This is a genomic window from Salinicola salarius, from assembly GCF_002179555.1.
Lineage (GTDB): Bacteria > Pseudomonadota > Gammaproteobacteria > Pseudomonadales > Halomonadaceae > Salinicola > Salinicola salarius_A.
The window spans coordinates 1-57,671 of sequence record NZ_NHOU01000022.1; the positions used below are offsets into that span (position 1 = coordinate 1).

General features: G+C 62.6%; 47 protein-coding genes, 1 tRNA gene and 3 pseudogenes (1 of these 51 running past the window's edge). 25 read left to right on the top strand and 26 right to left on the bottom strand.

Features of this window, described 5'->3' with window-relative positions; genetic code table 11:
• Positions 1-196 precede the first annotated feature (196 nt).
• The 4 genes from CCD76_RS14520 to CCD76_RS14535 all read left to right on the top strand — a co-directional run bounded on the left by CCD76_RS14520 (position 197) and on the right by CCD76_RS14535 (position 4,041).
• Positions 197-1,015: a CoA transferase subunit A gene (locus CCD76_RS14520; protein WP_087720161.1), complete on the top strand. Its 819-nt coding sequence runs from the start codon at positions 197-199 to the stop codon at positions 1,013-1,015.
• On the top strand, positions 1,012-1,821 hold the full coding sequence (locus CCD76_RS14525; protein WP_087720162.1) for a CoA-transferase subunit beta: 810 nt from the start codon (positions 1,012-1,014) through the stop codon (positions 1,819-1,821). The genes CCD76_RS14520 and CCD76_RS14525 overlap by 4 nt, the downstream gene beginning before the upstream one ends.
• Positions 1,818-3,023, top strand: a complete 1,206-nt coding sequence (gene pcaF / locus CCD76_RS14530; protein ID WP_087720163.1) for a 3-oxoadipyl-CoA thiolase — start codon at positions 1,818-1,820, stop codon at positions 3,021-3,023. The genes CCD76_RS14525 and pcaF overlap by 4 nt, the downstream gene beginning before the upstream one ends.
• Before the next feature lie 193 nt (positions 3,024-3,216).
• Entirely contained in the window at positions 3,217-4,041 is an 825-nt protein-coding gene (locus tag CCD76_RS14535; protein WP_087720164.1) for an alpha/beta fold hydrolase, read from the top strand.
• A gap of 402 nt (positions 4,042-4,443) precedes the next feature.
• Here the strand turns inward: CCD76_RS14535 and CCD76_RS20415 are convergent.
• The 6 genes and pseudogenes from CCD76_RS20415 to CCD76_RS14560 form a co-directional block, all read right to left on the bottom strand.
• Positions 4,444-4,710 (bottom strand): annotated as a pseudogene (locus tag CCD76_RS20415) (LysR substrate-binding domain-containing protein); the annotation flags it as partial.
• Positions 4,595-4,978: a LysR substrate-binding domain-containing protein gene (locus CCD76_RS20420; RefSeq protein ID WP_306298811.1), complete on the bottom strand. Its 384-nt coding sequence runs from the start codon at positions 4,976-4,978 to the stop codon at positions 4,595-4,597. The gene CCD76_RS20420 and the pseudogene CCD76_RS20415, both read right to left, overlap by 116 nt.
• Complete coding sequence (shiA, locus tag CCD76_RS14545; protein ID WP_143543300.1) at positions 4,860-6,254, bottom strand: shikimate transporter; 1,395 nt, start codon at positions 6,252-6,254, stop codon at positions 4,860-4,862. Before shiA ends, CCD76_RS20420 begins: the two co-directional genes overlap by 119 nt.
• A 167-nt stretch (positions 6,255-6,421) precedes the next feature.
• Positions 6,422-7,462 (bottom strand): ABC transporter substrate-binding protein, encoded by a 1,041-nt coding sequence (locus tag CCD76_RS14550; protein WP_087720166.1) that lies wholly within the window; start codon positions 7,460-7,462, stop codon positions 6,422-6,424.
• The gene (locus CCD76_RS14555) at positions 7,459-8,868 is read right to left on the bottom strand and encodes a sensor histidine kinase (RefSeq protein WP_087720167.1); all 1,410 of its coding nucleotides are present in this window, start codon (positions 8,866-8,868) and stop codon (positions 7,459-7,461) included. The genes CCD76_RS14550 and CCD76_RS14555 overlap by 4 nt, the downstream gene beginning before the upstream one ends.
• Positions 8,865-9,566 carry a response regulator gene (locus CCD76_RS14560; protein ID WP_087720168.1) on the bottom strand — a complete coding sequence of 234 codons (702 nt, stop codon included), beginning with the start codon at positions 9,564-9,566 and terminating at the stop codon, positions 8,865-8,867. The genes CCD76_RS14555 and CCD76_RS14560 overlap by 4 nt, the downstream gene beginning before the upstream one ends.
• Before the next feature lie 205 nt (positions 9,567-9,771).
• On the opposite strand from CCD76_RS14560, the gene CCD76_RS14565 reads away from it, so the two are divergent.
• From CCD76_RS14565 to CCD76_RS14585, 5 genes are all read left to right on the top strand, one after another.
• A complete protein-coding gene (locus tag CCD76_RS14565) occupies positions 9,772-10,761 on the top strand; it encodes a Bug family tripartite tricarboxylate transporter substrate binding protein (RefSeq protein ID WP_087720169.1) in 990 nt (329 codons plus the stop codon).
• Complete coding sequence (locus CCD76_RS14570; protein ID WP_087720170.1) at positions 10,758-11,216, top strand: tripartite tricarboxylate transporter TctB family protein; 459 nt, start codon at positions 10,758-10,760, stop codon at positions 11,214-11,216. Before CCD76_RS14565 ends, CCD76_RS14570 begins: the two co-directional genes overlap by 4 nt.
• The gene (locus CCD76_RS14575) at positions 11,217-12,728 is read left to right on the top strand and encodes a tripartite tricarboxylate transporter permease (protein ID WP_087720171.1); all 1,512 of its coding nucleotides are present in this window, start codon (positions 11,217-11,219) and stop codon (positions 12,726-12,728) included. It begins immediately after the preceding gene.
• Positions 12,729-12,935: 207 nt separating this feature from the next.
• Positions 12,936-13,667 (top strand): transporter substrate-binding domain-containing protein, encoded by a 732-nt coding sequence (locus CCD76_RS14580; RefSeq protein ID WP_087720172.1) that lies wholly within the window; start codon positions 12,936-12,938, stop codon positions 13,665-13,667.
• A gap of 146 nt (positions 13,668-13,813) precedes the next feature.
• Positions 13,814-13,903: transfer RNA gene (locus CCD76_RS14585), tRNA-Ser, on the top strand.
• Positions 13,904-13,968: 65 nt separating this feature from the next.
• Here CCD76_RS14585 and CCD76_RS14590 read toward each other — a convergent pair.
• From CCD76_RS14590 to CCD76_RS14600, 3 genes are all read right to left on the bottom strand, one after another.
• On the bottom strand, positions 13,969-14,889 hold the full coding sequence (locus CCD76_RS14590; protein ID WP_256961320.1) for a DMT family transporter: 921 nt from the start codon (positions 14,887-14,889) through the stop codon (positions 13,969-13,971).
• Positions 14,890-14,919: 30 nt separating this feature from the next.
• Positions 14,920-16,098 carry a phosphoglycerate kinase gene (locus CCD76_RS14595; protein WP_087720173.1) on the bottom strand — a complete coding sequence of 393 codons (1,179 nt, stop codon included), beginning with the start codon at positions 16,096-16,098 and terminating at the stop codon, positions 14,920-14,922.
• Between the two features lie 144 nt (positions 16,099-16,242).
• Positions 16,243-17,298 (bottom strand): type I glyceraldehyde-3-phosphate dehydrogenase, encoded by a 1,056-nt coding sequence (locus CCD76_RS14600; RefSeq protein WP_087720174.1) that lies wholly within the window; start codon positions 17,296-17,298, stop codon positions 16,243-16,245.
• Between the two features lie 176 nt (positions 17,299-17,474).
• On the opposite strand from CCD76_RS14600, the gene lhpI reads away from it, so the two are divergent.
• On the top strand, positions 17,475-19,352 hold the full coding sequence (gene lhpI, locus CCD76_RS14605) for a cis-3-hydroxy-L-proline dehydratase (protein ID WP_218777046.1): 1,878 nt from the start codon (positions 17,475-17,477) through the stop codon (positions 19,350-19,352).
• A gap of 49 nt (positions 19,353-19,401) precedes the next feature.
• On the opposite strand, the pseudogene CCD76_RS20665 reads toward lhpI, so the two are convergent.
• The 3 genes and pseudogenes from CCD76_RS20665 to CCD76_RS14625 form a co-directional block, all read right to left on the bottom strand.
• Positions 19,402-20,160 (bottom strand): annotated as a pseudogene (locus CCD76_RS20665) (alpha/beta fold hydrolase).
• 188 nt (positions 20,161-20,348) lie between these two features.
• The gene (locus CCD76_RS14620) at positions 20,349-21,077 is read right to left on the bottom strand and encodes an LrgB family protein (RefSeq protein ID WP_087720177.1); all 729 of its coding nucleotides are present in this window, start codon (positions 21,075-21,077) and stop codon (positions 20,349-20,351) included.
• Positions 21,070-21,453, bottom strand: coding sequence for a CidA/LrgA family protein (locus tag CCD76_RS14625; protein WP_087720178.1), 384 nt, complete (start codon positions 21,451-21,453; stop codon positions 21,070-21,072). Before CCD76_RS14625 ends, CCD76_RS14620 begins: the two co-directional genes overlap by 8 nt.
• Before the next feature lie 553 nt (positions 21,454-22,006).
• On the opposite strand from CCD76_RS14625, the gene CCD76_RS14630 reads away from it, so the two are divergent.
• The 4 genes from CCD76_RS14630 to CCD76_RS14645 all read left to right on the top strand — a co-directional run bounded on the left by CCD76_RS14630 (position 22,007) and on the right by CCD76_RS14645 (position 26,443).
• The gene (locus tag CCD76_RS14630) at positions 22,007-23,059 is read left to right on the top strand and encodes a class I fructose-bisphosphate aldolase (RefSeq protein WP_087720179.1); all 1,053 of its coding nucleotides are present in this window, start codon (positions 22,007-22,009) and stop codon (positions 23,057-23,059) included.
• A 260-nt stretch (positions 23,060-23,319) separates the two neighbouring features.
• Positions 23,320-24,372, top strand: coding sequence for an ABC transporter substrate-binding protein (locus tag CCD76_RS14635; protein WP_087720180.1), 1,053 nt, complete (start codon positions 23,320-23,322; stop codon positions 24,370-24,372).
• Between the two features lie 92 nt (positions 24,373-24,464).
• The gene (locus CCD76_RS14640; protein ID WP_087720181.1) at positions 24,465-24,908 is read left to right on the top strand and encodes a tripartite tricarboxylate transporter TctB family protein; all 444 of its coding nucleotides are present in this window, start codon (positions 24,465-24,467) and stop codon (positions 24,906-24,908) included.
• Between the two features lie 32 nt (positions 24,909-24,940).
• The gene (locus tag CCD76_RS14645) at positions 24,941-26,443 is read left to right on the top strand and encodes a tripartite tricarboxylate transporter permease (RefSeq protein WP_087720182.1); all 1,503 of its coding nucleotides are present in this window, start codon (positions 24,941-24,943) and stop codon (positions 26,441-26,443) included.
• A gap of 96 nt (positions 26,444-26,539) precedes the next feature.
• Here CCD76_RS14645 and CCD76_RS14650 read toward each other — a convergent pair whose 3' ends face one another.
• Positions 26,540-27,037, bottom strand: a complete 498-nt coding sequence (locus CCD76_RS14650) for a 6,7-dimethyl-8-ribityllumazine synthase (RefSeq protein WP_087720183.1) — start codon at positions 27,035-27,037, stop codon at positions 26,540-26,542.
• Positions 27,038-27,663: 626 nt separating this feature from the next.
• Between CCD76_RS14650 and CCD76_RS14655 the strand changes: the two genes are divergently transcribed.
• The gene (locus CCD76_RS14655) at positions 27,664-28,650 is read left to right on the top strand and encodes a sugar-binding transcriptional regulator (protein WP_087720184.1); all 987 of its coding nucleotides are present in this window, start codon (positions 27,664-27,666) and stop codon (positions 28,648-28,650) included.
• Positions 28,651-28,790: 140 nt separating this feature from the next.
• A pseudogene (locus CCD76_RS14660) lies at positions 28,791-29,587 on the top strand (ISAs1 family transposase).
• Positions 29,588-29,840: 253 nt separating this feature from the next.
• Here the strand turns inward: CCD76_RS14660 and CCD76_RS14665 are convergent.
• The 10 genes from CCD76_RS14665 to CCD76_RS14710 form a co-directional block, all read right to left on the bottom strand.
• Positions 29,841-31,343: a CoA-acylating methylmalonate-semialdehyde dehydrogenase gene (locus tag CCD76_RS14665; RefSeq protein ID WP_087720185.1), complete on the bottom strand. Its 1,503-nt coding sequence runs from the start codon at positions 31,341-31,343 to the stop codon at positions 29,841-29,843.
• Between the two features lie 54 nt (positions 31,344-31,397).
• Positions 31,398-32,297, bottom strand: a complete 900-nt coding sequence (gene iolE, locus CCD76_RS14670; RefSeq protein ID WP_040244949.1) for a myo-inosose-2 dehydratase — start codon at positions 32,295-32,297, stop codon at positions 31,398-31,400.
• A gap of 79 nt (positions 32,298-32,376) precedes the next feature.
• The gene (gene iolD, locus CCD76_RS14675; protein ID WP_040244645.1) at positions 32,377-34,224 is read right to left on the bottom strand and encodes a 3D-(3,5/4)-trihydroxycyclohexane-1,2-dione acylhydrolase (decyclizing); all 1,848 of its coding nucleotides are present in this window, start codon (positions 34,222-34,224) and stop codon (positions 32,377-32,379) included.
• Positions 34,221-36,173 carry a bifunctional 5-dehydro-2-deoxygluconokinase/5-dehydro-2-deoxyphosphogluconate aldolase gene (locus tag CCD76_RS14680; RefSeq protein WP_040244643.1) on the bottom strand — a complete coding sequence of 651 codons (1,953 nt, stop codon included), beginning with the start codon at positions 36,171-36,173 and terminating at the stop codon, positions 34,221-34,223. The genes iolD and CCD76_RS14680 overlap by 4 nt, the downstream gene beginning before the upstream one ends.
• Before the next feature lie 45 nt (positions 36,174-36,218).
• The gene (locus CCD76_RS14685; protein ID WP_040244641.1) at positions 36,219-37,394 is read right to left on the bottom strand and encodes a phytanoyl-CoA dioxygenase family protein; all 1,176 of its coding nucleotides are present in this window, start codon (positions 37,392-37,394) and stop codon (positions 36,219-36,221) included.
• A 104-nt stretch (positions 37,395-37,498) separates the two neighbouring features.
• The gene (locus tag CCD76_RS14690) at positions 37,499-38,329 is read right to left on the bottom strand and encodes an SDR family oxidoreductase (protein ID WP_040244947.1); all 831 of its coding nucleotides are present in this window, start codon (positions 38,327-38,329) and stop codon (positions 37,499-37,501) included.
• Positions 38,330-38,348: 19 nt separating this feature from the next.
• Positions 38,349-39,479, bottom strand: coding sequence for a Gfo/Idh/MocA family protein (locus CCD76_RS14695; RefSeq protein ID WP_040244640.1), 1,131 nt, complete (start codon positions 39,477-39,479; stop codon positions 38,349-38,351).
• 38 nt (positions 39,480-39,517) lie between these two features.
• On the bottom strand, positions 39,518-40,336 hold the full coding sequence (locus tag CCD76_RS14700; protein WP_040244639.1) for an ATP-binding cassette domain-containing protein: 819 nt from the start codon (positions 40,334-40,336) through the stop codon (positions 39,518-39,520).
• A 1-nt stretch (position 40,337) separates the two neighbouring features.
• Complete coding sequence (locus CCD76_RS14705) at positions 40,338-41,468, bottom strand: ABC transporter permease (RefSeq protein WP_040244638.1); 1,131 nt, start codon at positions 41,466-41,468, stop codon at positions 40,338-40,340.
• A gap of 54 nt (positions 41,469-41,522) precedes the next feature.
• Positions 41,523-42,470 carry a sugar ABC transporter substrate-binding protein gene (locus tag CCD76_RS14710; RefSeq protein ID WP_087720186.1) on the bottom strand — a complete coding sequence of 316 codons (948 nt, stop codon included), beginning with the start codon at positions 42,468-42,470 and terminating at the stop codon, positions 41,523-41,525.
• A 204-nt stretch (positions 42,471-42,674) separates the two neighbouring features.
• Between CCD76_RS14710 and CCD76_RS14715 the strand changes: the two genes are divergently transcribed.
• From CCD76_RS14715 to iolB, 3 genes are read left to right on the top strand one after another with little or no spacing between them, the layout of a single operon-like run.
• Entirely contained in the window at positions 42,675-43,538 is an 864-nt protein-coding gene (locus tag CCD76_RS14715) for a MurR/RpiR family transcriptional regulator (protein WP_040244945.1), read from the top strand.
• Positions 43,539-43,582: 44 nt separating this feature from the next.
• The gene (iolG, locus tag CCD76_RS14720; RefSeq protein ID WP_040244634.1) at positions 43,583-44,578 is read left to right on the top strand and encodes an inositol 2-dehydrogenase; all 996 of its coding nucleotides are present in this window, start codon (positions 43,583-43,585) and stop codon (positions 44,576-44,578) included.
• Positions 44,579-44,606: 28 nt separating this feature from the next.
• Positions 44,607-45,410, top strand: a complete 804-nt coding sequence (iolB, locus tag CCD76_RS14725) for a 5-deoxy-glucuronate isomerase (protein WP_087720187.1) — start codon at positions 44,607-44,609, stop codon at positions 45,408-45,410.
• 472 nt (positions 45,411-45,882) lie between these two features.
• Here the strand turns inward: iolB and tkt are convergent, their stop codons facing one another.
• The 3 genes from tkt to CCD76_RS14740 all read right to left on the bottom strand — a co-directional run bounded on the left by tkt (position 45,883) and on the right by CCD76_RS14740 (position 50,509).
• On the bottom strand, positions 45,883-47,877 hold the full coding sequence (gene tkt, locus CCD76_RS14730) for a transketolase (RefSeq protein ID WP_087720188.1): 1,995 nt from the start codon (positions 47,875-47,877) through the stop codon (positions 45,883-45,885).
• Between the two features lie 75 nt (positions 47,878-47,952).
• Positions 47,953-48,720 carry a triose-phosphate isomerase family protein gene (locus tag CCD76_RS14735; RefSeq protein ID WP_087720189.1) on the bottom strand — a complete coding sequence of 256 codons (768 nt, stop codon included), beginning with the start codon at positions 48,718-48,720 and terminating at the stop codon, positions 47,953-47,955.
• Between the two features lie 64 nt (positions 48,721-48,784).
• A complete protein-coding gene (locus CCD76_RS14740; RefSeq protein ID WP_087720190.1) occupies positions 48,785-50,509 on the bottom strand; it encodes a dihydroxyacetone kinase family protein in 1,725 nt (574 codons plus the stop codon).
• Between the two features lie 325 nt (positions 50,510-50,834).
• Between CCD76_RS14740 and rpiB the strand changes: the two genes are divergently transcribed.
• The 6 genes from rpiB to CCD76_RS14770 form a co-directional block, all read left to right on the top strand.
• Positions 50,835-51,296 (top strand): ribose 5-phosphate isomerase B, encoded by a 462-nt coding sequence (rpiB, locus tag CCD76_RS14745; RefSeq protein WP_071231436.1) that lies wholly within the window; start codon positions 50,835-50,837, stop codon positions 51,294-51,296.
• Positions 51,297-51,727: 431 nt separating this feature from the next.
• On the top strand, positions 51,728-52,693 hold the full coding sequence (locus tag CCD76_RS14750) for a substrate-binding domain-containing protein (RefSeq protein WP_087720191.1): 966 nt from the start codon (positions 51,728-51,730) through the stop codon (positions 52,691-52,693).
• Positions 52,694-52,809: 116 nt separating this feature from the next.
• A complete protein-coding gene (locus tag CCD76_RS14755; protein ID WP_087720192.1) occupies positions 52,810-54,309 on the top strand; it encodes a sugar ABC transporter ATP-binding protein in 1,500 nt (499 codons plus the stop codon).
• Positions 54,299-55,258, top strand: coding sequence for an ABC transporter permease (locus CCD76_RS14760; protein WP_087720193.1), 960 nt, complete (start codon positions 54,299-54,301; stop codon positions 55,256-55,258). Before CCD76_RS14755 ends, CCD76_RS14760 begins: the two co-directional genes overlap by 11 nt.
• 83 nt (positions 55,259-55,341) lie before the next feature.
• Positions 55,342-56,313 carry a substrate-binding domain-containing protein gene (locus CCD76_RS14765; protein ID WP_218777047.1) on the top strand — a complete coding sequence of 324 codons (972 nt, stop codon included), beginning with the start codon at positions 55,342-55,344 and terminating at the stop codon, positions 56,311-56,313.
• Between the two features lie 353 nt (positions 56,314-56,666).
• A protein-coding gene (locus tag CCD76_RS14770; protein WP_087720194.1) for an MDR/zinc-dependent alcohol dehydrogenase-like family protein crosses the window boundary here: on the top strand, positions 56,667-57,671 show its 5' portion. Its footprint extends 108 nt past the window's final position; 1,005 of the gene's 1,113 nt are visible here — the first part of the coding sequence; it begins with the start codon at positions 56,667-56,669; its stop codon lies beyond the right edge, outside the window.

The window sequence follows — 57,671 nt, forward strand, 5'->3', positions numbered from 1 at the left end:
TATAGGCGATCCGATCATCCGGGACCCTACAAATTATTTAAGTAAATGAATTTCAAGCAATTATCGAGTTTTTCTGCGTTCTTGAAGAGAAAGTATCAATCTAAACCTCCGTTTGACCGGTCAATACCAAAGCGATAGCGTTGTTCGTATCACAAACCTATGTTCGTTATGCGAACGCTATTTGAGAGTCGGACATATGGCTGAATTTCTTTCTCTGCACGACGCCGTCGCGCGTTATGTCGAAGATGGCGCGACCCTTGCCATGGAAGGGTTTACCCATCTGATTCCCTTTGCCGCCGGCCATGAGGTGATTCGTCAGCGGAAGCGCGATCTCACTCTGATCCGCATGACGCCGGATCTGCTCTATGACCAGATGATCGGTGCCGGTTGCGCCAAGCGCCTGATCTTTTCCTGGGGTGGGAATCCTGGTGTCGGTTCGTTGCATCGGCTGCGCGATGCGGTCGAGAAGGGCTATCCCCATCCAGTCGAAATCTTCGAGCATAGCCACGCTGCCATGGCCTGCGCCTTCGAGGCCGGCGCTGCCGGGCTACCCCTGGCGGTGCTGCGTGGTTATATCGGCAGCGATCTGCCCAAGGTCAATTCACAGATCAAGTTCATCGAATGTCCGTTCAGCAGTGAGCGTCTGGCGGCGGTGCCGTCGATACGACCCGACGTAGGCATCGTCCACGCTCAGCGCGCAGATCGACAGGGCAACGTGCTGGTCGAAGGAATTGTCGGTGTGCAGAAGGAAGTCGTGCTGGCGGCCGGCCGTAGCATCGTCACGGTCGAGGAGGTCGTCGATGATCTCGCCGCGGGTCCCAACGCCTGCGTGATTCCGGCCTGGGCAATCGATGCCATCTCGGTGACCCAGCACGGGGCCTACCCGTCCTATGCCCATGGTTACTACCCCCGCGACAACGCCTTCTACAAGGCTTGGGATGCCATCGCCCGTGACCGCGATGCTTTCGATGCGTGGCTTCAAGATCATGTCTTCACTCAGGGAGACGACGCATGAGTGACCGTTATACCGCTGCCGAAATGATGACCGTGACCGCGTCCCGAGCGCTGAGCAACGGCTCTACCTGTTTCGTGGGCATCGGCCTGCCCAGCGAGGCGGCCAATCTCGCCCGCCTGACACACGCACCGGAAGTCGTGCTGATCTACGAATCCGGCACCTTGCAGACCAAGCCGGATGTATTGCCGCTTTCAATCGGTGATGGCGAGCTGTGCGAGACCGCACTGACTACGGTCTCGGTGCCGGAGATGTTCCGCTACTGGCTGCAGGGCGGCCATGTCGATGTCGGCTTTCTCGGCACGGCGCAGATCGACCGTTACTGCAATCTCAACACTACCCTGATCGGCGATTACCGCGAGCCCAAGGTGCGCTTGCCGGGCGGTGGCGGAGCGCCGGAGATCGCGACCAACGCCCGCGAGGTATTCATCACCGTAAAACACTCGACGCGCACCTTCGTCGAGGCGGTGGATTTTGTCACCACGGTCGGGTTCGGGCGTGACGGGACGGCGCGTGACGGCGTGCCCAACATTGGCCGCGGTCCGACTCGTGTCATTACCGATCTATGTGTGATGAAGCCGGATGCCGAGACCAAGGAACTGGTGGTGGTCTCGCTGCATCCCGGCGTCACCCGCGAGCAGGTGCAGGAGGCGACCGGCTGGGAAATCCGGTTCGCCGAGTCTCTCGAGTCGACCCCGGAGCCGGATGATAACGAATTGACGATTCTGCGCGAGCTCAAGGCGCGGACCGATCGCCATCACACGGGTGGTCAGGCCGCCGATCAATCTGACAGAGGGAGCAAGGCATGAACGACGTCTTTCTATGTCGGCCGTTGCGTTCGCCGGTGGGCCGCTTTGGTGGCGCGCTCGCCAGTGTGCGTCCCGATGACCTCGCCGCGCGCCTGTTCGAGGCCGTCCTGGCCCAGCATCCGCAGGTGGATCCAGAGGCGATCGATGACGTGATTCTGGGCTGTGCCAACCAGGCCGGAGAAGACAACCGCAGTGTGGCCCGTATGGCGGCGTTGCTGGCGGGCCTGCCGACTTCCGTGCCCGGCTCGACCATCAATCGGTTGTGCGGCTCGAGCATGGATGCCATCGGCACGGCGGCGCGGGCGATCCGGGCTGGCGAAGCCGACCTGATCCTGACCGGCGGCGTCGAGTCGATGTCGCGGGCGCCCTATGTCATCGGCAAGGCGCAGTCACCCTATTCGCGCAGTCAGAAGATGGAGGACACCACGATCGGCTGGCGTTTCGTCAATCCTCTGATGGAGAAGCGCTACGGCACCCACTCGATGCCGGAAACCGCCGAGAACGTCGCCGAGCAGTTCGGCATTTCGCGCGAGGATCAGGACCGCTACGCCTACCGTTCGCAGCAACTGACCAAGGTTGCCCAGGAGAGCGGAAGGCTCAGCGATGGCATCGTGCCGATCGAGATACCTCGGCGTAAGCAGGAACCGCTGATCTTCGATACCGATGAGCATCCGCGCCCGGACACCACGCTGGAGAAACTGGCCAGGTTGCCGGCGCCGTTCCGCGAAAACGGCACCGTGACAGCCGGCAACGCTTCCGGCGTCAACGACGGCGCAGCGGCGATGTTCGTCGCCAGCCAGGCAGCCGTCGAGCGGTTCGGTCTGGAACCTGTCGCGCGCATTCACGGTATGGCCACGGCCGGTGTCGAGCCCCGGATCATGGGAATCGGTCCTGTGCCGGCAACGCGCAAGTTGCTCGGCAAGCTCGGCATGACGCTCGAGCAGATGGACGTGATCGAACTCAACGAGGCATTCGCCGCTCAGGTGCTCGCCTGCGCCCGCGAACTCGGTATTGCCGATGATGACCCGAGGCTCAACCCCAACGGTGGCGCCATCGCGCTGGGGCACCCGTTGGGCATGTCCGGGGCGCGTATCGTCGCTTCTGCGGCCAATGAGCTGGTCCGTAATAATCAACGCTTCGCGCTTTGCACCATGTGTATTGGCGTTGGACAAGGGATCGCCACTGTCATCGAACGGGTGTGATCGACGTCGAAAGACTGCACGAATAAGGTATTTACGATGGAAGCGGTCACCCAATTTTCCGTACGCATTGTCCAACGCTATCTGCCCAGCGCATTCGTGCTGGCTGTAATGCTAACCGCTATTGTGTTTGCCTTCGGCAAATGTAGAGCCCTTTTGCCTGACCGCACACACTGACTTCTCGAGGAACGTGACAATGCCTTTTGCCAACATTGAAAAGCGTACCGTTGCCTACCGATTGCTGGGTGCCGAGGCCAACCCGCTGGTCGTTCTCGCTCACCCGCTCGGAATGACACAGGCAGTGTGGGACGAGATATTATCGCAACTGCTGCCGCATTATCGTGTGCTCACCTGGGATCTGCCGGGACACGGGGCTAGTCAGGCCTGGCCGCCGGAGGGCGGCGCGATAACGCCGGCCGATCTGGCCGCTGAAGCGCTGGCGCTGGCCGATATCGCCGGTGCCGAACGCTTCCACTTCGTCGGCACCTCGATCGGTGGGGTGATAGGCCAGCAGCTGATCGCCGCGCATGGCGAACGTCTGCTGACCGCCACGTTGACCAACACCGGGGCGGTGATCGGGAACGCCGAATTGTGGAATACCCGAGCCGGCCGCGTGCGTACCGAAGGGCTCGCAGCCATGACGGGGGAGATCGTGCCTCGCTGGTTTGCGCCAGCCCGGATCGAAGCCGAACCGGCGCTGCAGGACGGATGGTGCGTTCAGATGGGACGCGGCGATGCCGAGTCCTACGCCCGGCTGTGCGAGATGCTGGGGCGAGACACGTTCACAGGACGCCTGCATGGCAAGCGTGTATCGATCCTCTTGCTCGGTGGTCTCGAGGATGCGGCCACGCCGCCGGCCACGCTCGAAGCATTGGCGCAGGAGTGCGATCAGGCGCCGCTCGAGATCTTCGAAGGCGTGGCGCATGTGCCCTCTATCGAAGCCCCGGCACGCTTCGTCGCGGCACTCTTGAGGCACTGGGCAGGGCGTGATGATGTCGAAGATCAGGACGTCAGCGAATAGGGTATCGATCGCACGTCCGGTTTCGAAATTCTGAAAGCGGATATTGGATATGGTGGCGCACTTGGAATGTGCCACTGTCATCCCTTTATTGTTCGGCCGCCCTTACTAGCAGACGGCACGCGGCTGGCCTGAGACATTTTATGGATAGGCGAGGCTGCCCTGTGAAACCTTGTCGTAGCGCATGGATTACAAAGGCTGAGTCGATGTGTCGCCTGATGAAATGGCCCGTTCTGCGCTATCAGCGGTGGCTCGAGCGGCGAGCGCGTGATGCCGCTCAGGAGCCGATATCGTGGCTGTGATCAGCCCGGGCGGGGATAAGAATGTCCTGCAGTGTCGGTATCGCCAGCTAATCTGGACGGATGTCAATACGAGGATGTTTTAAACATTACGGCGTGTCTCACGTCATGGATAACGCCCCTTCACTCGATTTTCTACCAGCTCCCGCAATATATCGTTGGTCATTTGCATCGCCGGTGTCACAGGTTCACGACGACGGCTGCAGATGATCGGTGAGGTGATGTTGCGCTCCGCCAGCCGTACATAGGTAACTTCGTCACGCTGCATGCGCATGACCTGCTCCGGCACCAGACTGAAACCAAGATCCGAGGCGACCAGACCGATCGCGGTCTGTAGTTCGTTGGTTTCCTGAATGACCTTGACTTTCAAACCTCTGAGTCTGAACAGGCTGAACACGGCATCGGCATAGCTTGGACGAGGCGATGCCGGATAGATGATCATTAGGATACTCGGCTAACTGAGCCAGTGTCGGGATGGTACCCACCAAGGGATGATGTGCCGGCAATGCAGCGACGGTTGGCTCATCGAACAGTACCTTCTGCGCGATATCGGGATCGTCCAGACGTATACGGCCGAAACCGATATCGATTCTCCCCGCCTTGAGCGCCTGGACCTGATTGACGGTCGTCAATTCCAACAACAGCTACGGCAGAAACCAGACAGCCGGCGGCCAGATAGACGGCAACCGGGACCCAGCTGCCGTCGTAGAGGTCGACCAGGGCGGCGGCGATGAACGGGGTAAAGCCGCCGCCGATCACGCTGGCGACCTGATAGCCGACCCCGGCGCCGCTGTAACGGTAGGCGGCGCCGAACAGCTCGGCGAAGATTGGCTGCTGCACGCTGACCACCATGTCGTGGGCGAGATTGGCCAGTGCTACGGCGAAGATCACGATCCACAGGATCGAGCCGGCCTGCAGCGCTATGAAGAACGGGAAGGCGGCCAGCACGCCGACGATGGCGCCGGTGATATAGACGCGCCGACGCACCAGCGTGTCGGCCAGCCAGGCGAACAGCGGGATGGTGACGCAGCTGATCGCGCCGACCAGCAGGCCGATGTGCAGAAACAGGTCCCGCGATAGATCGAGATAGCCGGTGGAGTAGCTCAGCGCGAAGGTGGTCACGATATACATCGTGAACAGCTCGGCCAGGCGCATGGCGATGATCGTCACGAAGGCGCCGGGGTGGCGTTTGAGCGCTTCGAGGATCGGCGGTCTGGCAGGCTTCTGGTCGTTTCGCTCGACCGCTTCGACGAATTCCGGCGACTCTTCGAGGCTCGAGCGGATCTTCAGCGCAACCAGTACCAGCACCACGCTGAACAGAAACGGCAGGCGCCAGCCCCAGGCCGTGAAATCGGCGTCGCTCAATCCGTAGCTGAGCAGCGAGACGCTACCGGTGGCCAGGATCAGGCCCACGCCGTAGCCCACCTGCACGCCGCTGGAGTAGAACGCGCGACGGCCAGGCGGTGCGCTCTCCACCGCCATCAGCGCCGCACCGCCCCATTCGCCGCCCACCGCGAAACCCTGGATCGCACGCAGCGTAACCAGCAGAATCGGTGCCCAGACGCCGATCTGGGCGTAGGTCGGCAGCAGCCCGATCAGTGCCGTCGCGCCACCCATGAGGATCACGGTCAGGATCAGCATGCGCTTGCGCCCCAGGCGATCGCCGAAGTGGCCGAAGACCAGGCCGCCCAACGGGCGAAACAGAAAGCCGACACCAAAGGTGGCCAGCGCGGCCAGCGTGCCGGCGGCGGGGCTGACGTTGGGGAAGAACTGCGAATTGAAGACCAGCGCGGCAACGATGCCGTAGAGCAGAAAGTCATACCAGTCGACGACGGCGCCCACGAAGCTGCCGATGGCGGCGCGTTTGGCCTGGTTTGTCGACTGGGCGGGGGCGGTGGTCGTTGCGGTTGCGCTCATCCGGAACTCTCGGTCATCGGTGTCTTGGCATCGAGGCGCCTGCTGCGGGCGCTGCATCGATGTGGCGGCGACGTATCTTACGGGATTGTGACGACGGATACAGGAACAATCCCGGGGTCGTCGCCACACCGGCAGGGTTCGTGCCGATATCGCTCACTCCGACATACTCATTCTGAAAGGATCTGGATCTCGCGGTCCCAGCGGCGCAGGAACGCATCGCGACGCAGCGGGTCGACGAACGCCAGCAGTGTGGCATTGATCGGAATCGGGTAGAGATGATCGCCGACCTGATCGCGTAGCCGCTGGGCCGTGTAAGGGCCGATGACGTCGTCGCGCACGCTGAACAGCGGCGTCTGGCCGGCCAGGATGTGCTGGCCGCGCCGGCTCAGCAGGAAGCGGACGAAGCGTCTGGCGGCAGCCGGGTGTGGTGCATCGCGATGGACGAATGCCATCCGCATCAGCACCAGCGAGTAGTCGTTGGGGACCTGGACGATGATGTCGGGATGGGTCTGCGCCCAGAGCATCGCATAGGAACCCAGCAGATTGTAGCCGAGCCAGTAGCGGCCCTCGCTGAGCCCGGCCAGCATGCGCTGGGTGGTGGTTTCGAGATTGATGTTGGCCGCGCCCATGGCGGCGATCAGATCCCAGGCGCGGGGCGTATAGCGGGCATCCTGCTGGGACAGGGTGTAGCCGACGCCGCTTTCTCGAGGCGAGTAGCTCACCACGCGACCATCGAGCCAGTAACGATAATGGGTCAGCAGATCGAGCAGGTCGCGATGGGTTTCCGGTGGCGGCATGTGCGAAGCGAGCTCGAGGCGATAGGCCATCACCACCGGCTCGAAGGTGAAGCCGAACACTTCGTTGCGCCATTTCGCCCATGCCGGCCACTGGTCGACCTCCGGCGCGTCGAGGGGCTGGGCCATGCCTTCGTTGCTGAGCGCCAGTTGCCACGGCATGGCCGAGCTGATGACCACGTCAGGCGGCGAGTCGCGATCCCGGGCGCGCTGGTCTACCTCTAGTGTCGAGCGATCGCGATAGTCGAGATCGATCTGCGGGTTCTCGGCGGCAAAGGCGTCGAGCACCGGATCGACGATCTGGCGGTCCAGCGCGGCTTCGATGATCAGCCTTTCGCCGGCTCGGGCGGTGCCAGTGCCGACAAGAATCAGCCACAGAGAAAAGCCGAGCATCACCTGCAGGCGTCGTTTCATGTCCTGTTCTCCTCGGGTGGCCGACAGCGGGTTAGCGTCAAGCTGACCTGGAGTCCTCGCGGCTGCCGGTTGGTGACCGATAGCTGGCCGCCGTGGCGCACGGCGATGGATTCGGCGATGGCGAGCCCCAGCCCGGAGCCGCGCGTATCCTGGCGCCGGCCGCGTTCGAACGGCTGGGTCAGGCGGCCGAGCGATTCGGCATCGACGCCGGGGCCGTCGTCCTCGATGGAGAGCGTGACCCGCTCGTCGTCGCCCTCGAGGGTCAGCGTGATTTCGCTGCCGGGCGGCGTGTAGCGACAGGCGTTGTCGATCAGGTTGTTGAGTAGTTCGTGCAGTGCCCAGCGTTCCCCTTCGACCCATACCGGCGTGGGCATGTCGATGACCAGGCCGAGATCGTGATCGCGGCTGTCCTGACGATCGGCCCAGTCGGTGGCGACCTCGCGCATCAGCCGATCCAGCGCCAGCGGCTGACGTTCGTGTCCCGGCCCCAGGTGCTGCAGCCGGGTCAGGCTCAACATCTGGCCGGCGAGACGGCTGGTGCGTCCGGCGCTGTCGTGAACGGTCTCGAGCGCCTGACGCCAGATGGCCGGCTCGCGGCTGGTCAGCGCCAGTTCGCTGGTGCTCTGCAGCCCGGCCAGCGGGGTCTTGAGCTGATGCGAGGCGTCGGCGATGAAACGCAGCAGCGCGTCGCGGTGATGACGCTGGTCGGCGAACAGCCGGTTGAGGGTCTCGACCAGTTCGAGCATCTCCTTCGGCACGCCGAGCCTGAGCGGGCTGATGTCGTCGGCGCTTCGGTCGCGTAGCGTCTGGCGAAGGCGACGCAGTGGCGCCAGCATGGTGCGCATGGCGATCGCCACCAGCGCGGCAGTGATCAGCACCATGGCGGCGAAGCGGGTGGCGCTCTTTCGGAACAGCTCCTGCGCCAGCAGGTCGCGGCCATGGCGTGTGTGTCCGACCCACAGCTGCACCGGCTCCTGGGTGTCCCAGCCGGCGGAATCCACTTCGCGGCCGCTGAGGCGAATCGGCTGGCCGTCGTAGACGGCGTCGAGATAGACCGGCTGTAGCCTGGCCTCTGCCTGCATCGCGTCGGTGATCGGCAGGTCGGCATTCTGGGTGATGATGCGACCGTTGTCCGCCTGCAGCCAGTAGAACACCCGCTCCTGCCAGCGGGTGGCGAGGATCTGCAGTGCCGAGGCGGGCATTTCCACGGTGGGGTTGCCCTCCGGCCATTGCAGCGATTCGGCGATGGTCAGGCTGGCAGCTTCCAGTTGACCGTCCATCGCTCGATCGGCGGCCTTGCGTGCGCTGGTGTAGGCCTCGATCAGTAAAAGCGTCCCCAGCCCGGCGACGATGGCGATGAGCCATAGCGCCAGGCGTCGCTTGAGCGATGTCTGCGGCGGTATCACTCGGGATCTTCCTGCGGTGCGCCAGGCTCATGTTTGTCCGCTGTCTCTTCCAGCCGATAGCCCAGACCGCGCAGCGTACGAATCGACAGGCCGGAGCCCGCCAGGCGCTTGCGCAGCCGGCTGTAGACATCGAGCGCGTTGGCGCCCACCGCCTCGAAGCCGAACAGCCGGTTCTCCAGCGCCTCGCGCTGCACGATTCGCCCGGCGTTGAGCATCAGCGCCTCCAGCAGGCTGAATTCCCGTCGTGGCAGATCCAGCGAGGTCTCGTTCAGCCAGGCACTGGCAGAGCGGGTGTCCAGTTTCAAACCGCCGAAGCGCACGCTGTTGTCGAGCCGCTGCTGACTACGCCGCAGCAGGGCGCGAACCCGCGCTTCCAGCTCGCTGATCGAGAACGGCTTGGCGAGATAGTCGTCGGCACCGAGATCCAGCCCGCGCACGCGATCCTCCAGCGCATCCCGCGCGGTCAGGATCATTACCGGCGTGGGGTCGGCGTGGGCGCGTAACCATTCGAGCACGCCGAGACCGCTGCCATCGGGCAAACCGAGATCGAGCAGGACCAGATCGAAGCGGCCCTGGCGTAGCGCCTGGATGGCGTCGTCGACGCGTGATAGCGCATCGACGGTGTAACCGTGGCGAGTCATCGCCTGGCTCAGCGAGCGTGACAGCAGCGGATCGTCTTCGATCACGAGCAGGTGCATGGCGGTTTCTCGAGATCATCTGCTAGCCATGTCTTGTACGACTAATGTCCTATGCGACTAATGTCCTATACGACAAAGGCTTAGATGACAGGTTGATGAAAGGTTAGCGCTCTAGCATCGCGCCGTCGGTAGGCAAAACCGGCCCGAGTCCGGTGCCCGCCACGAGATTTTGCGAGCATAACAACCCAGGTAGGAGACGCACAGCATGCCCAACTCTCGATTCCTCTCTCGCTGGCTGGTTGCCGCCGTGACCGGCGGCGCGCTGCTGGCCGGCGCCGTTCAGGCCCAGGCCAAGCCGCCCGAGTGTATCGCACCAGCCAAGCCGGGTGGCGGTTACGACCTGACCTGTCGTCTGGCAGCCAATGGCCTGCAGGACGCCAAGCTGATCGACGAGCCGATGATGGTCAGCTACATGCCGGGCGGTATCGGCGCCGTGGCTTATAACCATGTCACTGGCGTGCGCGACGACGATCCCAACCTGATCGTGGCCGCAAGCACCGGCGCTGCGCTCAACCTGGCGCTGGGCAAGTTCGGGCTCAAGCACAAGGTCGATGACGTTCGCTGGCTGGGTGCGCTGGGTGTCGACTACGGCGCGATCGTGGTCCGCAAGGATGCGCCGTGGAACAACCTCGACGAGCTGATGAAAGCGCTGAAGCAGGACCCGTCCGGCGTGGTGATCGGTGCCGGCGGCACGGTCGGCAGCCAGGACTGGATGAAAGCGGCGTTGATGGCCAAGGCCGCCGATGTCGATCCGCGCAAGCTGCGTTACGTCTCCTTCGAGGGCGGTGGCGAAGCGCTGGCGGCCCTGCTGGGCGAGCATATCCAGGTCTTTACCGGCGATCTGGCCGAGCTGAAGCCGCAGCTCGACAGCGGCGAGATCCGCATTCTGGCCGCACTCTCCGAAGAGCGCATGGGCGGGCCCTACGCGGACATTCCCACCGCCAAGGAGCAGGGCTATGACGTCGAATGGCCGATCTGGCGCGGCTACTACATGGGGCCGAACGTCAGCGACGAAGCCTATCAGCAGTGGGCCGACCGCCTGCGCGAGCTGAACGACACCGAGAGCTTCAAGGCGCTGCGCGAAGGCCGCGGCCTGTTCCCGATGTCCAAGTTCGGTGACGACTTCCATCAGTATGTGAAGCAGCAGGTCGCCGACTTCCAGCAACTGGCCAAAGAAGTGGGTCTGACGCAATGAAACTCGCCGCCGACCGAATCCTGAGTCTGCTGTTACTCGGTCTGGCGGCGTTCGTCGCCGTCCAGGCCTGGCAGCTGCAGGTGCCGTTCAGCTATGACCCGGTCGGACCGAAAGCATTTCCGCTGCTGCTGTCGGGTCTTCTGGCGGTTCTGGCGATCGTGCTGTTCATCCGTCCCGGCGCCAGCGGTCAATGGCCGACCGGCGCGCTGCTGCTGCGTCTGGTCTTCACCATGGTCGTGCTCGGCGTCTATGCGGCGCTGTTCATCAATCTGGGTTACCTGGTGACGACCGCACTGGTCAGCATCGTCATCGCCTGGCTGTTCGGCGCCGTACCGGTGAAAGCGGTCGTCGGCGGTCTGCTGCTGGCGGTGGGCAGCTATCTGCTATTCACCTACGGACTGGGGATCTCGCTGCCGACCGGTAGCTGGATCGAGCCGCTGCTGGGGAGCAACTGAATGTTCGATTTTCTGATCCAGGGCTTCGGTGTCGCCCTGACGCCGCTCAATCTGGGGCTGGCTTTCCTGGGCGCGCTGCTCGGTACGCTGTTCGGCGCCTTGCCGGGCATCGGGCCGATCAACGGTATTGCCATCCTGATGCCGCTGGCGTACACGCTGGGGCTGCCGGCGGAGTCCGCGCTGATTCTTCTGGCCGGCATCTACACGGGGTCCGAATACGGCGGCCGCATGTCGAGCATCCTGCTCAACGTGCCCGGTGACGCCGGCGCTGTCATGACCACGCTGGACGGCCACCCGCTGGCCAAAAAGGGCCTCGCCGGGCCGGCCCTGGGTCTGTCGGCGGTCAGTTCATTCATCGGCGCCACCGTGGCGATCATCGGCTTGACCCTGTTCGCCCCGCTGCTGGCGATCATCGCCGTCAAGTTCGGCCCCGCCGAATTCTTCGCGCTGATGATCTTCGCCTTCGCCTCCATGTCCGCAATGATGGGCAAGGATCCGATCAAGACGCTGATCGGCGCCGTGCTGGGCGTGTTGATCTCTACCGTCGGCGTCGACTCCGGTACCGGCGTGCTGCGTTTCACCTTCGACATGCCCGAGCTCTACGACGGCATCGACTTCGTGGTGATGATCATCGGCCTGTTCGCGGTCAGCGAGATCCTGCTGATGCTCGAGCACGCCTTCCGTCACGACCAGGAAGGCGAGATGGCGCCGATCGGCCGTGTCATGGTCAAGATGAGCGAAGTGCTGTACTGCAAGTGGGCGATCCTGCGCTCCAGCGTGATCGGCTTCGTCATCGGCGTGCTGCCGGGCACCGGCGCTTCGGTCGCCAGCGCCGTGGCCTACACCACCGAAAAGCGCATCAGCGATCACGACAACAGCTTTGGCACCGGCAACATGCGCGGCCTGGCCGCGCCGGAAGCGGCCAACAACGCCTCTGCCGCCGGCTCGTTCGTTCCCATGCTGACGCTGGGTATCCCCGGTTCCGGCACCACGGCGATCCTGCTCGGCGCGCTGATGCTCTACAACATCAACCCCGGCCCGATGATGTTCCGCGAGCAGCCGGTAGTGGTGGGCGGTCTGATCGCGTCGCTTTATATCGGCAACGTCATGCTGCTGCTGTTGAACCTGCCGCTGGCCGGCGTATTCGCCCGCGTGCTGCAGGTCCCGCGCTGGCTGCTGGTGCCGAGCGTAGCGATTCTCGCCTTCGTCGGGGTCTATCAGTTGCATTCCGATCTGATGGCGATCTACCTGATGCTGATCATCGGTGTTTTCGGCTACCTGCTTCGCAAGTTCGGCTTCTCGCTGGCGCCGGTGGTGCTCGGCTTCGTGCTCGGCGGACTGATGGAAGAGAACCTGCGGCGCGCGCTGTCGATCAGCGGTGGAGACACGGGCATTCTGTTCCAGTCGAACCTGTCGATCGGGCTGTGGATCGCCGCGGCGTTGGTGGTACTGGTGCCGATGTTCGCGGGCAAGCTGAAGGCGAAGTTCCTGCCGGCGGCCAAGGCTTCCTGACGCGATATCGTTACCGGCTCGAAGATATCGCTCATGAATTCGACGGCCCCGCTCAGGCGGGGCCGTCGTCATTGGAATGGTCTTTACGAAAGATCGCGGTTCACAGGTATCGCTATTTTAAGGGCGCCGTCTTCGGCGAGTGTCTGTCGATCTCCGGCTATAGTGCGTGAAGATGCCTGGCGTGGTGCTGATCAAGGAGCGTGATTCATGAACGATGACAAATCAGCGGTAATCGAGGCGCTGGCGCCGGCAGGGCGACTGCGCGTCGCCATCAACTACGGCAATATCGTGCTTGCGCAGCGCGGCGAGGATGGCGAGCCGGCTGGTGTCTCGGCGGTACTGGCACGGGCGCTGGCAGCCGAGCTTGGCGTGGAAGCCGAATTCGCCACCTTCGACGGTGCCGGAGACGTGTTCTCGGCGATCGACGACGATGCCTGGCGAATCGGCTTTCTCGCCCGCGATCCGGTGCGCGCCGAGAAGATCCAGTTCACTGCGCCCTACGTGGTCATCGAAGGCACCTATCTGGTGCCGAAAACCTCGCCGTTTCGCGATGTCGACGAGCTGGATCGCAGCGATGTTCGCATCGCGGTGGGCAAGGGCGCGGCCTACGATCTCTACTTGACCCGCGCGCTGCAGCAGGCAAGCCTGGTGCGCGCTGCCACGTCGGCGGCGGCCATCGAGCTGTTCGTCGAGCGGCAACTGGAGGCGGCCGCCGGCGTTCGTCAGCCGCTCGCGGCCTATGCCAGGTCGAACCCCGGCTATCGTGTCCTTCCCGGTCGCTTCACGGCAATCGAGCAGTGCATGGCGATACCCAAGGTGCAGGCGTCGTCCGTGGTCACGCGTTATGTCGAGGAATTCCTTGCCCGCATGAAGCAGGAGGGCCTGGTGAGGCGTGCACTGTCGGAAAGCGGTCAGGACGAGACGCAGGCGGCAGACTGAGCCGGCAGTCGTCGAAAAACGGAAATATTCAGGTCGCGACGTTAACGTTTCGATTCTTTTCTGTTATTTTTCCGCCGCGGGATGATCGTGAGCCGATAGCCGACGCCATGAGCGTGGGTGACCGGGCTTGGCGCGAGTCTCGCCAAGGAGAGGTGGCAGAGTGGTCGAATGCACCGCACTCGAAATGCGGCATACCTTCGCGGGTATCGAGGGTTCAAATCCCTCCCTCTCCGCCATGAATGATGAAAGCCGGCTCATGTAGCCGGCTTTTTCGTTTTTGGACTCCTCGCAGTGCAGGCGTTCAGGCGCCTGCTCTCGCCGGCATCACTTCCAGCACCGCGGCGGTAATCACCAGCGCTGCGCCCAGCCCTTGTAACCAGGTCAGCGACTCGTTGGCGAACAGTGCCGCCGAGAAGACGCCGACGAGCACTTCGCTCATCATCAGGATGCCCAGTCGGGCCGGAGGAAGATGACCGGCTGCCCAGACGACGAGGGCCAGCGATGCCGACCACCACAGAATTGCAGCGGCGAGGATCCAGCCCGCTGCGCGCCATCCGGTTTCCATTGGCGGCAAGCCGGGCCAGAGAGAGAGAAAGGGGGCCAGCAGCACGGCAGTGACCAGGGCGCCGATCGCGAACAGGAAGCTGCCTTCTCCGGGGCCGAGGGTGTTGTGGGAGCGCATGCCGCTGGAAGCGACCGCCCACATCAATCCCGAGGCCAGCCCCAGCCAGTCACCGATGCCGTGGGGTAGCGGGGAGCCGTTAGCGCCAAGCACCAGTCCCAGACCGACCAGCCCCACGAGGATGACGGCTACGCGTCGCCCGGTGAGCGGCCAGCGCCACCATAGCCGTTCGATCAGGGTGCTCCAGACCGGGGTCAGGTAGAACAGCAGAATGACCACGGCGACCTGGCCATGAACCAGGCCGATGGAGTAGAGCATGAACGCCGCCCCGCCCAACGTGACCGAGGCAAGCCCCAGTGCGGACGAACGGGCAAGCCGACGACGCTGGACCAGCGCCCAGGGGGAGAGCACCACGCATGCCGTGGCGGCGATGATCAGCGATCCCCAGACGCCGCCGAGCTGGAGCGCCTCGATGCGGCGAACGGGATACCAGTAGACCCCCCAGAGCGCGCCGGCCAGCAGAATGCCCAGCGCTGCCAGCCGTGCCGGAGAGACACGGCTGGCGAGGTCGAGAGGGAATGGCGTCGCCTTCCTTGGCACGCTAACTCCTTGTCTGAAGCGAATCGGGAATCAGCTCGAGGCCTTTTCCTGCGCGGCTTTCTCCAGCGCGGCCACGGCGGGCAGGGTCTTGCCTTCGACGTACTCCAGGAAGGCCCCGCCGCCGGTGGAGATGTAGGAGACCTGATCGGCGATGCCGTACTTGTCGATCGCGGCAAGGGTGTCGCCGCCGCCGGCGATGGAGAATCCCGGGCTTGCGGCAATCGCCTTCGACAAGACTTCGGTGCCCTTGCCGAACTGGTCGATCTCGAACACGCCGACCGGCCCGTTCCAGAGGATGGTGCCGGCGTTTTCCAGCAGGCTGGCGAGATGCTTGGCGGTCTCCGGGCCGATATCCAGGATCATCTCGTCATCGCTGACCTGATCGACCGGCTTGACCGTCGCCTCCGCGGATTCCGAGAACTCGGTAGCCACGACGACGTCGGTAGGCAGCGGAATCTCGACCTTGGCCATCAGCTCCTTGGCCTTGTCGACCAAGTCGGCTTCATAGAGCGATTTGCCCACGCCGTAACCGGCCGCGGCGATGAAGGTGTTGGCAATGCCGCCACCAACGATCAACTGATCGCATTTCTCCGACAGCGAATAGAGCACGTCGAGCTTGGTCGAGACCTTGGAGCCGCCGACGATGGCGGCCATCGGACGCTTGGGCGCGCTGAGCGCCTTTTCTAGCGCGTCGAGCTCGTTGGCCAGCAGCGGGCCGGCGCAGGACTGCGGCGCGAACCGGATCACGCCATGGGTGGAGGCCTGGGCGCGGTGGGCGGTGCCGAAGGCGTCCATCACGTAGACATCGCAAAGCGCGGCATACGCCTTGGCCAGCGCTTCGTCGTCCTTCTTCTCGCCCGGGTTGTAGCGCACGTTCTCGAGCAGCACGACTTCACCGGCGGCGATCTCGACGTTGCCGTCGAGGTAGTCCTTTTCCAGACGTACCGGTTTGCCGAGCAGGTCGGCGAGATGCTCGGCCACCGGCGCCAGCGAAAATTCGTCGGACGGCTCGCCTTCGGTGGGCCGCCCCAGGTGGCTCATCAGCATGACGCTGGCGCCGGCGTCGAGTGCGGCCTGAATGGTCGGCAGGCTGGCGCGGATGCGTGCATCGCTGGTGACCTTGCCGTCCTTGACGGGCACGTTGAGATCTTCGCGGATCAGTACGCGTTTGCCGGAGAGATCCAGGTCGGTCATCTTGAGTACGGTCATGAGATCCTTTCCTTAGAGGGTATTTAATAAAGGGCTACACTCGCCGATACGGCGTTGAAACTCTCTTCAACATGCTCATTTACTGCTCGTAAACTCCGCTGTTTCATCCGGTTTCGCCTTGGCTCGTCTTCGTTCGCCTGTTTCTTAAATATCCTCTCCTGAGGAGGTGACGGGTTCGGCAATGGAAGATGGCAGTTCGAGCCAGTGGCGGGCGACGTCGAGCATCCGGTTGGCGAAGCCCCACTCGTTGTCGAACCAGCACAATAGCTTGAGCAGGCGGCCTCCGGCCACGCGGGTCTGGGTGGCATCCACGATACCCGAGCGCGGATCGTGGTTGAAGTCGACCGAGGCCATCGGCTCGTAGGTCATGCCGAGCAGCCCCAGGTAGCGTTCGCGACTGGCGGCGGCCAGACAGGCATTGACGGCAGCGGCGTCGGTCTCGCGCTCGAGCGAGATCGCCATGTCCATGGCCGAGACGTTGATGGTCGGCACGCGTACGTGAAGACATTCGAAACGATCCGCCAGATGCGGCATCAACCGACCGATGCCGCGCGCCAGGCCGGAGTCCACCGGGATGATCGAGTGCATGGCCGATCGTGTCAGGCGCAGGTCGCTGTTGTGGTAGGCGTCGATCACCGGCTGGTCGTTCATCGCCGAATGGATGGTGGTGGTGACGCCGTGGGAGACGCCGAAGCTGGCTTCCAGCACGTCGAGGATCGGTATCAGGCAGTTGGTGGTACACGAGGCCGCCGAGACGATGCGCATGTCGCGGGCGATCGCTGCGTGGTTGACGCCATAGACGACCGTGGTGTCGACGTCGGTCTCCGCCGGCTGGGAAAACAGCAGCCGCGCCGCACCGGCCTGGAGATGGCGCTCGGCCGTGGCGCGATCCTTGAAGCTGCCGGAGCACTCCAGCAGCAGGTCGATCCCGAGTTCGCCCCACGGCAGCGCTTCCGGTTCGGCAGCGTTGAGCACCCGAATGGTGCGGCCGTTGATGACCAGGCAGCCATCCCGTGCTTCTACCTGACCGGGAAAGCGTCCATGAGTCGTGTCGTAGCGAGTCAGGTAGGCGATCGTCTCGAGGTCGGAAAGCTCATTGATGGCAACGATTTCCAGCGGCAGGTCGGGGCGTTCGATCAGCGCGCGCAGCACGCTCTGGCCGATGCGGCCGTAGCCGTTGATGGCGACGCGGTAGGTCATGGGCGAATCGTGAATCCTGATAACCCTGGGAAGAGCGAATGGGAGCATCTTAGCGCATTCGGTCCTGGTGGGCAGAATTCGAGCCTGAGGCACGCTGGACGGGAAAATCTCGATCGAATCGGGTAAACCGCTGGACGACGCCAGGGCTGCCCCATAGTTTGAGGTGATGTTCCGCGTTGCTGGGTGATATCTCCGATGTCTATCGTTGCGAAGGCGCTGCCGAGATTGTCGGGTTCGGCGTCGCATTCTCGGGCCCGTTCGTCATGAGGCGCCATCTCGAGTCGTTGTCGTTCTATCTTTCCGCCACTGAATGCCTGGTCGAGGGCGAGGGCAGCGGGGTGGTGCTGGCCAGTTCGACGCCGCTCAGCCTGTGGGGCGGCGTGGACCCGGACCGAGGCGAAATCATCGATCGCCACCACCCGTTGTGCGGCGAAGGCATCGCCGGGCGGGCGCTGGTCATTCCCCACGGGCGGGGGTCGTGTACCGGCAGCGTGGTGCTGCTGGAGGCCATCCACGCCGGGCAGGCGCCGGCGGTGATCGTGCTCAACCGGGTCGATGACATCATCGCCCTGGGCGCCATCGTCGCCGAGGAAGTCTTGTCGCTGTCGGTGCCGATCGTGGTGCTGGACGACGCGCGTTTCGCCATGGCGCAGGCGGCGCATCTCGTCACGCTCCATCGGGGCAGGCGGCTGGTACTGAGCGGCCCGCGACTGGCGGGCCTGGCCAGCGTGACGGCCGGCGGGGAGCTCGGGCACGAGCCGGCCCCGGCGATTGCCGCCAACGACGGGTTCGCGCTCACGCCGGCGGATCGGCGCTGTCTCGACGGCGAGGACGGCCCGGCGGCCCAGGCCGCCATGCGCATCGTGTTGCGCATGGCGCGTCTGCAGGGCGCGCTCGGACTGCTCGACGTGACTCGGGTACATGTCGATGGCTGCATCTACACCGGCCCCGCGGGACTGGCCTTCGCGGAACGACTGGCCGCGTGGGGCGGCCGGGTACGCGTACCCACCACGCTCAACGCGATCTCGGTGGATCGCCGCCGCTGGGAGGCGGACGGCGTTCCCGATGCCCTCGGCGTTCCCGCCAGCCGCCTGGCCGATGCCTACGTGGCGCTGGGGGCGCAACCGACCTACACCTGCGCGCCCTATCTGCTCGACGGCCCGCCGCAGCTGGACGAACCGATCGCCTGGGCGGAGTCCAACGCGGTGGTCTATGCCAACAGCGTGCTGGGCGCCCGGACCAACAAGACACCGGATCTGCTGGATATCTGCATTGCGCTGACCGGCCGCGCGCCCTCTTCAGGCTACTATCTGGAGACGAATCGGTGGGCTCGACTCCGCGTGGATCTGCCGCCCTTGCCGGCAGCGGATGAGTCGCTGTATCCGCTGCTGGGCTACGTGATCGGCGCCTATGCCGGCGATCGGGTGCCGGTCATCTGTGGGCTGGACATCTCGAGTGGCGAGGCGCCGTCGGCGCTCAAGGCGTTCGGGGCGGCCTTCGCCACCACGGCGTCGGCGGGCCTGTTTCATGTCGCGGGTGTCACCCCGGAGGCCGTGGATAGCCAGACAGCGCTGGGAGGCGTGCCACCCGAGGCGAGCTGGGCGCCGACGATGGCCGATCTGCGCCGTGGCTGGCTGGAGCTCAATGGCGAGCGGGGCGAACGCGTCGATCTGATCGCGCTGGGGAATCCGCACTTTTCGCTGGACGAGTTCGCGACGCTGGCTTCGCTGTGCCGTGGTCGGCGCAAGCACGATGACGTCGAGCTGATCGTCACGACCAGCCGGCACGTGGCAGGGCAGGCCCGGCGCGCCGGCCATCTGGCGACGCTGGAAGCCTTCGGTAGCCGAATCATGACCGATACCTGCTGGTGCATGCTGCAGGAGCCCGTCGTGGCCCTGACGGCTCGCACGATTCTGACCAATTCCGCCAAGTATGCGCACTATGCGCCGGGGCTGGTGGGGCGTCAGGTTCGATTCGCGGGGCTGCGTGTCTGTATCGATGCGGTTATCGACGGCCAGATATCCATCGAAATGCCAGCTTGGCTGCGCCGCTGATCGCACGATGACGACGAACGCCGGTCATGATCGGCTCATCGGCGGTTCGTCAGCGGCTTTTCGATACCTGTGCGGCCATCGCATTGAGCTGCTCGGCCAGTGTCTCCGGCATCTCCATGGGAAGCAGGTGACCGTAACCGGAAAAGACCTCGAGCTTGCCTTGCGGCAGGTGCGGCATGGCTTCGTCGCGCTGTGTCTCGGGCGGCAGTGAAGGATCCTTGTCGCCGACCAGTACCCACGCCGGGTAGGGCAGCTCGGCGACTGTCTCGCGCCAATCCTCGGCGTAGGTCGTCCTCGGCCAGGCGCGCCATGCCGTCGGGTTGGCGTTGATCGCATCTTCCAGCGCCTGCTGATAGCGCACCGGCGCCAGCGGGACCTCGCTGGCACCGTCGATGAACTGGCGCGCCTGGGCCTCGCTGAAATCGAAGTCGAGCTGGAGTCGATGTTCCTCCTCGCTGATCGACTGCGGCCCCGGCGGGGAGGGGGCGATCAGAACCAACGCACGCAGTCAGGTGGGCTGGTTGGCGGCGACGGTCATCGCGATCCGTCCGGAAAACGAGTGACCGACGAGAATGACGTCGTCGAGTTCGGCGGCTTCGACGCATCGCTCGACGTGACGGGTCATCGAGGCGACGTCGAAACCCGCTATTTCGGTGGCGCGACCGAAACCGGGCATGTCCAGAGTGACGACCCGGCATCGGTCGTCGAGAAGCGGCAGTGCCGCCTCCCACTCGTGATGGGAACTGCCGAAAAAGTGCATGAGCACCAGCGTGGGGCTTCCCTGACCGCTGTCACTGGCTATCGTCATCGGGGCTCTCCTGTCGAGGTCATCGAAATGTTCGACGAACTGCTACCAGCGTAGCGCGATCTGCGCCGCTGTCAGGGGCGAGCGCGGTACGGCACGCCGTTCGATGGAGAAGCCATTCGGCAGAAACGCCTGCAGAAAACGGCTTCCATAGACAGAAACGTCTTCAATAGACAGACAGAAAACGTCTTCTAGTAGAAAAAATGCCAGACGAGCGGCAGCACGATGGCGGTAAAGGCGCCGGTCAGGCTCATGCCCAGCGAGGCGAAGGCACCGGCGACCGTGCCGAGCTCGAACGCGCGTACGGTGCCCAGGGCGTGCCCGTTGATGCCCAGCGCCAGGCCGATCAGCCGTGGGTCACGAATACGCAGGATCCGGCTCAGCCACTCCACCCCGAAGATGGCGGTAATGCCCGTCGTCAGCAGCGCTCCCATCAGCAGCGCCCGCGAGCCGCCGAGTTCTTCGGCCAGCCCGAGCGCGATGGGCGAGGTCACCGACTTGGGCGCCAGCGAGGCGAGCACGTCCTTGGGTGCGCCCATGATGGCGGCGATGATCACTGCGTAGCAGGCGGCCAGCGTCGCCGACAGCGGGAGAGTCATCAGTATCGGCTTCCACAATGCGCGTATCTGCGGCAGTTGCTGGTAGAGCGGGACGGCCAGCGCGACGGTGGCCGGGCCCAGCAGCAGCATCAGCCAGCTGGCGCCCCGGTTGTAGTCGTCGATGCCGATGGGCAACGAGGCGACGACCGCGGCAATCACGATCGCCGCGATCAGCATCGGTGGACACCAGATGGGCCGGCGCATCAGCTTGAACAGGCGAATGCCGAAGAAATAGGCGCCGAGGGTGAGCGCGATCGCCGCGATCGGCGACTCGAACCATTGTTGCGGCAACTGCGAAAGACGCGCGAGCCAATCATTCATGGTCGACGCTTCCGAGAGGGTTGGCGGCCTCGTCGTTTTCGGGGAGATAACGGCGCATCAGCAGCAGGCTCGACAATACGCTGAGCAGCGTGCCGACGATCAGGGCGGTCAGAATCGCGGCCCATTGGTCTGCAAATTGATCGGCGACAAAGAATATCTCGACGACACCGGGCATGATCAGCAGTGCCAGCATGGCGATCAGCGGTTGGCTGACATGCACGACATCCGGATTCATGCGACCGCGATAGCCGAACCATAGTGTCAACAGCAACATGCCGATCACGCCGCTGGGCATCGGAATGTGAAATAGCCGCACGAAGGTCTGCCCCAGCAACAGAAAGGCGAGCAGCCACAGAAAGCCGCGCAGAACGGACATCGCTGAAACCCCGGATCGCTGAAAGATTAGCATCATACCAAAGGCGCAACGTTCCCTCTGCAGGTTGATGCGAAAGACGCGATCCGCGGCGATGGCTCAAGACTTTCCCATGACGATTTTCAGCCATCGCCGGGATACGAAATGTGACAATCTGGGAGGCCCCGTCAGGCGTCCGACAGAAGAGACAGGCGATGCAGAAACGGTGCATGGACGTGAACTGCGACGCATTGTCGCTTATTCTTGGCGACGTTCTACGGCTAATCGATGATCGCCGCGGCTGGAGAGAGGGCTGCAGTATGGGCAGCGCGGCGTGAAACGGTTGCGCGTGGGGGCGGTGAATGCGCACCTGATCGGGTTCCGTGGGACCGGTCGTGCGACGTCATCGGCTGGCGCCAGTCTTTCCGGACGGTACGCGGCGCAGCAACGCGGTTCGCGCTGAAACGGCCACAGGCCCTAGAGCAGCCATTATCGGGTAGCCATCTTTGGTAGAGAGGGAAACGGCCCAGGTCGAGATTCCCCGGATGACCCATCTTGAGGACAGAGGAAAAGCAACATGACCGATATTGCCAAGTTACTGGGCAAGGAAGCCGACAGCCTTCTCAGCTATACCTGTACGGGTTTCAAGAAAGAAGACCTGTATCTCCCGGGGCCCGATTTCGTCGACCGCGTATTCTCCGATACCGACCGCAGCCCGCACGTGATGCGTAACCTGCAGACGCTGTTCAATACTGGTCGTCTGGGTGGCACGGGCTATCTCAGCATCCTGCCGGTCGATCAGGGTATCGAGCATTCGGCTGGTGCCTCCTTCGCGCCCAACCCGATGTATTTCGATCCCAAGAACATCGTCGAACTGGCGCTGCAGGGCGGCTGCAACTGCGTCTGTTCTACCCTGGGCGTGCTCTCGTCCGTCGCGCGGCGCTACGCGCACAAGATCCCGATGATGCTCAAGCTCAACCACAACGAGAGCCTGACGCTGCCGGCGATGTACGAGCAGACCATGTTCGCGCAGATCGAACAGGCCCACGACATGGGCTGCATCGCGGTCGGCGCCACGATCTACTTCGGCTCCGAGGATAGTCGTCGCCAGATCCAGGAAGTCAGCGAGGCGTTCGAGCGCGCGCACGAGCTGGGCATGGTCACCGTGCTGTGGTCGTATCTGCGCAACCCCGAGTTCAAGAAAGACGGCACCGATTACCACGTCTCTTCCGACCTCACCAGCCAGGCGGTGCATCTGGCGGCGACCATCAAGGCGGATATCGTCAAGCAGAAGCTGCCGGAGAACAATGGCGGCTACAAGGCGATCGGTTTCGGCCATACCCACGACAAGGTCTACAGCGAACTGACCAGCGATCATCCGGTCGATCTGGCCCGCTATCAGGTCGCTAATTCGTTCATGGGACGCGCCGGGCTGATCAACTCCGGCGGTGGCTCCAAGGGCCATTCCGACATGGGCGAAGCCGTGCGTACCGCAGTCATCAACAAACGTGCCGGCGGCATGGGCCTGATCTCCGGTCGCAAGGCGTTCCAGAAGCCGCTGAAGGAAGGTATCGAGCTGCTCAACGCCGTCCAGGATGTCTACCTCTCCAAGGACGTGACAATCGCCTGACAGACTCGTCGAACGTTAGACGTTCGCCAACCGTTGCAGAAGCCCGGCCATGGCCGGGCTTTTTTCGTCCCGTTATCAGCAAGTTGCCCAAGCCGAGCGGTTGCGACTTTGGTCGGGCGACTTAAGTTGAATTGTCTGACAAAGTCGCTTTCTCTACCGTGCAAGGCGTGTTCGATGATAACGCTATCATTTGGTTCCACCGGGGGCGGCGCATCGGGTTGCGCTTCGCATGTGGGACAACGGTATGAGGGAGACGCATCATGAAAGCGATTTTGGGTAAGACCTGTCTGGCCGTGCTGGCCAGTGCCGCCATTGGCGTATCGGCTTCCGCCCAGGCCGCCGACGACTGTCCGCTGCCGGGCAACCTGCGCGTCGTGATCGGTTCGACGTCGACCGGCGGCGATACCTATCAGGTGTCCAGCATGGTGGTCGACCAGTTGGCCGAGCAGCTCGACATCAACGCCAAGGTCGACGCCGTCGGTGTCATGCCCGGCTTCCAGGCGCTGGAGCGTAGCCGGCACGGCAACACGATCATGATCTTCCATGATGGCTCCTATCTGGGTCATCTCTACGGCGTGAACGGCTATCCCGACATCTTCAGCAAGTTCGTCGTCGGGCCGACCATCGCCATCAACCCGGGCAACGCTTACCTGGTACCGAAAAGCTCGCCGTACCAGTCGATGAGCGACATCATCGACGCGGCCGGCAACGGCAAGCAGGTGAAGGTCGCCATCCAGCCGGGCGGTGTTTCCGAGATCGGCTTTACCGCGCTGAAGAACGCCGTGCGGATGCAGTATCCGGGCAAGGAGAGCAACATCGTTGCCGTCAACACCGGCTCCCAGGCGGACAAGAACCAGCTGCTGTTCGACGGGGCGGTGGATGTGATCAACGGTTCGGTCCAGGCCAACGAGCAGTACACCCAGCTGCCCGCCGACGACCAGAAGGCGATGCGCTTCGTCTGGATCACGGCTCGCGAGAAGACCATTGCCCAGACCAACGAAGAAGGCATGGGTGATACCACGCGCGAGCAGTTGCTGCAGTACGTGACGCCGAACGCCAGCGTGCCGATGGGCGAGGACCAGGACTTCACCTTCGATAAGGAATTCTTCCTGCTGTACAACAAGGACATGGATTCTGCCGCGATCGACTGCATCGACAATGCCCTGGCCGACGTGTACGAGGGGGATGAGCTCCAGGAGCAGCTGAAGCGCTCGTTCTTCGTGCCCGACTACAAGCCTACCCAGGAAGCGGCCAGCTATCTGGAAGAGAAGAACGACGACTACAAGACCATCATCAGCGACCTGAAGGGCTGATCCTGCCGCGTGCCGGCCGGCGAACGTCGGCCGGCACGATTCTTTTCCACCACTGATGCCGCCGGTGACGCCCGGCGCAGGAGCCGCTTTCCATGGAAAGCCAATGGCTGTCGCTGCTCGATGTCAGCATCGACTTCGACCAATCGCATCTCTTCTTTCCCCGCATCGTCACCTGGATCCTGGTCATCCTGCTGGCGATGATCGTGATCACCCGCTATCGACTGCTGGTGCCCGGCCTGAAGCGTGCCGGCCGTGTGCTGGCAGGGCGCGAGGGCGAGTTCGACCACAAGCGCTTCTTCGGCACGCTGGCGTTGACGACGGCCTACTTCTACTTGATGAGCGTGCTGAGCGACGTGTTTCCCAACACCGGCTACAGCTTCCTGATCATGTCGGTGCTGTTCGTGTTCCTGCTGTCGCTTCTGTACGTCGATCATCTGACGCGGCGGCTGTTCATCATTCTGGTGCTGAACGCGCTGATTGCCCCGACGCTGGCCTGGTATGTGCTGGCACAGCTGTTCCGCATCACCTTGCCCTGATCTTTTTGGCCTGACCATCGGAGACTCGTCTCATGGATATCCTGTCTCACCTCACGCCGATGTTCTTCGGGCTGATCGCCGCGGGAACCCTGATCGGTATCATCTTCGGCGCGATTCCCGGCATGACCGCCACCATGGCGGTGGCTGTCTGTCTGCCGCTGACCTATGCCTTCGGGCTCGAGAATGGCATCGCGCTGCTGCTGGGGCTTTACGTCGGCGGTATTTCGGGCGGGATGGTTCCCGCCGTGCTGATCAACATTCCCGGCACGCCCTCGTCGATCACCACCACCTTCGACGGCTATCCGATGGCCAAGCGGGGCGAGGGCGAGCGCGCGCTCAAGATCGGCATCGTCGCCTCGGTCTTCGGTGGCCTGTTCAGCGCCGCGGTACTGTTCTTCTTCGCGCCGGTGCTGGCGGATTTCGCGATCAAGTTCTCCTACGTCGAGAAGTTCCTGATCATCCTGTTGGCATTGACCGTGATCGCCTCGCTTTGCTCCAACATGTTGATGGGTATCTTCAGCGGTGTACTGGGCGTCTGGCTCAGCCTGATCGGTACCTACTCGATCACGGAGGGGGGCAACGGTGAAACCCGTCTGATGTTCGATTTCATGGAGTATTACCTGATCGATGGCTTTTCGCTGCTGCCGGTGCTGATCGGTATCTTCGGGCTGACGACCGTGCTGCTGGACGCCGAGAAGGGTTTCAAGGACGAGACGGGTCAGGGGCCGATTTCGCTCAAGGGTGGCGCCAAGTTCAAGTTCAAGGTGTTCAAGGGGCAACTGCTCAACCTGGTGCGCTCGTCGAGCATCGGCACCTTCGTCGGGATTCTGCCGGGCGTCGGCGGCAGTGCGGCCTCGGTGCTGGCCTACAGCCAAGAGAAGAACTTCTCGCGGGACTCCTCCCAGATGGGCAAGGGCGCGCCGCAGGGGATCGTCTCTTCGGAGTCGTCCAACAACGCGCTGACCGGTGGCGCGCTGGTGCCGCTGCTTTCGCTGGGCATTCCCGGGGATTCCACCACCGCGATTCTGATCGGTGCCTTCACGCTGCAGGGCATTCAGGTCGGCCCGCTGTTCATCGGCAACAACATCGATACCTGGTATCTGATGATCATCGCCTTGCTGGCGGCCAACGTGTTGATGTTCGGCATCATGTACTTCGCGATTCGCCACATCGCCAAGGTGATCGAGGTGCCGAAGTACATTCTGTACCCGCTGATCATCATGATGTGCGTGGTCGGTGCCTACGCGATCAATTACGGCATCATGTTCGACGTCTGGACCCTGCTGATCTTCGGGATCTTCGGCTGGGTCGCCCATAAGATCGGCCTGGAAACGGTGCCGCTGATCATCGGCTTCATCCTGGGCAAGTCGGCGGAGGTCTACTTCGTGAAAAGCATCGAGTCCTACGGCAACCTGTCGATCTTCTTCACCAAGAGCCCGATCGCCATGTCCCTGTGGGTGCTGATCGCGGTCTCGCTGGCCTTCGCGATCTATCTGCGGGTACGCAACCGTCGGCAGGCGACCGTCGCAAGCTGAGCTCGAGCCCGCCTTCAGATAAGCCCGAGCCCGCTCTGTCAAAAAGCCCACGCCATCGAGGATGGTGTGGGCTCTTTACGTCGGGATAGCGAACGATCAATCAGCGCTTAGCTTGCGCACCTGATTGAGGTTTTCCATCGTCGTCAGACACGCCTCGGCCGCTTCGCGCCCCTTGGTCAGGAAGTGCTGCCGGAAGAAGGTTGCATGCGCCTCGTGCTCGTGGAAGTGATGCGGCGTGAGCACGGCGGAGAGCACCGGCACTTCCTGCTCGAGCTGCAGCGACATCAGCGCGTCGATCACCGCGGTGGAGACGAAGTCGTGGCGATAGATGCCGCCGTCGACGACGAACCCGGAGGCGACGATGGCGGCGTAACGGCCACTCTTGGCCAGTAGCTTGGCATGCAGCGGGATCTCGAACACGCCGGGAACGGTGAAGGTATCGACCTGTTCCACGGAGAAACCGCGCTCGGCGACGGCATCCAGGAAAGCGCTGTGACAGTTGCCGACGATATCGCCGTGCCAGTCGGCGCGGATGAAGGCGATGCGTTGCGACAGCGTCTGGGAGGAGAGCTGCGGCGGATAGGGCTGATTCATGGTCTTTTCCTATTCAGATGACCGAGGTCACGTTAACCAGAATCAGGGCTGCGGATCCGCTTGGGGTCGGAGCTGGCGGGTAACAGCGTCGATCAATGGTGAAACATCGATAGCGACGGGTGAACCGGCCGGATCGTCATTAGGTTTTCAAATCCTAGCAAGGGGAACCGTTCTCTTTCATCCGGACTATGACCGTCGGCTTCGGAATTGCACCGAATCTGCTGACCCCGCCGCCGTAGACGCTGGCTAAATGTCTGCGCGATCGAATCGCTACGTTACGCGGTGCTCGAAAACTCGGCTAACAACTCGTTATGCCTCGTCTTCTGCGCGCCGGGCGCCTTGCGCTTCGATCTGCTCGTCGATTTATCCAGCGCCTCCGGAAAATTAGGCAGGCGCTCGCGGGCTGAGAGGCTGGCGTGTCTTTTCACGCTGCATCATTACCGCCGGTGGGGACTTTCACCCCGCCCTGAGAACCGATTGCGGCGAACCGCAATCCGCCGATAGTCTACGCCGTTCCTGGCCCGCGAGAAAGCCGGAGTCGAGGGCGCTTGTGGTATCGTGAGGCGGCCAAGCCGAGCCGGATTCGACCTTTCAGAATTCGATTTTCTCAAAACATGGAAGCGTGCATGAACGAGCGCAACGAAAACGCCGATATTGCCCTGATGACGGAAATTGCCACCCTCTATTACACCGAGGGGGAAACGCAGGAGGTCATCGCCAATCGGCTGGGGATCTCTCGCGTCAAGGCAGGGCGGTTGCTCAAGCGCGCGCAGGCCGAGGGGATCGTCGACGTTCGGGTGCGCCAGCACCCGGCGGTCAGCGCGGAAATCGAGCAGGCGCTCAAGCGGCGTTTCGGCATCAAGCGCGCCTTGATTGCCCTCGATCACGCCGATGCCGACGTCCAGCGGGCCAACGTGGCTAGCCTGGTGGCCGACCATCTCTCGCGGCAGTTGAGCGACGGGGCGATCGTCGCCGTCGGCATGGGTCGCAACGTCGGCGCGGTGGCGGACAACGTGTTCGAGCAGGGCCAACGCCAGTGTTCCTTCGTCTGCGCCATCGGGGGATCTGTGCGGGCCGGGGAGTACATGAACCCGGACCATATCTGTCGGCGCCTGGCGATCAAGTTCGGCGGTGACAGCGAGACGCTCTATGCCCCGGCCCTGGTGCAGAATCTCGAGCTGCGCGATGCGATGTACGAAAATCCGACCATTCGCCAGACGCTGGACCGCGCCCGGCGCGCCGATCTCGCCCTGATCGGCATCGGCGATCTCAGCGAGAACAGCAACATGGTTCGGATGGGCTGGTTCACGCCGCAGGAGACCGCCGAGGCGCGGCTTTCCGGTACCGTCGGCGACATGATGGGTTACGACTTCATCGATATCTACGGCCGCCCGTCGCTGACGCCGATGCAGGGCCGCGTGATCGGCCTGACGATCACCGATCTGGCGCGGATCCCCGATGTCATCGCCATCGCCGCCGAGAACACCAAGGCGGCCGGCATTCTCGGGGCGCTGCGTACCGGCGTGATCGATACGCTGGCGACCAGCGTCACCAATGCGCACACGATTCTGCGCCTGGATGAAGCGACACGGGTCGATGACGAGCCTAATTAACGTCGCCAGTCCCTAACAAGTCGCAGCAAGCCAGGGCGATCGCACGTCGGTAATCGATCGCATTTGAAGGATTGCGTGTGAGCCGGTATAGCTGGGCATTTGGTCAGAGTTCCCTCATGCCCCAGTCCTCACACCCCATCATGGGTGTTTTCGTTGCCGTCACCGATCCCCGCCAGTCCAGCAAGGTTCATCATTCCTTGTCGGACGTGCTGACCATGGCGGCCTGCGGCATCCTGGTTGGCGCTGACACGTTCGAGGAGATCGAACTCTGGGCCAGGGGGAAGCTGTCCTGGCTGCGGCAGTACCTTACCTTGCCCAATGGGATTCCCTCGCACGATACCTTTGCGCGCCTCTTAGGGCTGATGAGCCCAGCAGAGTTCGAAGCTGCCTTCCGACACTGGGTCGAAAGCGTACTGCCTGGCGTCTCGCCGCAGGTGGTGGCGCTGGACGACAAGACCAGCCGGCGATCGGCCAAGGCCTGTGAAGGACAACCAGCCACAACTCAGGGAGGCCATGGAAGACTTCTTCGACACCTTCCTGTCGGAGCCACCCGAGAGAACGTCTCATCAGGTCAGTGAAATCGTCAACAAAGATCACGGGCGGCGGCGCTGCCATGTCTTTGAGGCGCGGGAATGCCCGACTCGCTGGCCAGACCTATATCCGTAGCCTGGCTCCCGATGCAGAGCGGTTGGCCAGGGCGGTGCGTCAGCTCTAGGGCATCGAGAACCGGATGCACTGGTGCCTGGATGTGGCCTTTGCCGATGACTAGATGCGAGCACGGATGGCCCACGCGGCGCATAACTTGGCCAACTTCAAGCGCCTGATGCTTAACCTGATTCGGCTGGATGCGGTGAAGCGCAAGGGCAGCTTCAAGACCCAGCGGATCATTGCGGCGACATCGGATGACTACCGCGCCCACCTACTCGGGATTGAATGAGAATGGATCGCTACGTGCGATCGCCTTGCGCAGCAAGCCGAGTGGATAAAGAGTCATTACTGTGGCTCGACTCCGGTCATCTCTGATTGCCAAGAAATACCTGCCCGAAGCCTAATAGGTGTCCGGCATCAGTAGACAGCTACAGCAGCTCATTATTGGCGCGAAGAGCATGGGAGAGCCGACACCGCGTTACGGCGGTGTCGGTGACAGCTAGTATAGGAAGAGGCTGTCGAGCCGTTGATAAGCTGGGATGTCAATGCGTCGGCATCGTGAAGTGGCTGGTCTCTTCGCGAATACCGCTGGGCCAGCGCTGGGTGATGGTCTTCATGCGCGTATAGAAGCGCACCCCGTCGCTGCCATGCATGTGCAGCGGACCGAACAGCGAACGCTTCCAGCCGCCGAAGCTATGGAAGGCCATGGGTACCGGGATCGGCACGTTGACGCCGACCATGCCCACCTGGATCTGCTCGCAGTACTGGCGTGCGGCATCGCCATCACGGGTGAATATCGCCGTACCGTTGCCGAACTCGTGAGCGTTGATCATCGACACGGCTTCGTCGAAGCTGCCTGCGCGGGCGATGGCCAGTACCGGCCCGAAGATTTCCTCGGCATGGATGCGCATGTCCGGCTTGACGTGATCGAACAGCGTGCCGCCGATGAAATAGCCGTTGCCGGCCTCCTTGACGACCGTCTCGCGGCCGTCGACGACCAGCTCGGCGCCTTCCTCGACACCGGTGGCGATATAGTCCTTGACCTTTTCCCGATGCTGGCAGGTAACCAGCGGGCCCATGTCGTTGTCCGGTCCATCGACCAGCCCGGGGCCGACGCGCAGGGTGTCGAGTTTGGCGATCAGTTTTTCGCGTAGGCGGCTGGCGGTTTCCTCGCCGACCGGCACGGCCACTGAAATCGCCATGCAGCGTTCACCCGCTGAACCGTAGGCCGCGCCCATCAGGGCGTCCACGGCCTGGTCGAGGTCGGCATCGGGCATGATCACCATGTGATTCTTGGCGCCGCCCAGGGCCTGGACACGCTTGCCATGGCTCGAGGCAGTGGCATAGATGTATTCAGCGATCGGTGTGGAACCGACGAAACTTACCGCCTGGACGCGCTGGTCGGTGAGCAGCACGTCGACGGCTTCTTTATCCCCGTTGACCACGTTGAACACGCCATCGGGCAGGCCGGCCTCGCTGAGCAGTTCGGCCAGGCGCATCGGTGTGGACGGGTCCTTCTCCGAGGGTTTCATGACGAAGGTGTTGCCACAGGCCAGAGCGATGGGGAACATCCACATCGGCACCATCGCCGGGAAGTTGAACGGCGAGATGCCGGCGCACACGCCCAACGGCTGCATCATGGAATAGCTGTCGACGCCGGTGCCGACGTTCATCGAATGCTCGCCCTTCTGCAGGTGCGGGATGCCGCAGGCAAACTCCACCACCTCCAGGCCGCGGGTCACCTCGCCCTTGGCGTCGGAGAACACCTTGCCGTGCTCGCGGGTGATCAGCCGCGCCAGCTCATCCGTATGCTCCTCGACCAGCGCCTTGAATTTGAACAGGATGCGCGCTCGCTTGAGCGGCGACACTTTCGACCAGCCGGCGAACGCATTGTCTGCGACAGCGACTGCCTTGCGGGTTTCGTCGGCGGAGGCCAGGGCGACCTGCGCGCTCTGTTCTCCGGTGGCGGGGTTGTAGACCGGGGCGAAGCGCTCGCTGCGACCGGTCACGATCGTGCCGTTAAGATAGTGATCAATCTGGTTCATGCGTGTGCCTTCTGATTCGTGTGTGAGCGAAGGGAGAGAGATTGACATTCTCGATTACTCTACGACGGTGAAGCCCGCCTGCTCGGCCAGCAAACGCAGGTTGCGGTAACCCATGCGCGCGTAGGTCAGCGGATGGGCGACTTCCGGGTCCTGCTCGGCCTCGACCACCAGCCAGCCCTGATAGCCGGCTTCGCTGAGGTGCTTGAGCGTGGGCAGAAACTCGACGTTGCCGTCGCCGGGAACGGTGAACAGGCCGTCGAGCACGCCGTCGAGGAAGCTCTTGTCGCGATTGCGGACGTCCTCGAGCACCGGGAAGCGGATATCCTTGCAGTGCACGTGCTTGATGCGCGAGGCGTAGTGCTGGGCAATGACCAGCGGATCGCCACCGGCGCCCACCAGGTGACCCAGGTCGAGCAGCAGGCCCACCGAGTCGCGGGTGCTGTCCATCAGCCTTTCCACGTCGGCCTGGCTTTCCACCACCGTGCCGAGGTGGTGATGGTAGGCCATGTGCACGCCCTGTTCCCTGAGGTAATCGCCGACGATGTTGAGGCCTTCGGTGAGGCGCTGCCACTCGGCCTCGCTGAGATGGGGGCGCTGTGATAACGGGTAGGACTGATCGCCGTGCACACAATGCGTGACCTCGCAGAACACCATGACCTGGGCGCCGCACTGCTTGAGCAGATCCAGGTGATCCTTGACGGCCTCGATCTCCTCCTCGGGGCTGCGTTCCAGTAGTTGGCTGGAGTACCAGCCCGATACCAGCGAAAGGTCATGCTCACCGAGAACTTTGGAGAGGGCATCCGGTGTACGGGGAAACTTGTTGCCCAGCTCGAAGCCGGTAAAGCCGGCTTCCCGACCCTCGGTAAGACAGACGTCCAGAGGAGTGTCGGCGCCCAGACTGGGCATGTCGTCGTTGGTCCAGGTCAGTGGATTGATGCCGAGACGTACGCTCATGATCGTGCCCCCTTGCATGCCGTTGTCGTAGCGGCATGGCGTCGAAGTGAATGGCTTGGATTTGTTCATTGCCAGGCCGTTAGCGATGCTGACGGCTCTTGGCTTCCAGGTAGTGTCGGTAGGCTTGCTGCACCTGGGGCCGCTGGGAAACCTCCGGCACTGCCACGTCCCACCAGGCGCCGCCCTGTTCGGTGCTCGGCAGCGGGTCGGTGTCGAGGGCGATGACATAGGTCGAGTCAGCCGCGCGAGCACGCTCCAGGGCCGCCTCCAGTTCGGCAATGCCGGCGACCGATTCGGCCTGGCAGCCCAGCGAACGGGCATGCGCGGCGAAATCGATCTTGGGCGCCCCGTCGGGTACCGTGCGGCAATCCTCGAGCAGGTTGTTGAAGCCGGCGCCGCCGGTGGCGTGCTGCAGGCGGTTGATGCAGCCGAAACCGCGGTTGTCGAGCACTACCACGATCAGCTTGTGACCGAGCATCACCGAGGTGGCGAGTTCCGAGTTGTGCATCAGGTAGCTGCCGTCGCCGACCATCACGAGCACCTCGCGCTCAGGGCGGGCCATTTTCACGCCCAGCCCACCGGCGATCTCGTAACCCATGCACGAGAAGCCGTACTCGACGTGGTAACTGCCGGGCCCCGAGCATTGCCACAGCTTGTGCAATTCGCCGGGCAGGCCGCCGGCGGCACACACCACGGTACTGTCGGCGCCGGCCTGGCGATTGACCGCGCCGATCACCTCGGCGTCGCTGGGCAGTCGCTCGCCGCGGTCGGCCGTCACCGCTTCGACGATCTGCTGCCAGTCGCGCTTGAGACCGTCGGCGAGCTCACGCCAGTCCCCGGCGACTTGCCACTGAGCGAGCCCTTCGTCGAGGCGCTCGAGGCCGATCCGGGCATCGCAGGTCAGCGGCAGTGCGTCGTGCTTGTGGCTGTCGAAGCGACCTACATTGAGCGCGACCAGGACAAGCCCATCGCGCTCGAACAGGGCCCTTGAGCCGCTGGTGAAATCCTGCAAGCGGGTGCCGACGGCGAGGATCAGGTCAGCCTCCTCGGCCAGGCGGTTGGCGGCATGGCTGCCGGTAACGCCGATGGCGCCAACATTGCAGGGGTGGCGGTCGGACAGCGCGCCCTTGCCGGCCTGGGTCTCGGCGACCGGGATGCCGTACTGGCTGGCGAAGCGCCCCAGCGTGTCGCAGGCGTCGGCGTAATGCACGCCACCGCCGGCGATTATCAGTGGCTTGCGTGCGTGTTGCAGGGCGCTCAGCGCCGTGTCCAGCTCATGGAGATCCGGCTGCGGCCGGCGGATGCGATGCACGTGCGGGGCGAAGAACGACGCAGGATAGTCGTAGCCGAAGGTCTGCACGTCCTGCGGCAGCGACAGCGTCACCGGGCCGCAGTCCACCGGATCGAGCAGGGTGGCGATGGCCTGGGGCAGGCTGGCCAGCAGCTGCTCGGGGCGCATGATGCGATCGAAATAGCGCGATACCGGGCGGAAGCAGTCATTGACGGTGACGGTGGGGTCGCCGAAGTTCTCGAGCTGCTGCAGCACCGGGTCGGGAGCGCGCGAGGCGAAGGTGTCGCCGGGCAGCAGCAGGACCGGCAGGCGATTGGCATGGGCCAGTGCGGCGGCGGTGACCATATTGGCGGCGCCGGGGCCGATCGACGACGTCGCGGCCATCAGGCGGCGCCGGCCATTGGCCTTGGCGAAGGCGATCGCGGCATGCGCCATGGTCTGTTCGTTGTGCGCGCGCAGCGTCGGCAGTTCCTGGCGGGCATGGTAGAGCGCCTCGCCGAGGCCGGCGACGTTGCCGTGGCCGAAGATCGCGAACACGCCCTCGAAGAGCGGGAGCTCCTGCCCCTCGATCTCGATGCGCTGGGCGGCAAGATAGCGGACCAGCGCCTGGGCCATGGTCAGGCGAGTGGTATTCATGACAGGACTTCCTCGGCATTGGACTGGCTGGCGCGTAGGCGCTGCCACTCCTCGATCAGCTCGGCGTAGTTGCTAGCCACCTTGTCGACCAGCTGGGCATCGTCGAGGTCGCCGGCCAGCCACTCGCGGCTGGGGCCGGCGAACAGCGTGCGGCCCACGGTGAAGCCCTTGCACTGGCGGTGGCGTGCGGCGGCGGCAAATCCGCGCTTCATCTCCTCCATGGGCGCGTCCAGGCCCAGCAGCACCACGCCGCGGCAGTGCGGGTCCTGGGCGTCGATGATTTGGCTGACCGCTTGCCAGCCTGCATCGGTGAGGGTGGGCAGCTTCCACCAGTCGGGGCGGATGCCCAGGTTGTAGAGCCGCGCGAGGGCGCGGGCCAGCGTCCGGTCGTCGACCTCCGACGCCTCGGGGGGGATCACCTCGATCAGCAACTCAAGATCGTTGGCGCAGGCCGCCTGGTAGAGCTGACGCAGGCGGGCTTCCTGCTCGAGGCGCAGCGCCAGCGCATCGTCCGGGTGATAGAACACCAGGCACTTGATGATGTGCTCGCGTGGCCAGTGGCGCAGCTGGCTGCCCAAGTCGTCGCCATGCTGGAAGCGCAGCGGCCGCGAGCCGGGCAGCTCCACCGGCCGGCCGATCCACCACTGCTTGCCGGTGGCGTCGTTGAGGGCATCCTGGCCGAACACGTCGTCGACCAGAATCGCCGGCGTCTCCAGCCCCGTGCGCCGGGCTCCCTCCTCGGCGGCCCTGACCAACAACTGCTTGAGGGCGTGAATCCGCGCCGGGGCGGCCTTGACCTCGCGGGCCATGACGGTGAGCTGGCGGCGATGATCGAAGGCCAGGCCACAGACCTGCGGCCATTCGGCGGGTGAGCGGGTGGTAACTCGGTGCAGATGGTTGAGGTGCGCGTCGCGGTCGGGTCGTTTTACCGACTTGCGGCGGCCCAGGTAATTGAACAGTTCCTCCTCGGTGGGCATCGCCGGGGCGCAGCCGTGACGCGAGACCACCAGCGCGCCGCAGGCGTTGGCGTAGCTGGCGCTGGTGACCCAGTCCGCACCGCGCAGCCAGCCGCGCATCAGGCCGCTCATGAAGGCGTCGCCGGCACCCAGCACGTTGAGGACTTCGACCTTGACGCCTTCGACCAGGATGCCGTCCTTGATACGTCCGGGAATGTCACCTTCGAAGATCACGCAGCCCAGCGCGCCGAGCTTGCAGACCAGGGTCGCCGCGCTGACCTCGCGCACGGCGCGCAGCGCGGCCAGCGTATCGGTGCTGCCGCCGGCGATGTGGAACTCCTCCTCGGTGCCGACGATCAGGTCGAAATCGCCCAGCCAGGCTTGCAGGTCGGTGGTCACCTTGGCGTCGGCGACGAAGCGGGTCTCGCCATCGCCGGGGGTGGTCAGCCCCCACAGCACTGGCCGGTAGTCGATATCAAGCACACGCTTGACGCCGTGCGTGGCGGCGGCGTCGAGCGCCTTGCGACAGGCACGACGGGTGGTATCGGTGGACAGGTGGGTGCCGGTAATGGCCAGCGCCTGAGCGCGGGCGAAGAAGGCCGGGTCGATGGCATCGGCATCGATGGCCATGTCGGCGCAATCACGGCGGTAGAACAGTAGCGGGAAGCTGTCGCGATCCTTTAGCGCCAGCAGTGCCAGACCGGTATGCCGTTCGGGATCGGTCTGCAGGGCGCTGGTGTCGACCCCGGCGCGTTCGAGTTCCTCGCGCACGAAGTTGCCCATCTGTTCGCTGCCGACCCTGGATAGCATGGCGGACTTGAGCCCCAGCCGCGCGGTGCCGTAAGCCATGTTGCCGGAACTGCCGCCCAGGTACTTGGCGAAGCTCGAGACATCCTCCAGGCGGCTACCGAGTTGTTCCGAGTAAAGGTCCACCGCGACACGGCCGAGGCAGATCAGATCCAGAGAGCGCGGATCCTTGGATGGTTCGAGCATGGTGATTCCTTACGTCGCTTGTCGTTGGTCTGACGCCCGTGTCGGTCAGGGCAGACACGCTATAGTTTGTTGTTGCAGGTGATCGGATAGCTGCCGAGTGGGCCAGTTTTCGCGGAGCGCCCGCTCTAGCAGCTGTTGCTGTGTGTCCGGCGCCATGCCACCGCGTGGTGGGCTATTGTCGAGGTTGGCCGGGAAGGCGTAGCCCTCGGCGACGGCGGCGATGAACGCGCGAACGCACACCGACAAGCCTTCGCGGGCGAAGCGCTCACGAAGAGCGGGGTAGCTGGCCTGGATCAGCCTCTGGCGATCGACCGACTCCATGGCGCGACCGAATGCCGAAGAAACCTGTAGCAGATTGGCCATGCGGCGTCGGTCCTGGCTGCGGTTGGCGCCGGCTGCATGGAAGAGCGCCGGGTTGAAGAACACGCCATCGCCCTTGGCGAGCGGTAGCTGGACATGTTGTTCGGCGAACACTGCCTGAAAGGCCGGGTCGCGCCAGGCCAGGTAGCCCTGCCGATAGGTCTGGGAGTAGGGGAGCAGTTGGGTCGGTCCGCTTTCCACGGGCATGTCGCTGTGAGCGATGGCGCCCTGCAGCGTCAGCAGCTGAGAGGCCACCTGCATCGTCAGCGGGAACCGTTCAACGCTCTCGCTGGGCTGGAAACCGAGGTGATAGTCACGGTGGGGGCTCTGCGCCTGACCGCCGGGATTGACCACGTTGACCTGCGAGGTGACCTGATAGCCGGGGCCCAGCCAGGCCTCGCAGACCAGCGCCAGCAACGGGTTGGCGTAGTAGTCGACGAAGCCGCTCGGGTCCTCCAGGCCATGCTTCTGGAAGGCGTTCCAGATGCGGTCATTGCTACCCGGCGGCGCGAAGTGATCACCGTGAGCGCCACTGGACTTCTCCGCTTCTATGATCGCGACGAAGCTGTCGCTGGCGGCATCGACGGCAGGATCATCGCCATACATGCCCTGAATGACCAGTACGCCCGGGCCCTCGAGCAGGCAATGGTGCCACTCGTCGCAGAGCCGGCGGGCCCCCGACGCGTGCTGGCTCACGTCAAGCACGGTCGCGGCCGCATAGATGGGCACCTTGGACTGGATCTGAGTCGCCTCGGGATAGCCCGCTGCCGGCGTCTGCTGCTCGCATAGCGCCGCGAAAGCCTCCACGTCCAGGCTGCCGGGCGTGGCGAAGTGACGCGATGCGAACAAGGTCTCGCTCATGAGTGCCTTCCTCTGAAGTAGGGCCATCGTCGAGGACGACCGGCCATTTAGGGGGTAGCCGCTGCCGGCTTTGTCGCACGGGACTCGCGGTCCCGGTAATGTGCTCAATGGGTCGGCAACGTCATGGCGGCGCGGGGTTGCGGCGTGTCCTCGTAGCAGCCCAGCACGCTCTGGTCGAAGTCGATGATCGTCCCGGTCATCATTCCCGAGTCGCCACTGACCAGAAACGCCACGCCGCCGGCGACTTCCTGAGGGTCGAGCAGTCGGCCGGCCGGCTGCGCGGCGGCGGCCCTGGCCAGCCAGTCGTCGTCGGCAGCGTGAAAGGTCTTCTGGATGTTGTCCTCGCCGGGGGTATTCATCCAGCCGATGTTGAGCCCGTTGACCCGGATGCGGTTGCGCATCAGCGAGAAGGCGGCGTTGCGGGTCAACGTGGCCAGGGCGCCCTTGCTGCCGCAGTAGGCGCTGATGAAGGGTTGGCCGCCGTGGCCGGACATGCTGAGGATATTGACGATGCGGCCCTCGATGCCATCGCGGATCATCAGTTTGGCGGCGTCCTGCATAAGGAAGAACGGCGCCTTGGTATTGACGTCGAATAACCGGTCGAAGGCGGCTTCATCGGTATCGAAGAGGGTGCCGCGCTCGGTATTGCCGGCGCAGTTGACCAGGATGTCGAGGCGCCCGAAGCGCTCGTCGGCGGTCTGAATGATGCGACGACAATCGGCGACCTGGCCCAGATCGGCAGTCACGAAGACGGCCCGACAAGTGGACGACGAGAGCGAATCCGCCAAGGCCTCGCCCTTGTCACGAGAGCGTCCGCAGAGGATCAGCCCGGCGAGGCCAAGCTCGCTGAGGCGCCGGGCGACGGCCTCGCCGAGGCCTTGGGTGGAGCCGGTAACGACAGCGACCTGGCCGCTGAGAGAGGTGTGCTGTGTCATCAGAATTTCCTCGTAGGGGTTAGGCGCCATCCAGCGCTATCCAGCCGCCATCGTGATGCGAGCGCTCGATGGCATCGATCAGGGCATTGACCCGCCTGGCCTGGCGGAAGTCGGGAGAGAGCGGCTGGCGGCCGGCCAGTCCCTCGATCAGGTCACGGATCTCGATAATCTTCTGGTCGTTGTAGCCAAGCCCATGCCCCGGAGCCGGGCAGAAGTCGGCGTAGTCCGGGTGCTCCGGGCCGATCAGCAGAGTGCGAAACCCGCGCCGGCCGCGTGGCCCCTCCTGCTGGTAGAGCTTGAGCTCGCTCATGCGCTCCTGGTCGAAGGTGATGGCACCCTTGGTGCCGGTGACGGTGTAGGCGAGACCCAACTTGCGCCCTGAGGCGATGCGCGAGGTCTCGATGCTGCCGATAAGGCCGCTGTCGAAGCGCAGCAGTGCCTGGGCATGGTCATCGTTCTCGACCGGGTGCATGCCGCTGCCATCCGCCATCGGGCGTTCCGTGATCACGGTCTGGAGCTGGCCGCAGACCTGGGTGATGGACTGTCCGGTCAGGTACTCGGCCATGTTGAGAATGTGGGAACCCAGGTCACCCAGGGCGCCGGCGCCCGCGGTTTCACGAAAGGTATGCCAGTCGTGGTGCTTGGTCGGGTCGGCCAGGTAATCCTCGTTGTGGCGGCCACGAAAGTGGATCACCTCGCCGATTTCGCCGCTGGCAATGATCTCCCGAGCCAGCTGGCTGGCTGGGTTGCGCACATAGTTGAAGCCGACCAGTGTCTTGACGCCGGCGCGCTCAGCCGCCGCGACCATCTCGACGGCGTCGGCATCATTCAGCGCCATGGGCTTCTCCAGGTACACATGCTTGCCCTGGGCGATGGCCGCTAGCGCCATCTCCTTGTGCAGGAAATTCGGCGCGCAGATGTCCACCACGTCGACCCGAGGGTCGGCTACCAGTACTCGCCAGTCGCCGGTAGCGCGGGCGAATCCCAGCTCCCGGGCCTTGCGGGTCGCCAGAGTCTCGTCGACCTCGGCGAGCAGCTCACAGATCGGTGTCGCGGACAGGTCAAACACCCGGGGCGCTGCGTGCAGGGCAATGGCATGCGCCTTGCCCATGTAGCCGGTGCCTATCAGTCCAAAATGGAAGGAGGTCATGGCGTTGGCTCCAAGAGACGTTAGGGGGACGGATCGTTTCAGGCAACCTGACTTTTCTTCTGTTGGTCGCTGCGCTGGAACTCGGCCAGTTCGGCATCAAGGTTCTCCAGCTCGGCGCCACCGGCCATCATGTTGAGTACCTCCTCACGCGTGACGTCTTCCTTGCGGAAGGTACCCAAGCTGCCGCCGCGCGACAGCAGAGTGAAGGCATTGGCTACCGGAAAAGCGTGATGGACGTTGTGGGTGATGAAGATCACCGACAAGCCATCAGCCCGCGCTTTGGCGATATAGCGCAGCACCACCGAGGCCTGCTTGACCCCCAGCGCCGAGGTCGGCTCGTCCAGAATCAGCACCTTGGCGCCAAAGTAGACCGCCCGGGCGATGGCCACACACTGACGCTCACCGCCGGAAAGTGTGCCCACCGGCTGGCTTGGGTCGCGCACGTCGATGCCGATCTTGGCCATTTCCTCCATCGCGATACGGTCTGCGTATTTCCAGTCAACACGCTTAAGTGGTCCCCAGCCGACCGTTGGCTCGCGGCCCATGAAGAAGTTACGGGTAATGGACATCAGTGGAATCATCGCCAGGTCTTGAAAGACGGTGGCGATCCCAGCATCTAGCGCGAAGGCGGGCGACTTGAAGCGGATCTCCTGGCCGTCGACGAACATCTGGCCGTGGGTCGGCTTGTGCACGCCCGAGAGTGTCTTGATCAACGTGGATTTGCCGGCGCCGTTGTCGCCCAGCAGGCACATGACTTCGCCGGAATACACTTGCATCGAGATGTCGCTCAGGGCGATGACGCTGCCGAAGTGCTTGCTGACGTTGCGCATCTCGATCATGGGAGTACGTTCGCTCATGTCACTTGGCCTCCATCGCCTTCTTGCGCATAAAGTTGTTGAACAGCACGGCGACCAGCAGCATTACTCCCATAAAAACTTGGAACCAGTCGGTGTTGACGCCGGTGTAGAAGATACCCATTTGAACCATGCCGAAGATGAGCGCGCCCAGCGCCGCTCCGATGGCTGAGCCATAGCCCCCGGTGAGCAGGGCACCACCGATGACCACGGCAATGATTGCCTCGAGTTCCTTGAGTAACCCGCGAATGGTATCTGCCGAGCCGGTGTCCATGACCTGAATGCAGGCAAAGATGGTGGCGGAGAAAGCGGTAAACATGAATAGTGAAATCTTGACGCGATGGACAGGTACGCCCGAATTGCGCGCAGCGTTAGCGTCGCCGCCGCTGGCGAAGATCCAGTTACCGTAAGGCGTACATAGCAACACCCAGGTTGCCACGGCGGTTAAGCCCAACCACCAGACGATAGAGACTGGAATGCCCGAGACGACGGGGTTGCCCGCAAAATTGGTCGCCATCCAGCCATTTGCCGCCATCCAACTGAACAGGCCCGTGGCCACCTCGCCGGAGAATAGCGCCGCGAACCAGTCACCAGGGATATGCTCTTGTACGCCCCCCACCTGAGTACGTCCGGTCAATAACCGGCTGACACCAATCGCTAGGCCACGCAGAATAAAAAGAAAACCCAGGGTAACGATAAACGACGGCAACCCCGTTTTATTGACCAGATTACCGTTAATCCAGCCCACCAGGCCCGCACAGGCGAACGCTAATAAAATAGCGGCCCATAGCGGCCAGCCATACTCCACCGCAGGAATAGCAATCAGAATGCCCGCCAAGCCAATCATCGAGCCAATCGAGAGATCAAACTCACCGCCGATCATCAGCAGCGCAGCCGCCGTGGCGATAATGCCGAGCTGAGCGGCGACTTCAAGAAAATTAATAATACCCGCGGGGGTAAACATCCCGGTTCCGCTGGAAGCAGCGATAAAGAAGGCAAGCACCAACACGGCACCCGCTAGTGCGCCCAGCTCAGGGCGATTGAGCGCTTTTTTCCAAAATGAGACCTTCTGAATCCGCTCATCTTGATCAGCCGCTGCTGGTGCAGCAGGTTGGTTATTTTCATTGGAACTCATGGCGATCGACTCCCAAGGCTCGGCGATGTCGAGCCTTTTCCGATTAGGTAGTTATCAACGGATGCCTTGGCTACTCAGCTCAATAACTTGCGCAGCGTTTTCTTGAGTGACAAACCCCGGGCCGGTGGCAACATCCCCTGCGGGTAATAGGCCATTCTTGACGAACTGATCTAGGAACATGACGGGCAAGTAACCCTGCATGTACTGCTGTTGGTCGATCGCAAAATCTAGGTCACCCGCATCAAGCGCTTCTAGAATGCCTGGCGAGAGATCAAAGGTACCCAGAGTGAATGTGTCGGTAGCACCTTGCTCACGCATGGCCTGGATCATTGGATCTGCCGCCAACGGACCCAGCGTTAACACACCGCGAACGTCGTTGTTCTGGTTGAGATAAGCCACGATGGCATTGCGAATGTTGGTGGGGTCGTAAGTGGTCGCCAGCTGGTCTGCATTGCCATCAAAGCCGTCGACAAAACCATCACAGCGCTGGTCAAGGCCCTGGTTACCCTGTTCATGGTTGACGCAAACGCCTTTCTCAACGCCCATTTCCTGCATACGCTCGGCGGCCTGCTTACCCGCCTCGTACTCACTCTGCCCAATGTGCAAACGGGCGCCATAATCCCGCGCCACATCACCACCAGAGTTGATGGTGATGACTGGAATGCCGTTATCAACCGCATTTTGCACAACGCTGCCCAGGGCATTTTCGTCGGTGAAAGAGAGGATCAAACCGTCTGGTTGAGACGCCACCGCCGCCTGGACGAGTTGCTGCATTTTGGCCATGTCAAAGGTGGAAGGCGCGCGGTACTCAAGCTCAGCGCCGACGAGGTCAGCCGCCGCCTCAGCGCCATTCTTTACCACGGACCAGAAGGGATCGGAGGGAACGCCATGGGTCACCATGACGAAGCGGTTTGCTTCTTGTGTCTCTTGTGCCTGTGCCGTGCCGGCCATGAGTGCTGCGGCGGTGGTCGAGGCCAGCAGCCAATGGGATAGACGTGCCATGGGTAAAATCCTCGTGATTGTCGTTATGTGGTTGTGGTATATGCAACGCGTTGCCAAGATGAAATATAGATTCTATTGCTTTGATTTACAAATCATTCATTCTATACTTTGGTATAAATGAAATGGATATTCCATTTCACCTAGACTATAGGCATGCAACAGGCTCGATTCAACGTGCCCAGCCAGGGCGAGGAAGATCGAAACATGAATCAAACGCCTCAAGATTTCAGCGAACTGGAAACCCGCATCACACAGGAGTACGCCACCTTGAGCCGGCGTCTCCAGCAGACTGCGCGCTTCCTGCTCGATAATCCCCAGGAGGTGGCCTTCGCCACCGTGGCAAGGCTTGCCGAGCAAGCGGACGTGACGCCCTCGACCCTGATCCGCTTCGCCAACAGCTTCGATTTTTCCGGTTTCTCCGAGATGCAACAGCTGTTCCGTACGCGGCTGGTCGACGAATTGCCCAACTATACCGAACGAATTCGCGCGGTACGCACGGCGACCGGTGAAACCCCCGACAGCACCCAATTGCTATGGGAATTCGCCGAGGCTAACCGTGAGGTACTGGAGCAACTGCCGGGACGCATCGATCCGCGTAGCCTGGAGCGTGCGTTGGACATCTTCGAACGCGCCGACGCGATCCATGTGATGGGAGCCCGCCGCAGCTTCATTGTGGCCAGCTACATGACCTATGCGCTGCACCACATCGACAAGCGTGTCTTTCTGGTGAACGGGCTGGGGGGAATGTACGGCGAGCAGGTTCGCGCCATCGGCCCCGGGGATGCGCTTCTGGTGGTGAGCTTCTCGCCCTATGCCCAGGAGTCCCGAGACGTGGCAGCCGCGGCCCGCGAGCGCGGTATCCCGCTGGTAGTGATCACCGACTCGACCCTGAGCCCGCTGGCACGATTGGCCGATGTGGTGCTGGTCGTGCATGAGGCTGAAGTAAAGAGCTTCCGCGGCCTGACCGCCTCGCTGTGCCTCACCCAGACACTGGCCATTGCTTTGGGTGTTCGACAGGACAAGGCCAGGGATCGCCCTACCACAGACGGCGATGCTCAGCAAGCATGACCAAGCAATACACGGAAGTTCACAGACAATAAGAGGACACCTTTATGAGACTCGCCCTGATCGGCGCCGGACGCATCGGCAAGGTGCACGCCCAAACCATCGATGCCCACCCCGAGGTGACCCTGGTAGGTGTGGCCGACTTCCATGCCCCAGCGGCCGAGGCACTGGCGGCCCAGTATGGGGCCCGTATACTGAGCACCGACGCCGTCTTCGAGGAGGCCAACATCGATGCCGTGCTAATCGCTTCGAGTACGCCCACCCACGCTGATTATCTCGAGCAGGCAGCACGCGCTGGCAAGGCCATTCTCTGTGAAAAGCCCATCGCCCTGGATCTTGCCCGGACTCGCGATGCGCTACAGGTATTGGAATCCCATCCGGTAATCTGTGCGCTGGGCTTTAATCGCCGCCACGATCCACAGTTCGCTGCGCTGAAGAAGGCCGTCGTGGAAGGGCGTATTGGTAGCTTGGAGACCCTGAGCATTATCAGCCGCGATCCCGCGCCGCCGCCCGCCGAGTATGTGTTGGCCTCAGGCGGCCTGTTCCGCGACATGATGATTCATGATTTCGATATGGTGCGCTGGCTAGTCGACGAGCCCATTACCTATGTACAGGCGACTGGCAGTTGCCTGATCGACCCCGCTATCGGCGAAGCCGGCGATATTGATACGGCGATGGTCACTCTGACTACCGCTAGTGGCCGGCTCTGCCACATCAGTAATTCACGTCGCGCCTGCTACGGCTATGACCAGCGTGTTGAGGCTTTTGGCAGCGCCGGCATGCTCCAGGTACAAAATGAGAGCGATACCCGCCTGCGGTTTACCGGAGAGCCCGGCCAGGTCGAGGAAAAACCCCACTGGTTCTTCCTGGAACGTTACGCGACGGCCTACCGCATCGAGATAGACGATTTCGTGCGCGCCTGGCGCGAGCGGAGCGCGCCGCTGGCCGGTGCCCAGGATGGGCTCGAGGCGCTGCGCCTCGCCGAGGCCGCCGAGCGTTCATTGCATGAAGGTCGCCGGATCGCACTGGACGACATTCACTGATGACATCGAACAGGACAGGAGAGCAATAATGGCATCACTTCTGGTACGTCCCCACGAACCCGATACTCAGGGCAAGGTGCTTGAGGTTACCCCTGAATCTGCCGGCTGGGAGCATGTCGGCTTCCGCGTCCATCAACTGGCCAAGGACCAGCGCGTCGAAGCCAATACCGGCGGCCGCGAGCACTGCCTGGTACTGCTTTCCGGCCGCGCCACCGTGACCAGTGGCGAGCACCGCTGGGAGGACATCGGCGAACGGATGGACATCTTCGAGAAGATCCCGCCCTATGCCGTCTACCTGCCCGACGGCGTGAGCTACAGTATCGAGGCGACCACCGACCTGGAGATCGCCGTGTGCAGCGCCCCGGGATATGGCAACCATGAGGCTCGTCTGATCGCCCCCAGCGACGTCAAGCGCGCCACGCGCGGCGCCGGCAGCAATACGCGCCATATTCAGGATATTCTACCTGAGACAGAACCGGCCGATAGCCTGCTGGTGATCGAGGTTTATACACCGTCTGGTAACTGGTCAAGCTACCCGCCGCACAAGCACGACGTAGACAACTTGCCCAACGAGTCGATTCTCGAGGAAACCTATTACCATCGTCTGAATCCATCCCAGGGATTCGCCTTCCAGCGGGTCTATACTGATGACCGTTCGCTAGACGAAACCATGGCGGTGGAAAACGGTGACTGCGTGATGGTGCCATGCGGTTATCATCCGGTGGGAGCGGCGCATGGCTACGAACTCTACTACCTCAATGTCATGGCCGGGCCGAAGCGGGAGTGGAAATTCCAGAACGATCCTGCCCACGATTGGATCGTCAAGCAGTAAACGTGTCCTGCTCGTCGTCGCGCTCCGTGACGACATTTTCTTTCCCGCCGCGTCGGGTTTTTTCGTTGGCTGTCCGAAAGCTCAGAAAAACGCGAGCTACCTTAAGTACGCATGTGGTGTGCCAGAAGAGGAGCCCTGAGGGGGCCTATAACCTAGTCCATTTTCAGGTGGCACATACGGCCTGTAGCCTCGGCACTATGCACCCGAACCAGCTCAGTTTCATCAAGCCGTTCACTGGATCATCAAGGAGTTGACGGTACTGCCTTTGGGTTTCATCGGGGGGCGTCCTCAGCGTCATTCAGGCGATCACCTTGAACTTCCTCCTGCCAGAGCGGCCAGAATGATCGTATCCCCGATCGATCAGGTCCAGACTGAGGAAGTACCCGACTAAAAGAAATGCCAGTCAGTGCTAACTGACTGGCATTAGGCCAAGAGGCCGGGCGTTCGATTTGAGGCTATGCCGCGTGGGCGATCAACCCAGCAGCGTCTCGGCGCGGGCGACGACGTTGTCGACGGTGAAGCCGAAGTGCTTGAACAGATCGCCGGCCTTGCCTGATTCGCCGTAGGTCGTCATGCCGATGACGTCGCCGTCGAGACCGACGTACTTGTACCAGGTCGACGGGATCGCGGCTTCCACCGCCAGTCGTGCGCGTACCGAGCGCGGCAGCACGGACTCGCGATAGCTCTCGTCCTGCTCGTCGAAGGCGCTGGTGCACGGCATGGAGACCACGCGAACCTTCTTGCCCTTGCCTTCGAGCGCCTTGGCGGCATCCATCGCCAGGCCGACTTCGGAGCCGGTGGCGATCAGGATCAGCTCCGGCTTGCCGCCCTCGGCATCCTTCAGTACGTAGCCGCCGCGGCGGATGTTCGTCAGCTGCGCCTCGTCACGCGACTGCGCCGGCAGATCCTGACGCGAGAAGATCAGCGCGGTCGGCCCGGTCTCGCGCTTCAGGCCCTCGACCCAGGCGGCGGTGGTTTCGGTGGCATCGCACGGGCGCCAGGTCGCCAGACCCGGCAGGTTGCGCAGGTCGGCCAGCTGTTCGACCGGCTGGTGTGTCGGGCCATCTTCGCCCAGACCGATGGAGTCGTGGGTGAAGACGTGGATGATGCGCGTGTGCGACAGCGAGGACATGCGCACGGCGTTGTGCATGTACTCCATGAAGACCAGGAAGGTGGCGTCATAGGGAATGAAGCCGCCGTGGGTCGCGATACCGTTGGCGATCGCGCCCATGCCGAACTCGCGCACGCCGTAGTGCAGGTAGCCGCCGTTGAAGTCTTCCTTGGTGATCGCCTTGGCGCCTTTCCACAGGGTCAGGTTGGACGGTGCCAGGTCGGCGCTGCCGCCGAACAGCTCGGGCAGATTCGGCCCCAGTTCGTTGAGCACGCCCAGCGAGGCCTTGCGGGAAGCGGTGGTCTCGGACTTCTCCTGAGCGGCCTTGATCAGGGCATCACCATCGAAGCCGGCCGGCAGTTCACCGTTGTAGCGGCGCTTGAGCTCCTTGGCGAGTTCCGGGTGCGCCTTCTCGTAGGCGGCCAGCTTCTCGTCGTATTCCGCTTCGAGCTTGCGGCCCTTGTCGCGGGCGTCCCACGCCTGGTAGTACTCGTCGGGGATCTGGAACGCGGGATATTCCCAGCCCAGCTCCTTGCGCGCGGCCGCGACTTCGTCTTCACCCAGGGCGGCGCCGTGGCTCTCTTCCTTGCCGGCCTTGTTGGGCGAGCCGAAGCCGATCACGGTCTTGCAGATGATCAGCGTGGGCTTGTCGGTGACGCGCTTGGCTTCCTCGATCGCCTTGTTGATCTGCTCGGCATCGTGGCCGTCGACATCGCGGATCACATGCCAGTGGTAGGCCTCGAAGCGCTTGCCGGTATCGTCGGTGAACCAGCCTTCAACTTCACCGTCGATCGAGATGCCGTTGTCATCGTAGAACACGACCAGGTTGCCCAGGCCGAGCGTACCGGCCAGCGAGCACGCCTCGTGGCTGATGCCTTCCATCAGGCAGCCGTCGCCGGCGAAGACCCACACGCGGTGATCGACGATTTCGTGACCGTCACGGTTGAACTGCGCGGCCAGCGTGCGTTCGGCGATGGCCATGCCGACGCCGTTGGCCAGACCCTGGCCGAGCGGGCCGGTGGTGGTCTCGATGCCGCGGGTGTAACCGTGCTCTGGGTGGCCGGGCGTCTTCGAGCCCAGCTGGCGGAAGTTTTCGAGTTCCTTCATCGGCAGGTCGTAGCCGGTCAGATGAAGCAGCGAATAGTGCAGCATCGAGCCGTGACCGTTGGAGAGAATGAAACGGTCGCGATCTTCCCAGTCCGGGTTGGCCGGGTTGTGCTTGAGATGGTCGTTCCACAGGACTTCCGCGATATCGGCCATGCCCATCGGCATGCCGGGATGGCCGGAATTGGCCTTCTGCACGGCGTCCATGGAAAGCGCGCGGATAGCGTTGGCTAGCTGACGACGAGATGGCATTGGCTTTCGGATCCCCTGGGTTGTCAATGAATGATGGTCGTAAATGGATGAATGGAGCGAGACGCGATCTGGCGCTCAATTCGACGCAAGCAGCGAGGCTTCGTTCACGATCGCCTCGAATGCGGCTGGATCATGTGCGAATCGCCCCAGAAACAGCCCATCGACCTGTCCTGCCAGCCGAGTCAACAGGTCGGGGCCGGCACTGCCGCCATAGATCACGCTGGCTGAAGGATGCGCGCCCAAATGCTCGCGCAACCCCTGGCAGACTGCCGCAATATGCGCAAGCGATGCCGGTTCCGCGGCACCGATGGCCCAGTGAGGCTCATAGGCGATCACCAGTGGCTGTGACCGCTGTGCGGGCGTCGCCAATGACAGTGCCGAATCGATCTGTTCACGGCAGTCGGCAATGGCATCCAGCGGATCGCCACGCTCAGACTCGCCGATGCAGAGCACCGGTATCAAGTCATGCGCCAGGGCCACCTGGGTCTTGGCGGCGACGATATCGGCATCTTCCCCGAACAGGCGTCGCCGTTCGGCGTGGCCGATCTCGACGTAGCGGCATCCCATTTCGGCCAGCATGGCCCCGCTCACCTCGCCAGTATAAGCACCGTGCGGCGACTGATACAGGTTTTGACCGCCGACGCCGACGGGCGTACCGGCAAAACACTCGAGGACCGGGGGCAGGGCGGGAAAGCTGGGCAGCACGAACAGCGCCACCCGGCCGTCCTGAACGGCCGGGTGGCGGGAAAGGTTATCGGCGACCTGGTGGCACCAGGTCACCGTCTGGGCGTAGCCGAAATACATCTTGAAGCTGATGCCCAGCGTGATCGGAGGCTTTTCCATGAGGTTCTCGAGTCGCTCCTTGATTCGTCCCTGTTCGTCGCCGCCCGGTGCGCCGGCGTCTCGTTCATCGCCGATCGACGACGGGCTGAATGGCGCCGACGATCAGGGACAGCGAGATCGCCCCTGGATCGGGCGTGCCGAGACTCTTCTCGGCCAGCGGCCGAGCGCGGCCCATCTTCGGCTTCATGTCGGCCGTGGCCTGGGCTGCGGAGGCCGAGGCATCGACCGCCTTGCGCCACGCCTGAGAAAAATCGTCGCCGGCTGCGACGGCCCGTTCGAGCGTCTCGCTGAACGGTACCAGCGCATCGACCAGCGTCTTGTCGCCGAGCCTGGCCTTGCCGAACGTCATGACATCTTCCCTGGCCTTGGTGATTCCCAGCGCATAACGCTCCGGGGTCGGCTCGTCTTCGTCGCCGAGCGTCACGCTCAGGGCGTTGAGCATGACGCCCCAGATGGCGCCGGAAGTGCCGCCCGCGCGATCCGCCCAGGCTTCTGCCGCCAAGCGTAGCAGAGTGCCGGCGCCAGCGTTGCGGCTGACGGCATCTTCTGCGGCCAGTTCGGCCGCGACGGCGCCGCGCTGCATGCCGATGCCGTGATCGCCATCTCCGGCGATGGCATCGAGTCGGCCCAGCTCCTCGGCCTTCTGGTCGATGAGCTTGCGCGTGGCGCTCAAGGCTTGGTAAAGGCAGCGGGCGGCGGCGATCGATTCCTCGCTCGCCGGCGGGATGGCATCGGCATCGGGGATGTCCAGCTCGGAAGCATCGATCGGTGGCGCAGCTTCGAGACTGCCCTTGCGATAGGCTGGGGCATCCGCCGGCGCTTTCCACAGCCGTTCCAGCTCCTCGTCGAGCCAGAACAGGGTCAGCGAGGCGCCGGCCATGTCGAGACTGGTCACCAGCTCGCCCACTTCCGGCTCGACGATCTCCAGGCCGGCTTCCGTCAGCAATTGATTGACCCGACGATAGACCACGAACAGCTCTTCGTACTTGATCGACCCCAGGCCGTTGAGCAGTACCGAAGCTCTGGCGCCTTTGACGCTGTCGATGCCATCGGGAATCTCTTCCATCAGGTGAGCAACGAGCAGTTCCGCCAGCGCATCGGCGGTGGGCACATCCTGTTCGCTGATGCCCGGCTCGCCGTGGATGCCCAGCCCGACCGCCATCTTGCCCGCTGGCACGTGGAACAGTGCATCCTTCGCCCCCGGCAGCGTACAGCCATCGAAGGCCACTCCCATCGAGCGCGTGCGGAAATTGGCCGCGCGCGAGACACGAACGACTTCTTCGAGGGAATAACCGGCCTCGGCCGCTGCCGCCGCGATCTTGAACACGGTCAGGTCACCGGCGATTCCGCGGCGTTTGTGAATCTCTTCCTGGTCTGCGCTGGAAACATCGTCGATGACGGCAACGATCTCGCAGGGGATGCCTTCACGAATCAGGCGTTCCCGCGCCTGGCCGAAGTGCAGAACGTCACCGGCATAGTTGCCGAAACTGAGCAGTACCCCGGCGCCGTTATTGGCCGCCTTGCAGACATTGTAGACCTGCTGCGCCGACGGCGAGGCGAACAGGTTGCCCATCACCGCGCCGTGGGCCAGGCCCTGGCCGACCAGCCCGGCGAAGGCGGGATAGTGTCCCGATCCGCCACCGATCACGACTGCCACGGTGCCCGGCTTGCTGCGTGTACTGCGAATGACGCCGCCAGGAACCTGGCAGACGCGCTGCGCATGCGCCGCGACGAAGCCTTCGGTCGCTTCGTCGACGAAATTCACTGGGTCGTTGTAAAGGCGTGTCATGACCGACGCTCCCACAGGTTGGGTAAATGCCGCGCTGGAAAGTCCCGCTGTGCTTCGACTTCTCAGCTGTTGAGTATTTGATCTTGTGTTGCACATTTGGTTTTGTGCTGTATGTCGACCATCATAGCGACGCCAGAAGGCGACGATATGCGACTTTGGTGGGGGTGAGTGGGCGTCATTGTGGCGAGTATCGATGCGTTCAAGAGGCGACGACATCTCTCGTTATCGCGTTGATCAGGGCGTTTATGTGAGCATATGAATAAAATTTGTTCATATGAGCGTAGTGGGTCTATGATGGCGTCGTCGACTGAACAGGAGGCGAGCAATGGCTCAGAAATGGCGGGTAGCGCTGGGATGTGATGAAGCGGCCTACGAGATGAAACAGGCGATGATCGAGCATGTCAGGTCGCTGGGGCACGAAGTCGAGGACTTCGGGACCCACGACGCGCAGCCGGTTCTCTATCCAGATATCGCCTTCGAAGTGGCGCAAGCCATTGCCGACGGGCGTTTCGATCGCGGCATCCTGATGTGCGGGACGGGCATCGGCGTGGCGATCTCGGCCAACAAGGTGCCGGGCATCCGAGCGGCCCAGGCGCACGACACCTACTCGGCGGAGCGGGCGCGCAAGAGTAACGATGCGCAGATCGTCACCATGGGCGCGCGCGTGATCGGCATCGAGCTGGCCAAGACGATCGCCGAGACGTTCCTGAGCAGCGAGTTCGACCCGGGCGGGCGGTCACAGCCAAAGGTGGATCGGATCGAGGCTTACGAACGCGACCATCGCTGATCGGCCGGACCTCGAAAGTCTATCCTTAAGAAGTGATTGCACGACATGCCGCAGCCGGGCATGCCGTGCATTTTTTTGCGTGGTTGCCCGGTGTCGCCTCGCTCGTGGTGGCGTGTCGGCATGGGTGGTCATCGAGAAATGGGGTTAGGTGGGAGGAGTGGCGCTCGCTGTTCGTTACGGGGAATGTTCATTTGATGACATTGCAGGTCTTTTGATCATCGCGTGCGTTTGCGGTTATGGATAAATTCATGTTGCGTTGATTGTCATTTTCAATAGAAAAAACAGTAAGTTTTTGCCTTATCCTCCCAAAGTCTAGATTGCTTGGTCGGCGCTAAAGACCGTAAATGATCGCTGAAATGCATTGAGCATATGATCTTCATGGATTCATGTGCTGCATAAGCAAAGGGATCATCACTCGAGGAGGCGTCTCCATGAAAATCGTCAGAGCCGGCGTCGTGCTGGCATTCAGCGTACTGTCATCCGCCATGATGGTATCCGCGGCCCAGGCCGAGGGGCCGGGCACAGGAAAAGCCGATAGCTATCGATTTGTCCTGGTGCCCAAGGTGGTGCATCCCTGGTTCGACAAGGTCAACCAGGGCGCCCAGCAGGCCGCGGCGGCCATCGAGGCACAGACCGGCTCCGAGGTCGACATTCAGTACTCGGCGCCACAGAGCGCCAACGTCGCCCAGCAGAACGAAATCATCGAACGCGCCATCTCGACCCGCCCTGACGGCATCATCGTCGACCTGCTCGATCCCAGCGGTAACCGCACGGTGCTGCAGGAAGCGCAGGAGCAGGGAATCCCGGTCACGCTGTTCGATTCGATCAATCCTGAAGGAATGAATCTGACGACGATCGGCAGCGACTTCTGCGAGCAGGCGGAAATGGCGGCCAATCGCCTGGTCGAGTTGCTGGATGGTGAAGGTCAGGTGGCGATCATGATGGGCGTGCCCACGGCCCCCAACCACGCCGAGCGCGCCCGTTGCGCACAGGCGGTCTTCGATTCGCACGACGGTATCGAGGTCGTTGCGACCGGTGTCGACAACGATGACATCAACACGGCGCAGCAGCAGGCCTCCGCCATCATGCAGGCCAATCCCGACCTGGACGGCTGGGTCGCCTCCGACGCGGCGGGGCCGGTGGGGATTGGTCAAGCGATCAAGGAGGCCGACAAGGTCGGCAAGGTCCAGTTGGTGGGCCTCGATGATCTCAGCCAGATGCTGGTACTGATCAAGGAAGGGGTGGCGGATTCGTCGTCCGCTTCACGGCCCACCATGCAGGGCTACTGGTCGGTGATCAACATGTGGCAGTTGGCCACGGGGGCGATCACGCCTAATCACATCGATACCGGCAACGTCATGATCACGCCCGATAACGTCGATTCATTCATGGAGTGATATCGCGAGCCGCTTCTGGTTGCGGCGAGGTGCCGCGTACGGAAGCGGCCGGGTGAATGTATCAGTGTCCGGTAGATGTATCGGTATCAGGTGGATGTATCAGCAGGAGGGCGGCAATGGCGTATCTTCACGTCGACCATGTCAGCAAGATGTACCCCGGGGTCAAGGCGCTGGACGACATCGTGCTCGAAATCGAGATGGGCAAGGTCCACACGCTGGCGGGTGAAAATGGCGCTGGCAAGTCGACTCTGGTCAAGATGCTGACCGGTACCGAGAGACCGACTCAGGGGCGGGTCATGATCGATGATCAGGATGCCGCGCACCACGCCTCTCTCTACAAGACCATTGCGTACGTGCCCCAGGAGATCAATCTGTTCGGCAACCTGACCGTTGCCGAGAATCTGTTCATGCCCTTTTCGCGCTCCCACCACGGCGGCTTGCTGTTTCGGCGGCGAGCGCTCGAGCAGGCCGCCAGACCGTGGATCGAGCGTTTCAAAATTGCGGCACAGCCGGGAGACAAGGTTCGACATATCTCGATCTCCGATCAGCAGCTGTTGCAGATCGCGCGCGCCTGCACCAACGAGTCGATGAAGATTCTGATTCTCGACGAGCCGACCTCGTCGTTGACGGAAACCGAAGTGGAGCGTGTCTTTCGCGTCGTACGCGACGTGGTGGCGTCGGGATGCGGGGTGGTGTTCATCTCGCACAAGTTCGACGAAATGTTTGCCATCAGCGACACCATCAGCGTGCTGCGTAACGGGCGCAAGATCGATACGCAGCCCGCCTCGGCGCTGGACGATCGGCAACTGGTGTCGTTGATGTCCGGCCAGGAGGTCAAGACCGATACCCGCCTGCAGCCGGAAGGAGGCAGCGGAGAGGTCATCCTTCAGGCCGAAGGGTTGAGTGGCAAAGGGTTCGAGAATGTCTCCTTCTCGCTGCGCCGGGGCGAAATCCTGGGGTTTGCCGGGTTGGTCGGTGCCGGCCGTTCCGAGGTGATGCAGACGCTGTTTGGCTACCTTCCGGCGCGTGCCGGAAAGGTGCAGATTCAGGGGCAGGAGTGGCGGCTGGGAGATACGCATTACTCCATCCGAAATGGGCTCTTTTATCTTTCCGAGGAGCGCAAGTATCACGGGATCTTTCCGGGGCAGAGCGTGCGTCGCAATATCGGCATGGCGCTGTTTGGCGGCACCGCGCGTGGCGGCATGATCGATGCGCGACGCGAGCGAGAGCGGGTGGCGTCGATCGTGAAGGATTACGACATCAAGACACCTACCATGAACAAGAACATCGCGTTCCTCTCGGGAGGAAACCAGCAGAAAGCCATCATCGGCCGTGCCATGGCCTGCGATCCTCGGGTATTGATCTTCGACGAGCCCACCAAGGGGATCGACATCCGCACCAAGATGGAGATCTATCGGCTGATGAAAGAACTGGCCGAGCGCGGCGTCGGGATCATCCTGGTGTCGTCGGAGATGGATGAACTCCGACGCTGCGCCAATCGCATCATCACCATGTACGAAGGACGAGTCAGTGGTGAATTTCACATCGACCAGGCCAGCGGCAACGCCCTCGTCGGTGCCATCCATGGCCATGAAGGAGACGGGCATGCTGCGTAAGGCAATGGGATTCATGGTCAGCAATCCGCTCAGCGGCGTCGTCAGCGTGCTGGCGATCATCGTGGTCGCCGCCTCGTTGCTGTCGGAGAACTTTCTCAATAGCTACAACCTGGTGATCATCTCCCGGGCGCTGGCGTTCATCGGCATCATTACCATCGCCCAGTCGATGTTGATGATCCTCGGCGAGCTGGATCTGTCGCTCGGTGCCATCGGCGGCTTCTGCGGAGTCATCGGCGGCATTCTGATGGTGAAAATGGGGCTCGATCCCTGGCTGGCATTTGCGCTGTGTCTGGTCATCGGTGCCGTGTTCGGACTGATCAACGGCTTGCTGGTGACGCTGCTTCGCCTGCCATCTCTGGTGCTGACGATCGGGATGGCCGGAGTCTACGGCGGTCTCAACCTGGTCATCACCAAGGGCGTCGCGATTACCGGCATACCAGCCGATATCGGTTTCCTTGGCAGCGGAAAATGGCTCGGCCTGCCGATCCCTTTCTGGGTCATGCTGGTATTTCTCGCCCTGGCTTGCTTCATCACGCTGAAGACGCCATTCGGGCGTTACATGTATGCGGTGGGCAGCAACCTGTCGGCTGCCAAGATGCTCGGTATCCGCACCGACCGCGTGCGCGTGGGCGTGTTCGCCTTCGCCGGCTTTCTCGCTGCCCTGGCGGGGATGCTGATGGTCGCCCGATTGGGGTCGGCGCAACCCTCCATCGGCGACTCCTGGGTGCTGGGGCCGATCGCTGCCTCGGTCATTGGCGGGGTGCCCACCACCGGCGGGATCGGCACGCCTCTGGGTGCCATCTTCGGTGCCGCGATCATCGGCGTCATCGAGAACATCATCGTATTGCTCGGCATCTCGCCTTACTGGCAGTCGATGGTCAGTGGCGCGATCGTGGTGGTAGCCATCGCGCTCGACTCCATCTCGCGGCGCTATTTCAAGCGGGATTGAAAGAGGCGTGACAAGTGAAAAGGATTGATTCATCGGAGCGATGACAGGCGAGGCAATTGAAAATGCAAAGAAGAAATGAGTGGTTGAGCACGAAGCGCTATCAAAAAGCGTTGCTGGGGATAGTCGCTGGCGCCATGGCGCTTGCAACGGTGCAGGTAGAAGCACAGACGCTAGACCAGAATTTTGACGGCAAGGATCATTACCGCTTCGTGATCGTACCCAAAGCCGTGGCGCCTTGGTTTGATAGCGTGAACGCTGGCGCAGAACAGGCGGCGCGGATGATCGAGGCGCAGAGCGGCGCCGAGGTGGAAATCGTCTATAGCGCGCCCCAGGAGTCGCAGGTGGCTATCCAGAATCAGATACTCGAACAGGCCATCGCCACTCGGCCGGATGGCATTGCTGTCGATCCTCTGGATGCCAACGCCAATCGTGCCATTCTGCAGGAAGCACTCGACCAGGGAATCAAGGTAGTGATCTTCGACTCGCCGGCGCCGGAGGGGCTCGAGGTCAGCAGCGTTGGCAACGATTTTTGCGAGCAGGCTCAGATCGCGTCGCAACGACTGGTTGAACTGTTGGGAGAAGAGGGGCAGGTCGCGATCATGATGGGAACGCCAACCGCGCCCAATCACGCTATCCGTGTGCGTTGCCACCAAGCCGTATTTTCCGAATATCCTGATATTGAGGTCGTCGCTACGGGTATCAACAATGACAGTATCGTGCAGGCCCAGAACCAGGCGGCGACAATCATGCAGGCACATCCCGATCTCGATGGTTGGGTTGTCTCCGAAGCGTCCGGTCCTATTGGTATCGGTCAAGCATTGAAAGAGGGAGGCAAAGTGGGTGAGGTGCAGCTTGTCGGCCTTGAACGATTACCGGAAATGTTGCAGCTCGTTGATGAAGGTGTGGCCGATTCTACTGTGGCCAATCGTCCGGAGGCGCAGGGCTACTGGACCGTTCAGGCATTATGGCAACAGGTATTGGATGTCGCTGCGCCGGATTATATGGATACCGGAGTCGATCTGATTACCCGCGATAATTTGGGTGATTTTCAGTGAAATCGTAAAACTCTTTCGCTGTATCGACGGCGCGGCCAAAAGCCGCGCCGTTATTTTTTGATCGAGAAGACGCTCGTGAACGATGCTTGATTGTTCATATGTTCACAATTTGCTCATTTTAACCCCATTTTAATACTTTCAACGTGGCCGTTTCGTCACGAAAGATACGTAAAAACTTTGGTCGTAGCTCTTTGAATCAAGGTTTTAAAAATCAATATAAATCAATAATTTATATTTTATTTGCCTAAAGTCTTAGGCCTGATTTATCGCACTTGCATTGATGTCCCTTTGTGTATTGCGCTAAAAACATATGACCGAAGTTTGAACATGTGTTTATCCACGGGAGATCTTCCATGAGCGAGTCCACCGCCACGTCCACGCAAACGGCTTCCACTGGCGATATCCCCAAGACGATGAAGGCGGTGGTCGCCTATGCGCCCGGAGACTATCGCTACGAGGAAGTGCCGGTTCCCGAGATCGATGCCAAGGAGATCCTGATCAAGGTCGAGGGGTGCGGTATCTGCGCCGGTGACATCAAGTCCTACGATGGCGCCCCCAGCTTCTGGGGCGACGAAACGCAGCCGGCCTATATCAAGGCGCCGATGATCCCTGGTCATGAGTTCATCGGCCGGGTGGTGAAGGTCGGTGCCGAGGTCGAGGGATATGCGGTCGGCGACCGCGTGATCTCCGAGCAGATTGTGCCCTGCTGGAACTGTCGTTTCTGCGGCCGAGGCCAGTACTGGATGTGCGAGAAGCATGACCTTTACGGCTTCCAGAACAACGTCAACGGCGGCATGGCCGAGTACATGAAGTTCACCAAGGAGGCGATCAACTACCACGTCCCCGAGGAGCTGCCGCTGGAGAAGGCGATCCTGATCGAGCCTTACGCGTGTTCGCTACATGCGGTGCAGCGCGCGAAGATCGAGCTGGGCGACGTGGTGGTGCTTTCTGGCGCCGGCACGCTGGGGCTCGGCATGGTCGGCGCGGCCAAGAAGGCGGGGGCCGAAAAACTGATCGTGCTCGATCTGTTCGACGACCGTCTGGAGCTGGCCAAGAAGTTCGGTGCCGATCTGACGCTCAATCCCAAACGCGACGATGTGGTTTCGATCATCAAGGAGATGACCGAAGGCTACGGCTGCGACGTCTACATCGAGGCGACCGGGCATCCCAAGTCGGTGGAGCAGGGGCTATCGATGATCCGCAAGCTGGGCCGCTTCGTCGAGTTCAGCGTGTTCAAGGATCCGGTCAGCGTCGACTGGAGCATCATCTCCGACCGCAAGGAGCTCGATGTGCTCGGCTCGCATCTCGGCCCTTACTGCTATCCGCTGGTCATCGAGGGCATCCGTAAAGGCGACTTC

Bases quoted from the DNA above. Each gene is read 5' to 3' on its own strand.
- CCD76_RS14520 (WP_087720161.1), top strand. From the start codon at position 197: ATGGCTGAATTTCTTTCTCTGCACGACGCCGTCGCGCGTTATGTCGAA.
- CCD76_RS14525 (WP_087720162.1), top strand. From the start codon at position 1,012: ATGAGTGACCGTTATACCGCTGCCGAAATGATGACCGTGACCGCGTCC.
- pcaF (WP_087720163.1), top strand. From the start codon at position 1,818: ATGAACGACGTCTTTCTATGTCGGCCGTTGCGTTCGCCGGTGGGCCGC.
- CCD76_RS14535 (WP_087720164.1), top strand. From the start codon at position 3,217: ATGCCTTTTGCCAACATTGAAAAGCGTACCGTTGCCTACCGATTGCTG.
- shiA (WP_143543300.1), bottom strand. From the start codon at position 6,254: ATGAGCGCAACCGCAACGACCACCGCCCCCGCCCAGTCGACAAACCAG.
- CCD76_RS14550 (WP_087720166.1), bottom strand. From the start codon at position 7,462: ATGAAACGACGCCTGCAGGTGATGCTCGGCTTTTCTCTGTGGCTGATT.
- CCD76_RS14560 (WP_087720168.1), bottom strand. From the start codon at position 9,566: ATGCACCTGCTCGTGATCGAAGACGATCCGCTGCTGTCACGCTCGCTG.
- CCD76_RS14565 (WP_087720169.1), top strand. From the start codon at position 9,772: ATGCCCAACTCTCGATTCCTCTCTCGCTGGCTGGTTGCCGCCGTGACC.
- CCD76_RS14570 (WP_087720170.1), top strand. From the start codon at position 10,758: ATGAAACTCGCCGCCGACCGAATCCTGAGTCTGCTGTTACTCGGTCTG.
- CCD76_RS14575 (WP_087720171.1), top strand. From the start codon at position 11,217: ATGTTCGATTTTCTGATCCAGGGCTTCGGTGTCGCCCTGACGCCGCTC.
- CCD76_RS14580 (WP_087720172.1), top strand. From the start codon at position 12,936: ATGAACGATGACAAATCAGCGGTAATCGAGGCGCTGGCGCCGGCAGGG.
- CCD76_RS14595 (WP_087720173.1), bottom strand. From the start codon at position 16,098: ATGACCGTACTCAAGATGACCGACCTGGATCTCTCCGGCAAACGCGTA.
- CCD76_RS14600 (WP_087720174.1), bottom strand. From the start codon at position 17,298: ATGACCTACCGCGTCGCCATCAACGGCTACGGCCGCATCGGCCAGAGC.
- CCD76_RS14620 (WP_087720177.1), bottom strand. From the start codon at position 21,077: ATGAATGATTGGCTCGCGCGTCTTTCGCAGTTGCCGCAACAATGGTTC.
- CCD76_RS14625 (WP_087720178.1), bottom strand. From the start codon at position 21,453: ATGTCCGTTCTGCGCGGCTTTCTGTGGCTGCTCGCCTTTCTGTTGCTG.
- CCD76_RS14630 (WP_087720179.1), top strand. From the start codon at position 22,007: ATGACCGATATTGCCAAGTTACTGGGCAAGGAAGCCGACAGCCTTCTC.
- CCD76_RS14635 (WP_087720180.1), top strand. From the start codon at position 23,320: ATGAAAGCGATTTTGGGTAAGACCTGTCTGGCCGTGCTGGCCAGTGCC.
- CCD76_RS14640 (WP_087720181.1), top strand. From the start codon at position 24,465: ATGGAAAGCCAATGGCTGTCGCTGCTCGATGTCAGCATCGACTTCGAC.
- CCD76_RS14645 (WP_087720182.1), top strand. From the start codon at position 24,941: ATGGATATCCTGTCTCACCTCACGCCGATGTTCTTCGGGCTGATCGCC.
- CCD76_RS14650 (WP_087720183.1), bottom strand. From the start codon at position 27,037: ATGAATCAGCCCTATCCGCCGCAGCTCTCCTCCCAGACGCTGTCGCAA.
- CCD76_RS14655 (WP_087720184.1), top strand. From the start codon at position 27,664: ATGAACGAGCGCAACGAAAACGCCGATATTGCCCTGATGACGGAAATT.
- CCD76_RS14665 (WP_087720185.1), bottom strand. From the start codon at position 31,343: ATGAACCAGATTGATCACTATCTTAACGGCACGATCGTGACCGGTCGC.
- iolE (WP_040244949.1), bottom strand. From the start codon at position 32,297: ATGAGCGTACGTCTCGGCATCAATCCACTGACCTGGACCAACGACGAC.
- iolD (WP_040244645.1), bottom strand. From the start codon at position 34,224: ATGAATACCACTCGCCTGACCATGGCCCAGGCGCTGGTCCGCTATCTT.
- CCD76_RS14680 (WP_040244643.1), bottom strand. From the start codon at position 36,173: ATGCTCGAACCATCCAAGGATCCGCGCTCTCTGGATCTGATCTGCCTC.
- CCD76_RS14685 (WP_040244641.1), bottom strand. From the start codon at position 37,394: ATGAGCGAGACCTTGTTCGCATCGCGTCACTTCGCCACGCCCGGCAGC.
- CCD76_RS14690 (WP_040244947.1), bottom strand. From the start codon at position 38,329: ATGACACAGCACACCTCTCTCAGCGGCCAGGTCGCTGTCGTTACCGGC.
- CCD76_RS14695 (WP_040244640.1), bottom strand. From the start codon at position 39,479: ATGACCTCCTTCCATTTTGGACTGATAGGCACCGGCTACATGGGCAAG.
- CCD76_RS14700 (WP_040244639.1), bottom strand. From the start codon at position 40,336: ATGAGCGAACGTACTCCCATGATCGAGATGCGCAACGTCAGCAAGCAC.
- CCD76_RS14705 (WP_040244638.1), bottom strand. From the start codon at position 41,468: ATGAGTTCCAATGAAAATAACCAACCTGCTGCACCAGCAGCGGCTGAT.
- CCD76_RS14710 (WP_087720186.1), bottom strand. From the start codon at position 42,470: ATGGCACGTCTATCCCATTGGCTGCTGGCCTCGACCACCGCCGCAGCA.
- CCD76_RS14715 (WP_040244945.1), top strand. From the start codon at position 42,675: ATGAATCAAACGCCTCAAGATTTCAGCGAACTGGAAACCCGCATCACA.
- iolG (WP_040244634.1), top strand. From the start codon at position 43,583: ATGAGACTCGCCCTGATCGGCGCCGGACGCATCGGCAAGGTGCACGCC.
- iolB (WP_087720187.1), top strand. From the start codon at position 44,607: ATGGCATCACTTCTGGTACGTCCCCACGAACCCGATACTCAGGGCAAG.
- tkt (WP_087720188.1), bottom strand. From the start codon at position 47,877: ATGCCATCTCGTCGTCAGCTAGCCAACGCTATCCGCGCGCTTTCCATG.
- CCD76_RS14735 (WP_087720189.1), bottom strand. From the start codon at position 48,720: ATGGAAAAGCCTCCGATCACGCTGGGCATCAGCTTCAAGATGTATTTC.
- CCD76_RS14740 (WP_087720190.1), bottom strand. From the start codon at position 50,509: ATGACACGCCTTTACAACGACCCAGTGAATTTCGTCGACGAAGCGACC.
- rpiB (WP_071231436.1), top strand. From the start codon at position 50,835: ATGGCTCAGAAATGGCGGGTAGCGCTGGGATGTGATGAAGCGGCCTAC.
- CCD76_RS14750 (WP_087720191.1), top strand. From the start codon at position 51,728: ATGAAAATCGTCAGAGCCGGCGTCGTGCTGGCATTCAGCGTACTGTCA.
- CCD76_RS14755 (WP_087720192.1), top strand. From the start codon at position 52,810: ATGGCGTATCTTCACGTCGACCATGTCAGCAAGATGTACCCCGGGGTC.
- CCD76_RS14760 (WP_087720193.1), top strand. From the start codon at position 54,299: ATGCTGCGTAAGGCAATGGGATTCATGGTCAGCAATCCGCTCAGCGGC.